The 57671-nt window shown below is 49.6% G+C and carries 56 protein-coding genes and 1 riboswitch (2 of these 57 running past the window's edge); of the genes, 6 read left to right on the top strand and 50 right to left on the bottom strand.

Annotated elements, in window-relative coordinates:
* Positions 1-203 carry the start of a signal recognition particle-docking protein FtsY gene (gene ftsY / locus K7G97_RS10740; RefSeq protein WP_023468744.1) on the bottom strand. The gene continues 802 nt to the left of window position 1, outside the view, so 203 of the gene's 1005 nt are visible here — the first part of the coding sequence; its start codon is at positions 201-203; its stop codon lies off the left edge, out of view.
* On the bottom strand, positions 200-3763 hold the full coding sequence (gene smc, locus K7G97_RS10745; RefSeq protein ID WP_223042027.1) for a chromosome segregation protein SMC: 3564 nt from the start codon (positions 3761-3763) through the stop codon (positions 200-202). The genes ftsY and smc overlap by 4 nt, the downstream gene beginning before the upstream one ends.
* Before the next feature lie 126 nt (positions 3764-3889).
* On the opposite strand from smc, the gene K7G97_RS10750 reads away from it, so the two are divergent.
* Entirely contained in the window at positions 3890-4090 is a 201-nt protein-coding gene (locus K7G97_RS10750; protein WP_023468746.1) for a DUF1128 family protein, read from the top strand.
* 70 nt (positions 4091-4160) lie between these two features.
* On the opposite strand, the gene rnc is transcribed toward K7G97_RS10750, so the two are convergent.
* The 11 genes from rnc to K7G97_RS10805 all read right to left on the bottom strand — a co-directional run bounded on the left by rnc (position 4161) and on the right by K7G97_RS10805 (position 14349).
* Positions 4161-4931: a ribonuclease III gene (gene rnc / locus K7G97_RS10755; protein WP_023468747.1), complete on the bottom strand. Its 771-nt coding sequence runs from the start codon at positions 4929-4931 to the stop codon at positions 4161-4163.
* A 56-nt stretch (positions 4932-4987) separates the two neighbouring features.
* A complete protein-coding gene (gene acpP / locus K7G97_RS10760; RefSeq protein ID WP_029342095.1) occupies positions 4988-5227 on the bottom strand; it encodes an acyl carrier protein in 240 nt (79 codons plus the stop codon).
* 70 nt (positions 5228-5297) lie between these two features.
* Positions 5298-6029, bottom strand: a complete 732-nt coding sequence (fabG, locus tag K7G97_RS10765) for a 3-oxoacyl-[acyl-carrier-protein] reductase (RefSeq protein WP_035396763.1) — start codon at positions 6027-6029, stop codon at positions 5298-5300.
* On the bottom strand, positions 6026-6946 hold the full coding sequence (gene fabD / locus K7G97_RS10770; RefSeq protein WP_223040562.1) for an ACP S-malonyltransferase: 921 nt from the start codon (positions 6944-6946) through the stop codon (positions 6026-6028). The genes fabG and fabD overlap by 4 nt, the downstream gene beginning before the upstream one ends.
* Positions 6947-6962: 16 nt before the next feature.
* Entirely contained in the window at positions 6963-7958 is a 996-nt protein-coding gene (plsX, locus tag K7G97_RS10775) for a phosphate acyltransferase PlsX (protein WP_195864762.1), read from the bottom strand.
* A complete protein-coding gene (gene fapR / locus K7G97_RS10780; protein ID WP_023468752.1) occupies positions 7955-8524 on the bottom strand; it encodes a transcription factor FapR in 570 nt (189 codons plus the stop codon). The genes plsX and fapR overlap by 4 nt, the downstream gene beginning before the upstream one ends.
* 85 nt (positions 8525-8609) lie before the next feature.
* On the bottom strand, positions 8610-10640 hold the full coding sequence (gene recG, locus K7G97_RS10785; protein ID WP_223040563.1) for an ATP-dependent DNA helicase RecG: 2031 nt from the start codon (positions 10638-10640) through the stop codon (positions 8610-8612).
* On the bottom strand, positions 10624-11520 hold the full coding sequence (sdaAA, locus tag K7G97_RS10790; RefSeq protein ID WP_023468754.1) for an L-serine ammonia-lyase, iron-sulfur-dependent, subunit alpha: 897 nt from the start codon (positions 11518-11520) through the stop codon (positions 10624-10626). Before sdaAA ends, recG begins: the two co-directional genes overlap by 17 nt.
* Positions 11521-11524: 4 nt before the next feature.
* Positions 11525-12187 (bottom strand): L-serine ammonia-lyase, iron-sulfur-dependent subunit beta, encoded by a 663-nt coding sequence (gene sdaAB / locus K7G97_RS10795; RefSeq protein WP_023468755.1) that lies wholly within the window; start codon positions 12185-12187, stop codon positions 11525-11527.
* 100 nt (positions 12188-12287) lie between these two features.
* Positions 12288-13961: a DAK2 domain-containing protein gene (locus K7G97_RS10800; RefSeq protein ID WP_396133834.1), complete on the bottom strand. Its 1674-nt coding sequence runs from the start codon at positions 13959-13961 to the stop codon at positions 12288-12290.
* A gap of 25 nt (positions 13962-13986) precedes the next feature.
* Positions 13987-14349, bottom strand: a complete 363-nt coding sequence (locus tag K7G97_RS10805; RefSeq protein ID WP_023468757.1) for an Asp23/Gls24 family envelope stress response protein — start codon at positions 14347-14349, stop codon at positions 13987-13989.
* A gap of 283 nt (positions 14350-14632) precedes the next feature.
* Between K7G97_RS10805 and rpmB the strand changes: the two genes are divergently transcribed.
* Entirely contained in the window at positions 14633-14821 is a 189-nt protein-coding gene (rpmB, locus tag K7G97_RS10810) for a 50S ribosomal protein L28 (protein ID WP_023468758.1), read from the top strand.
* Between the two features lie 140 nt (positions 14822-14961).
* Complete coding sequence (locus K7G97_RS10815) at positions 14962-16365, top strand: amino acid permease (protein WP_223040565.1); 1404 nt, start codon at positions 14962-14964, stop codon at positions 16363-16365.
* A gap of 54 nt (positions 16366-16419) precedes the next feature.
* Here K7G97_RS10815 and K7G97_RS10820 read toward each other — a convergent pair whose 3' ends face one another.
* From K7G97_RS10820 to gmk, 12 genes are all read right to left on the bottom strand, one after another.
* Entirely contained in the window at positions 16420-17022 is a 603-nt protein-coding gene (locus tag K7G97_RS10820; RefSeq protein WP_223040566.1) for a thiamine diphosphokinase, read from the bottom strand.
* Position 17023: 1 nt separating this feature from the next.
* Complete coding sequence (gene thiT, locus K7G97_RS10825; RefSeq protein WP_195864757.1) at positions 17024-17584, bottom strand: energy-coupled thiamine transporter ThiT; 561 nt, start codon at positions 17582-17584, stop codon at positions 17024-17026.
* Between the two features lie 61 nt (positions 17585-17645).
* Positions 17646-17755: riboswitch (TPP riboswitch) on the bottom strand.
* Between the two features lie 22 nt (positions 17756-17777).
* A complete protein-coding gene (gene rpe / locus K7G97_RS10830) occupies positions 17778-18434 on the bottom strand; it encodes a ribulose-phosphate 3-epimerase (protein ID WP_029342106.1) in 657 nt (218 codons plus the stop codon).
* A gap of 2 nt (positions 18435-18436) precedes the next feature.
* On the bottom strand, positions 18437-19342 hold the full coding sequence (gene rsgA / locus K7G97_RS10835; protein WP_195864756.1) for a ribosome small subunit-dependent GTPase A: 906 nt from the start codon (positions 19340-19342) through the stop codon (positions 18437-18439).
* Positions 19343-19367: 25 nt separating this feature from the next.
* Positions 19368-21302, bottom strand: a complete 1935-nt coding sequence (gene pknB, locus K7G97_RS10840) for a Stk1 family PASTA domain-containing Ser/Thr kinase (RefSeq protein ID WP_223040567.1) — start codon at positions 21300-21302, stop codon at positions 19368-19370.
* Between the two features lie 2 nt (positions 21303-21304).
* Positions 21305-22039, bottom strand: coding sequence for a Stp1/IreP family PP2C-type Ser/Thr phosphatase (locus K7G97_RS10845; RefSeq protein ID WP_223040568.1), 735 nt, complete (start codon positions 22037-22039; stop codon positions 21305-21307).
* An 18-nt stretch (positions 22040-22057) separates the two neighbouring features.
* On the bottom strand, positions 22058-23389 hold the full coding sequence (gene rsmB / locus K7G97_RS10850; RefSeq protein ID WP_223040569.1) for a 16S rRNA (cytosine(967)-C(5))-methyltransferase RsmB: 1332 nt from the start codon (positions 23387-23389) through the stop codon (positions 22058-22060).
* Positions 23386-24768, bottom strand: coding sequence for a methionyl-tRNA formyltransferase (gene fmt / locus K7G97_RS10855; protein WP_064299633.1), 1383 nt, complete (start codon positions 24766-24768; stop codon positions 23386-23388). Before fmt ends, rsmB begins: the two co-directional genes overlap by 4 nt.
* Before the next feature lie 9 nt (positions 24769-24777).
* Entirely contained in the window at positions 24778-27102 is a 2325-nt protein-coding gene (gene priA, locus K7G97_RS10860) for a primosomal protein N' (protein ID WP_223040570.1), read from the bottom strand.
* Entirely contained in the window at positions 27099-28289 is a 1191-nt protein-coding gene (coaBC, locus tag K7G97_RS10865; RefSeq protein ID WP_223040571.1) for a bifunctional phosphopantothenoylcysteine decarboxylase/phosphopantothenate--cysteine ligase CoaBC, read from the bottom strand. The genes priA and coaBC overlap by 4 nt, the downstream gene beginning before the upstream one ends.
* A 56-nt stretch (positions 28290-28345) precedes the next feature.
* The gene (rpoZ, locus tag K7G97_RS10870) at positions 28346-28549 is read right to left on the bottom strand and encodes a DNA-directed RNA polymerase subunit omega (RefSeq protein WP_029342114.1); all 204 of its coding nucleotides are present in this window, start codon (positions 28547-28549) and stop codon (positions 28346-28348) included.
* 1 nt (position 28550) lies between these two features.
* Positions 28551-29168 (bottom strand): guanylate kinase, encoded by a 618-nt coding sequence (gmk, locus tag K7G97_RS10875; RefSeq protein ID WP_174316772.1) that lies wholly within the window; start codon positions 29166-29168, stop codon positions 28551-28553.
* Positions 29169-29336: 168 nt separating this feature from the next.
* On the opposite strand from gmk, the gene K7G97_RS10880 reads away from it, so the two are divergent.
* Positions 29337-31028 carry an Rqc2 family fibronectin-binding protein gene (locus K7G97_RS10880; protein ID WP_223040572.1) on the top strand — a complete coding sequence of 564 codons (1692 nt, stop codon included), beginning with the start codon at positions 29337-29339 and terminating at the stop codon, positions 31026-31028.
* A gap of 63 nt (positions 31029-31091) precedes the next feature.
* Here K7G97_RS10880 and K7G97_RS10885 read toward each other — a convergent pair whose 3' ends face one another.
* From K7G97_RS10885 to K7G97_RS10900, 4 genes are all read right to left on the bottom strand, one after another.
* Complete coding sequence (locus tag K7G97_RS10885) at positions 31092-32003, bottom strand: FUSC family protein (RefSeq protein WP_223040573.1); 912 nt, start codon at positions 32001-32003, stop codon at positions 31092-31094.
* Positions 32000-32902, bottom strand: coding sequence for a DUF4097 family beta strand repeat-containing protein (locus K7G97_RS10890; protein WP_195864748.1), 903 nt, complete (start codon positions 32900-32902; stop codon positions 32000-32002). Before K7G97_RS10890 ends, K7G97_RS10885 begins: the two co-directional genes overlap by 4 nt.
* A 205-nt stretch (positions 32903-33107) precedes the next feature.
* Positions 33108-33797, bottom strand: coding sequence for a metal-dependent hydrolase (locus K7G97_RS10895; RefSeq protein WP_195865510.1), 690 nt, complete (start codon positions 33795-33797; stop codon positions 33108-33110).
* 19 nt (positions 33798-33816) lie between these two features.
* Positions 33817-34131 carry a winged helix-turn-helix transcriptional regulator gene (locus K7G97_RS10900; RefSeq protein WP_223040574.1) on the bottom strand — a complete coding sequence of 105 codons (315 nt, stop codon included), beginning with the start codon at positions 34129-34131 and terminating at the stop codon, positions 33817-33819.
* 104 nt (positions 34132-34235) lie between these two features.
* Here K7G97_RS10900 and K7G97_RS10905 point away from each other — a divergent pair, with 104 nt between their 5' ends.
* Positions 34236-34727, top strand: a complete 492-nt coding sequence (locus tag K7G97_RS10905) for a lactoylglutathione lyase family protein (RefSeq protein WP_023468778.1) — start codon at positions 34236-34238, stop codon at positions 34725-34727.
* 2 nt (positions 34728-34729) lie between these two features.
* Positions 34730-35701 carry a zinc-binding dehydrogenase gene (locus K7G97_RS10910; protein ID WP_223040575.1) on the top strand — a complete coding sequence of 324 codons (972 nt, stop codon included), beginning with the start codon at positions 34730-34732 and terminating at the stop codon, positions 35699-35701.
* A 101-nt stretch (positions 35702-35802) separates the two neighbouring features.
* Here K7G97_RS10910 and K7G97_RS10915 read toward each other — a convergent pair whose 3' ends face one another.
* From K7G97_RS10915 to ftsZ, 21 genes are all read right to left on the bottom strand, one after another.
* On the bottom strand, positions 35803-36612 hold the full coding sequence (locus tag K7G97_RS10915) for a GNAT family N-acetyltransferase (protein WP_223040576.1): 810 nt from the start codon (positions 36610-36612) through the stop codon (positions 35803-35805).
* Positions 36613-36692: 80 nt separating this feature from the next.
* Entirely contained in the window at positions 36693-37328 is a 636-nt protein-coding gene (pyrE, locus tag K7G97_RS10920) for an orotate phosphoribosyltransferase (RefSeq protein ID WP_223040577.1), read from the bottom strand.
* Complete coding sequence (pyrF, locus tag K7G97_RS10925; RefSeq protein ID WP_223040578.1) at positions 37322-38023, bottom strand: orotidine-5'-phosphate decarboxylase; 702 nt, start codon at positions 38021-38023, stop codon at positions 37322-37324. Before pyrF ends, pyrE begins: the two co-directional genes overlap by 7 nt.
* Positions 37998-38930, bottom strand: a complete 933-nt coding sequence (locus K7G97_RS10930) for a dihydroorotate dehydrogenase (RefSeq protein WP_223040579.1) — start codon at positions 38928-38930, stop codon at positions 37998-38000. The genes pyrF and K7G97_RS10930 overlap by 26 nt, the downstream gene beginning before the upstream one ends.
* A complete protein-coding gene (locus tag K7G97_RS10935) occupies positions 38927-39658 on the bottom strand; it encodes an iron-sulfur cluster-binding protein (RefSeq protein WP_223040580.1) in 732 nt (243 codons plus the stop codon). The genes K7G97_RS10930 and K7G97_RS10935 overlap by 4 nt, the downstream gene beginning before the upstream one ends.
* Positions 39655-42864, bottom strand: a complete 3210-nt coding sequence (gene carB, locus K7G97_RS10940) for a carbamoyl-phosphate synthase large subunit (RefSeq protein ID WP_055968653.1) — start codon at positions 42862-42864, stop codon at positions 39655-39657. Before carB ends, K7G97_RS10935 begins: the two co-directional genes overlap by 4 nt.
* Positions 42857-43945, bottom strand: a complete 1089-nt coding sequence (locus K7G97_RS10945) for a carbamoyl phosphate synthase small subunit (RefSeq protein WP_223040581.1) — start codon at positions 43943-43945, stop codon at positions 42857-42859. Before K7G97_RS10945 ends, carB begins: the two co-directional genes overlap by 8 nt.
* Complete coding sequence (locus K7G97_RS10950) at positions 43938-45209, bottom strand: dihydroorotase (RefSeq protein WP_223040582.1); 1272 nt, start codon at positions 45207-45209, stop codon at positions 43938-43940. Before K7G97_RS10950 ends, K7G97_RS10945 begins: the two co-directional genes overlap by 8 nt.
* Positions 45193-46128: an aspartate carbamoyltransferase catalytic subunit gene (locus tag K7G97_RS10955; protein ID WP_223040583.1), complete on the bottom strand. Its 936-nt coding sequence runs from the start codon at positions 46126-46128 to the stop codon at positions 45193-45195. The genes K7G97_RS10950 and K7G97_RS10955 overlap by 17 nt, the downstream gene beginning before the upstream one ends.
* 123 nt (positions 46129-46251) lie before the next feature.
* Positions 46252-47565 (bottom strand): uracil-xanthine permease family protein, encoded by a 1314-nt coding sequence (locus K7G97_RS10960; protein WP_223040584.1) that lies wholly within the window; start codon positions 47563-47565, stop codon positions 46252-46254.
* Between the two features lie 51 nt (positions 47566-47616).
* Complete coding sequence (pyrR, locus tag K7G97_RS10965) at positions 47617-48147, bottom strand: bifunctional pyr operon transcriptional regulator/uracil phosphoribosyltransferase PyrR (protein WP_035396895.1); 531 nt, start codon at positions 48145-48147, stop codon at positions 47617-47619.
* Between the two features lie 248 nt (positions 48148-48395).
* Positions 48396-49319 (bottom strand): RluA family pseudouridine synthase, encoded by a 924-nt coding sequence (locus tag K7G97_RS10970; RefSeq protein ID WP_223040585.1) that lies wholly within the window; start codon positions 49317-49319, stop codon positions 48396-48398.
* Positions 49316-49792, bottom strand: a complete 477-nt coding sequence (gene lspA, locus K7G97_RS10975; protein ID WP_023468792.1) for a signal peptidase II — start codon at positions 49790-49792, stop codon at positions 49316-49318. The genes K7G97_RS10970 and lspA overlap by 4 nt, the downstream gene beginning before the upstream one ends.
* Positions 49793-49864: 72 nt before the next feature.
* Complete coding sequence (gene ileS, locus K7G97_RS10980) at positions 49865-52600, bottom strand: isoleucine--tRNA ligase (RefSeq protein ID WP_223040586.1); 2736 nt, start codon at positions 52598-52600, stop codon at positions 49865-49867.
* Between the two features lie 299 nt (positions 52601-52899).
* A complete protein-coding gene (locus K7G97_RS10985; RefSeq protein WP_023468794.1) occupies positions 52900-53421 on the bottom strand; it encodes a DivIVA domain-containing protein in 522 nt (173 codons plus the stop codon).
* Positions 53422-53446: 25 nt separating this feature from the next.
* Positions 53447-54217 carry a YlmH family RNA-binding protein gene (locus K7G97_RS10990; protein WP_029342133.1) on the bottom strand — a complete coding sequence of 257 codons (771 nt, stop codon included), beginning with the start codon at positions 54215-54217 and terminating at the stop codon, positions 53447-53449.
* The gene (locus K7G97_RS10995) at positions 54214-54489 is read right to left on the bottom strand and encodes a YggT family protein (protein WP_023468796.1); all 276 of its coding nucleotides are present in this window, start codon (positions 54487-54489) and stop codon (positions 54214-54216) included. The genes K7G97_RS10990 and K7G97_RS10995 overlap by 4 nt, the downstream gene beginning before the upstream one ends.
* A 2-nt stretch (positions 54490-54491) precedes the next feature.
* Complete coding sequence (locus K7G97_RS11000) at positions 54492-54818, bottom strand: cell division protein SepF (protein ID WP_231496839.1); 327 nt, start codon at positions 54816-54818, stop codon at positions 54492-54494.
* 193 nt (positions 54819-55011) lie between these two features.
* Positions 55012-55683: a YggS family pyridoxal phosphate-dependent enzyme gene (locus K7G97_RS11005; RefSeq protein WP_223040587.1), complete on the bottom strand. Its 672-nt coding sequence runs from the start codon at positions 55681-55683 to the stop codon at positions 55012-55014.
* Complete coding sequence (gene pgeF, locus K7G97_RS11010; protein WP_047393727.1) at positions 55670-56446, bottom strand: peptidoglycan editing factor PgeF; 777 nt, start codon at positions 56444-56446, stop codon at positions 55670-55672. The genes K7G97_RS11005 and pgeF overlap by 14 nt, the downstream gene beginning before the upstream one ends.
* Positions 56447-56530: 84 nt before the next feature.
* A protein-coding gene (gene ftsZ / locus K7G97_RS11015; RefSeq protein WP_029342137.1) for a cell division protein FtsZ crosses the window boundary here: on the bottom strand, positions 56531-57671 show its 3' portion. It continues 14 nt past the right edge of the window; 1141 of the gene's 1155 nt are visible here — the last part of the coding sequence; the start codon falls outside the window, past its right edge; the stop codon is at positions 56531-56533.

A 57671-nucleotide genomic window follows, 5' to 3' on the forward strand; every position in this document is an offset into this window, starting at 1 on the left:
GTCGTCACACCGACGTCTGCTTGGATCAACACTTCTTCTAACTCTTCGAAAAAGTCTTCATCGACTTCACGGAAGCGGTAGACGAGATCATTGACGGCACTCGCTAATCCGTCGCGTGTCTTCGTCAAGCCTTCCGTAAATTTAGTCGTGACTTCTTGTGTCGAAGTCGTCAAGCGGTCTTTCAGTTTTTTAAAGAAACTCATTGTTTAATCTCCTTTGGTTCTTCACTTAATGTACGTCGTGCCTCTTCTAGTTTAACGGATAACACTTCAGATATCCCGTTTTGCTGCATCGTGACGCCGTAAAGGACGTCTGCCGCCTCCATCGTTCCTTTCCGATGGGTGATGATGACGAACTGTGTCTCGCGTGCTAGCTGATGGACGAACTCGCCGAATCGCGCGACGTTCGCTTCGTCAAGCGCCGCCTCGACCTCATCGAGGACACAGAACGGGACAGGACGTGTCTTTAGAATCGCAAATAATAAGGCGATGGCTGTCAAGGCACGCTCTCCACCGGACAAGAGCGATAAATTCTGCAGCTTCTTACCAGGCGGTTTGGCAACGATATCAATTCCACTCGTCAATAGATCACTCGGGTCAACGAGGACTAGATCGGCTTCACCGCCCCCGAATAACTCGCGGAATGTTTCCCGGAAGTGTTCTCGGACAGCATCATACGTTTGACGGAACAACCGAATGACTTCTCGGTCCATCTCTTCGATGACGCCATAGAGATCGGTTTTAGCAGCGACGAGATCATCCCGTTGCGCGGATAGGAACGTAAACCGTTCATCGACCTCTGCGAATTCCTCAATCGCACCGATGTTGACGATACCGATTTCTTCGAGTTGGCGTTTGAGCAGATGAATTTCCTCTTTTGCCTCTTCATACGATAGATCAAGAGGTGCAATCAGTTCGAGCAGTAATCCCATCTCTTCCAGCATTTCTTGTCTTGTCTCAAGACGCGTGCTCGTTTTCCCTTGCGAGAGTCGTAGTTGCTCGAGTGCCTGTTTCGTCGTTTGTTGATCGTCCTTCGTCTTCGCTTCGCGGATCCGGATCAAGCGCAGGGATTCTGCTTGTACTTGAATCCGTTGCCCGATTGCGACGAGTTCGGTCTCGACCCGTTGTTGTTCCTGTTCCTGTTCGCGCTGTTCCGCGTGCAAGGCATCAATCTTCGCTTCGTCGAATCCTTCAAGGACATGACGCAAGTCACGTCGTTTATGACCACGTTCAAGCTTCGCGTGACTGACCTGTTCCGTCAGGCGTTCGATCTCTTGCGAAAGTTGCGCTTGTTTCATTTGAATCGTTCGCTCTTCGAGAACTGCTTCTGCTTGTTCCTTCTTCAGTTCGTCCATCGTGACGGCACCACGGGCTTGCGCATCCTTGAGACGATCTAAGGCTTGTCTGAGCTCTGTTTGACGCTCCGTCCATTTTGCGATCTCGACTTCCGACGTCTCGATGATCCGACGTGCTTCCTGTTCTTGTTCGAGTACACGTGCCATCTGTCGATCTTCAACCGACAATTCAGACGTCATGACAGCGAGATGACGGTTCGCATCTGCTAACGTATCGCGCGATTGTTCGAGTTGCCCTTGTAATGCTTGAATCGTTTCTGTCCGTTTCCGAGCCGTAACATCAAGAGTGTGGATCGCCGCTCTTAGATCTTCCAAGCGCCGCATCTGCTCCCGAATGACCGCTTGCCCACGCGTCAGTCCCTCTTTTAACTCGTCAAGTTCGCGCGATTGACTGAACAATGGTGTACCTTTTTTCCGGCTTCCGCCGGTCATCGTACCGCCGACGTTGACGACATCTCCTTCGAGCGTGACGAGACGATAGCGATGTCCTGTCGAACGGGCGATTTGGTTCGCCTGTTCAAGTGACTCGACGACGAGTGTCGTACCGAGCAAGTTCATCTTTAATTTCGTCAACGTCTCGTCTGTCGTCACGAGATCACTTGCGATCCCGACGAATCCAGACATCCCCCCGACTTGTTCTCGCACGGAACGATTGACTTCGCGTGCTTGGAGTGAGGCGAGCGGCATGAACGTCGCTCGACCGGCATTTAATCGTCGAAGCTCCTGGATCAGACGACGTCCTGTCGCATCGGTATCAACGACGATGTTTTGCATCGCCCCACCAAGCGCTGTCTCGATTGCCGCTTCAAACTGCGCCGGAACCGAAATCAGCTCCGCGACCGCTCCGTAAATACCTGGGTGCTGATCTCGTTGTTTTAAAATCGTCTTAACGGCACCGAAATAACCGCTATAGTCGGCTTTGACGGATTCAAGGAATTCAATTCGGTCTTCCGTCTTATGCCGACGTCGCTCTAAATCCGCAACGGACTGTTCGACTTGGCGTAACGCATGTTGTTGTTCATTTCGTGCTGCAAGTGCCGTTGTCTCTTCTTCTGTTGCTTGGTCCAACTTCGTCCGGATTGAAGCGACATCCGTTTCTAGTCGTGCGACGTCTTCCTCGAGTTGACGACGCGTCGATTGTTTCGTACCGCTGTCCGCCGTAAATGAACGTTGTTGTTCTTCTGCCTGCATGAGATCTTGCTTCGCCCGGTTATAGGCATTATTCGTCGCAGCTAATCGACTCGCCACTTCAAAGGCTTCCGATCGTAATACTTCGGCTTCCTTATCAAAATCACGATCGGTTTGTGTCAGCGCTTGATCGGCTCGTTCTCGCTCAGCCGTGATCCGTTTTGCTTCCTGATCGACTTCTGCTTGGCGTTCCTGTAAAGCGGTCAGTTCGAGTTCCAGTTCCTTGACGCGTTCTTCGACGACGGCAACCTCTTGTTCGAGTCGCTCTTTCGTCTCGGTCCCGTGTTTTTCACGCTCTTTCGCTAAGTTAAGGGCACCTTGGATTTCAACCAGTCGCGTCGAGACATGTCGAAGTTGCTCCTGCAACGCGTTTTCTTGTTGTCGTTCTTCTTCAAGCGTCGATTCTTGATTCTCTCGGGATACGACAGTCTCTTCGTAAGTCGTCTTTTGAGACGCAAGGCGTTCTTCACATTGTGCGATGTCACGCGCTAGTGTTTCGAGCTCCGTCTGATACGTCGTGATTTCATGCGCTAAGATACCACGCTCGAGGACATCATGCCGTTCTCGAGCGACGAGATACTCTTTGGCGAGCGCCGCTTGTTCACGTAACGGCTCGATTCGTCCGCCGAGTTCATATAAAATATCATCGACACGCGATAAATTCGCTTCCGTATCACTTAATTTCCGCTCGGCTTGCTTCTTGCGATGACGATACTTCAAGACGCCTGCTGCTTCTTCGATGACAGCACGACGTTCTTCCGGTTTACCGGAGATGACTTGTTCAACTCGCCCTTGTCCGATGATTGCAAAAGCATCACGCGACAAGCCTGTGTCCATGAAAAGATCAAGAACATCCTTCAGGCGACATGGTTTTTTATTTAAAAAATAATCGCTGTCTCCGTTGCGGCTGACACGCCGCGTGACGCTGATTTCCTGATACGGCAACGCAACCGTTCCCGACTCGTTGTCTAAGACGAGCGTCACCTCGGCAAATTGTTTCCGGTGTTCAGACAGACTGCCGGCAAAAATGACGTCTTCCATCTTCGCCCCGCGCAGTGACTTCGCAGATTGTTCTCCGAGTACCCAACGGACAGCGTCCGATATATTTGATTTCCCACTTCCGTTCGGTCCGACGACTGCCGTGACACCCGGAAGGAATTCTAGTTCAGTTCGACTGGCAAATGATTTGAAGCCATTGATTTCAATTCGTTTTAAGTACATCTTGATCACCCGTATGTTTAAATTTCTTTTGAATTTCTTTCAGTTTACCATAGCCGAAACGCTAGCAACATGATAGGTTTTAAGGTAGTATCACGCGAAACAAGAAGAAGAGGAGCGAATAACACGATGACGATTGAACAAATGATTGAAGCGATCTTAGATAAATTGAACATCATCAATAAAGGGGTCATTAAAGCAGAACAGTTCGATGGCTCAAAAAATGAGGACTTAAAAGAGATTTATGAGTTCGTCATGATGCGCGACTCGTTATCACTGGCAGAGGTCGACGCGATCGTCGACGAACTGAAATCTCTCAAGACTGTCTAATCAAGCGAACTTCACACTATAAAGGCCGATCATCTCTCACGCATTCGAGAGATGGTCGGCCTTTTGTCGCTTAAAACTGTTTCTTTAATTCAAGTAAGGCTTGTTTTGCCGCCTGTTGCTCTGCCTCTTTTTTCGATCGGCCTGTCCCGATCCCTTCCAGCTCATCCGCGACTTGGACACGCGAGATGAATTCCCGACTATGCGCCGGACCGCGCTCCTCGATGATTTCATACTCGATGACACCTAAGCCGACACGTTGAATGGCTTCCTGTAATTGACTCTTAAAATCTGTCTGTTCTTCAAAAAAGCCTGTCGCCACTTTCGGAAAAACCGCTTCGGCGAGGAATCGTTCGGCTGCTTCGATGCCTTGGTCAAGATACAAGGCGCCAATGAAGGATTCGAAGACATCCGCAAGTAAGGCTGGACGATTCCGACCACCGGTCAGTTCTTCCCCCTTACCTAACAGAATCATATCGGAAAACTGATAATGATTCGCAAATTGGACGAGTGACGGTTCACAGACGATTGCCGCTCGCAATTTCGTTAATTCCCCCTCGGAACGTTCCGGGTAGTGTTCGAATAGATAGCGTGACACCGTCAACTCTAAGACAGCGTCCCCTAAAAATTCTAGGCGTTCGTTATCTCCTTCAGACTCGCGTTGTTCATTGACGAACGAAGAGTGCGTGAAGGCTTGTTTTAATAGCTCGACATTAGAAAACGTGATATTCAGGCGCTCTTGTAACGCTTCGAATTTCTGCTCGATTTGAGCGAGCGTCCGAGCATCCTTGCGTCGTTTTACATAGGGTCCTTTTCGGACACGACGTCCTTTTTGATTCGTCATAGTTCCTCCTAAACAGCTAAAGCCCACCGCAAATTGCGGTGGGTCAGCTTCAATGATCAGACTTGTGTTTCGATGTAGTTGACGACATCGCCGACAGTCTTCAAGTTTTCTGCTTGCTCATCTTCGATCGTGATTTCGAACTTGTCTTCTAAGTCCATGACGAGTTCCATGACTTCGAGAGAGTCAGCACCGAGGTCGTCTTTGAACGATTTATCAAGTGTGATTTCACTTTGTTCTTTTCCTAATTTTTCTGCGATTGCTTCTTGTACGTCTACTAAGATTTGTTCTTTTGTCATTTTAAAATCCCTCCATGAGTTGAGTATATAAGATGATTGCCGATTTGGCAAAGTACTACCGTTAGTTGTGTTACATCGTCATGCCGCCATCGACGGCAAGAGTTTGTCCTGTGATGTATCGCGCTTCATCTGAAGCGATGAAACTGACGAGTGAAGCGATATCGTCCGTTTGACCGAAGCGTTTCAACGGAATTTGCCCGAGTGACAGGTTCCGCTGTTCTTCCGTCAATTCGTCCGTCATGTCCGTCTCGATGAAGCCTGGACAGATGGCATTGACTGTGACACCTTTACTCGCGAGTTCACGTGCGACGGATTTCGTCAGCCCGATCAGCCCCGCTTTCGCTGCGACATAGTTCGCTTGCCCTGGATTTCCGGAAATACCGACGACTGATGCGATGTTGATGATACGACCGCTTGTTTTTAACAATGGACGTGTCGCAGCTTGCGTGACGAGAAACGCACCTTTGAGGTTCGTATCGATGACAGCATCGAAATCCGCTTCCTTCATGCGCATCAGCAAACCATCACGCGTGATGCCGGCATTATTGACGACACAATCCAGTTGACCGAACGTGTCGATCGTCTGTTTGATCATCTGTTTGACAGCATCTGCTTCAGCGACATTCGCTTGAATCGCGAGTGCCTCTCCGCCTGCTTCCTTGATTTCACGGACGACTGCTTCCGCCTTGTCCGTGCTTCCTGCATAGTTGACGACGACACGGAAACCATCTGTTGCTAATCGCTTCGCGATGGCAGCTCCGATGCCGCGTGACGCGCCAGTGACGAGTGCTACTTTACTCAACGAATTCCCTCCGCTTCCAATTGCTCAAGTGTCGTGATGCTGATGATCTTCGCATCTTTTTTGATTCGTTTCACGAGACCGCTCAACGGAGATGATGGACCAAACTCGATGAATGTATCCGCACCTTCTTCGATCAGACGCTCAACGCATGATTCGAATCGAACCGGTGAGTAGAGCTGCTGAACGAGCAAACGAATCAATTCGTCTGGTTGATCGTGGAACGCACCGTCGACGTTCGAGATGAATTTCGTCTTCGCCGCTTCAAACGGTGACGAGACGAGAATGTCTTCGAATCGTGGTGCGAATGGTGTCATGAGTGACGAATGGAACGCACCTGAGACATCAAGCGGTAAGACACGTTTTGCTCCGAGCTCTTTTAACTTCGCTGTAGCGGATTCGACCGCTGCGATTTGTCCGGAGATGACGAATTGCCCAGGACAGTTGTAGTTGGCGATTTGAACGATTTCTCCCGTCGCCGCAATCGATTCGACCGCGTGATGGGCTGCCTCGACATCATTCATGCCGATGACCGCCGCCATCGTTCCACCCGTGACTTGATTCATGAGTTTTCCGCGTTCGCGGACGAGATAGACGGCTTCAGACGGTGTGATGACAGAAGCTGCGACGAGCGCGCTATATTCTCCAACACTGTGTCCGAGTACGAAATCAGGTGTATGTCCTTGTGCTGCGTACTGCTGTGCGAGTAATGCACTGTGTGCGACGATGGCTGGTTGAGCGATATCTGTTGCTTTCAATTCATCCTTCGTCCCTGTCGTCATCAGCGTCGTCAGATCCAGACCAATTCGCGTTCCGAGGTCAGCGAGTGCTTGGCGTGTCTCGTCTTGCGTGATGAGCGTCTGTCCCATTCCAGGCGTCTGTGACCCTTGTCCCGGAAACATCCAAACTGTTTTCCCCATCTCGTCTCACTCCTTCTTAACGTGCTTCAGTTGCCTTCGCCTGAACGATTTTAGCAACGACTTCTTGTTCGACCATCTTTTCAGCTTGAACGAGCGCTCTGCTGAATGCATAGGCATTGCTTGAACCATGCGCCTTGATGACCGGAGCCGCAATGCCGAATAGTCCGGCACCGCCATATTCTTCATAGGCGAGCAACTGCTTCATTTTTTTTAACTTCGGTTTCAGTACGAGAGCGGCGAGCTTTGATGTCCACGAGCTCATGAATTGTTCCTTCATGACACCCATGATCATACTGGCTGCCCCTTCAGTACTCTTAAGTAACGTGTTACCGGCAAAACCTTCCGTGACGATGACATCGACGTCACCGCTCATCGCTTCTCTCGCCTCGACGTTCCCAACGAAATGAATCGGTGCTGTCTCAAGTAGCGGATACGTTTCCTTCGTCAGTGCATTCCCTTTACCGGCTTCTGATCCGATATTCAGGAGACCGACTTTTGGTCGTGTGATACCGCGAACTTGTTCTGCGTAGACAGACCCCATGATGGCATAATCGAGCAAATGCTCTGCCTTCGCATCTGGGTTGGCGCCAACATCTAAGATGACGACACCTTTCCCATTACGTGTCGGGAAAGTCGGGGCCAGTGCAGGACGGTCAACTCCTTCGATTCGACCGATAACGAACAATCCGGCAGTCATGAGCGCTCCCGTGTTGCCTGCTGAAATCAAGGCATCTGCTTCTCCTGATTTCACCAGGTTTGCAGCCACAACGAGTGAGCTATCTTTCTTGCGGCGAATCGCACGTACCGGTTCGTCTTCTCCGGTGATGACGGATGCCGCGTGGACGATCGTCACGCGCGGATCCTCGATTGAGTATGAGCGTAATTTCAACTCATCTCCGACTAATCGGATATCGATGTTTTCGTTTGGACGTTCTGCCAAATAGGCAACGACCCCTTCTACGATGGCACGGGGTGCATGATCGCCCCCCATAGCGTCAACTGCTAAAATCATTTCGATTCCTCCTTACTACTTCGATACACCGTGAACTCACCGATAAAGACACATTCTTCACCGACATAACTCTCCACCGTGATGTCAGAACGCCCATCTTGACGATGAGAACTGACGAACGCCTTCGCAACGACGCGTTCCCCGACATGAACGGAGCGTGTGAACTGAACGTTCGCACGTGTCGTCAACGCGAGTTCATCGTCGATGAGCGCAATCGCAAGCGAGTTTGCCTGCGCAAACAAAATATGTCCGCGGGCGATCGCATTCCGACTAAACGCATGTTCCGGCAAAATCTCAAGGATTGAGATCGCAGATGTATCGAGTTTCAGGTCAATCATATCACCAATGACTTCATTTTCAGTCAACGTACGCACATCATCCAGCCGTTCGGTCGCGACGTGTTTAATTCGCTCCCGTAATTCCGGAATTTTTAATTCCATCCGGTCGAGACGAATCGTCTGGATACTGACACGGAATCGTGTCGCCAGCGCTTCATCCGTGATGAACGGATTTTGTTCGATCGTCTGTAATAATTCTTGTTGTCTCTCTTTTTTAGGTACCCGCATGTATGTTCCTCCCACAAGAAGGATGACCACTATTATTACCTGGTACTAACAGTAGTATATATCCCTTGTTGTTCACTTTCAAGTATTATTCGATTCTTTCTCCTTCAAGTAGCCCTTGTCGTTCGATATAGTCACGTAAGACATCGTATTCCGGTGCCTGCCAAAAGGCTTCCGATCGCAGTAAGCGGACTGCATCTTGTCGCGCGGTTTCCATGACTTGTATATCGAGCGCAGGATCAGTCAAGACGAATCGCGGTAATCCACTTTGTTCGGTACCAAAGAAATTTCCGGCTCCGCGCAGTTTCAAATCCTTTTCCGCTAGCTTGAAGCCATCGTTCGTCTCCGTCATCGTCTTAATCCGTTCTTTTCCCGTATCGGAAGAGGGATCGGCGATTAGAATACAGTAAGACTGGGCATCGCCTCGACCGACGCGTCCTCTTAATTGGTGTAACTGCGCAAGACCGAAGCGTTCTGCATCATGAATGACGATGATCGACGCGTTCGGAACGTTCACGCCGACCTCGACGACCGTCGTTGAAACAAGGATTTGAACAGTATTCTCCTTAAACGCCTGCATGACCTCGTCTTTTTCAGAAGAAGTCAAGCGCCCATGCATCAAACCGACATGATAGGGCTTGAACCGCTCAGTCAATATCGCATGTAATTCGATCGCATTTTGAACTTCGAGTGATTCGGATTCCTCGATCAATGGCGTGATGACGTAGGCTTGTCGACCTTGCGACAATTCTTTCTCGACGAACCCGAAAACGCGTTCCATCTGTTGCGGTTTCGCCCAGTAGGTCTCGATTTCCTTTCGTCCCGCCGGCATCTCATCGATGATCGAAACATCCATATCTCCAAAGACCGATATCGCAAGCGTACGCGGAATCGGTGTCGCTGTCATATATAATACATCTGCCTGTTCAGCTTTCGCACGCAATCGTTTCCGTTGTTCGACACCGAAGCGATGTTGTTCATCGGTGATGACGAGGTGTAATGCCTTGAACTGGACGGTGTCTTGAATCAGCGCATGTGTTCCGACCAAGACGTCGATCTCTCCTGTTGCGAGGGCTTCGAGCAAGTGTGCGCGCGCTTTTCCTTTAACTGAACTCGTCAGTAGACCGACCCGAATCCCAAGTGGTTCAAGTAATGGGGCGAGCGACGCTGCATGCTGTTCCGCTAAAATTTCGGTCGGCACCATTAAGGCGCCTTGTCTTCCGGCACGAACCGTCGCGAACAAGGCGATGGCTGCGATGACGGTCTTTCCGCTTCCGACATCCCCTTGCAGCAACCGATTCATTCGTTCACCGCGACCGATGTCGTCTAAGATTTCTTTTGTCACGCGTTGTTGCGCTCCTGTCAGCGGAAACGGCAGGCTCTTGATGAAATTCGCGATATCCGTTTCATGAAGGGGAAGAGCAATCCCTTGACCTTTCCGTCGCCCAAGACGTAACGCCTGTAATTTCAGTTGGAAATAGAGGCACTCCTCGTAGACATAACTGCGACGAGCAGCCGTCAACTCTTGTCGATTCGTTGGGAAATGGAGCGACTTCAACATCGTCATCCGGTCTTGCAGCCGATACGTCTTCCGGATGCTATCCGGGATTCGTTCAGCTAATGCCTCAGTCTCCTTGAACGCCAAGTCGACGACGCGTCGGAACGTCTTCATCCGCATGTCACCCCGGAGCGAGTAAACGGGTGTCAATTCGCCTTCGATTGCCCCGAATTGCAATTCCGTCGCAGAGATCGTCATCCGGTGTAAATCCCACTTGCCACTGACCGTCACTTCTGCCCCGAGTTGCAATTGGTCTTTGTAGAATGCCCGGTTGAACATCGTTACGGTCACACTATACCGTTCTTCAACGAGCAGACGGAACGTTAAACGATTTTTTCCTTTGCCGTAATAGCGCACAAGTGGTTCAGACTGGACTTGACCCGTGAACTTGACTTTATCCTCATGGATTGCTTCCGTTAGACTTCCCGTCACGAAGTCGTCATAACGAAACGGGACGTGCTCGAGCACGTCCGCAACGGTGAGAATATTCATCTCTTCTAGTTTTTTCGCTAAATCCCGTCCGACACCTTTTAATGTCTTGACGTCACGTGATGGATTCATTCGATAACTCTCCGAAGATTTTTGCTTCGAGCCAGCGACCAGTCGGCGTATTCGCGAGTCCACCTTTTGCTGTCTCGCGAAGCGCAGACGGCATCATCTGACCAATCTCATGCATGGCTGAGATGACTTCATCACACGGAATCCGTGACGTGATTCCTGCGAGTGCCATGTCGGCAGCGACAACAGCATTCGCCCCGCCCATCGCATTGCGTTTCACGCATGGTACTTCGACGAGTCCTGCAACAGGATCACAGACGAGTCCGAGCATGTTCTTCAACGCGATCGCAAAAGCATGTGCTGACTGATCCGGTGTTCCGCCCGCCATCTCAACGATCGCAGCAGCTGCCATCGCTGTTGCTGAACCAACTTCTGCCTGACAGCCACCAGCTGCTCCGGAAATCGACGCATTGTTCGCGACGACGAAGCCGAACGCACCGGATGTGAACAAGAAGCGTAGCATTTGCTCACGCGTTGGGTTTAAGCGATCTTTGACCGCAAATAACGTACCTGGCACGACGCCGGCACTCCCTGCCGTTGGTGTCGCACAAATTTTTCCCATCGCAGCATTGACTTCATTCGTTCCGATTGCTTTACTAACGGCGTCCAGTAATAAATCACCGGATAAACCTTTACCTGAAGCACGGTACCGTTGAAGCAAGACAGCATCTCCACCGGTTAGTCCTGTCACCGACTGGACACCGTCACCATCAAGCGAACGAGCGACTGCTTCTTCCATCACTTGTAGGTTTCGTTCCATCATCGCATAGACTTCATCTCGCTCTAAATGACGAACCGTCATCTCTTGCTCGATCATGACTTCCGAAATCGGAATATTTCGTTCCGTCGCGATGGCGACGAGTTCTTTTACGGATTTAAACATGTCTTCACTCTCCCATCATGACGGCACGCTCGACTTGAGGTAACCGATCGATTTCTTCCAACACTTCTGCCGTTATCCGGTCATCAATCTCAATTGCCATGAGTGCTTGTTTTCCTTTTTCATGCCGTGACACTTCCATGTGCCCGATGTTGATTTCGTAATCAGCCAAAATGCTCGTCACGGCTGCAATCGCACCAAAGCGGTCATGGTGCAAGACGACGAGTGCCGGTCCCCCACCGGACAAGCGAAGCGGTACACCATTTAATTCCGTGATTTCAATCGTTCCCCCACCAATTGAAATACCAACCAATTCAAACTCTTCTACTCCATTCGTCAAATGGACACGAGCCGTATTCGGATGATCCGTCAATGCTTCGCTCGTCTCGAAATGAATCTCGATCCCTTTTGACTTCGCGATATCGATCGATTGCGGAATTCGGTCGTCAAACGTATCGTATCCGAGAACACCGCCGATGATGGCGACGTCCGTTCCATGTCCACGATACGTATCCGCGAATGAACCGTAAAACGTGATGTGGATGACAGTAGGTGTTTCCCCGAATAATTTACCCGCCATCAATCCAATCCGTGCAGCCCCTGCTGTATGCGAGCTCGATGGACCAACCATGACTGGTCCGATGATGTCAAAGACGCTACGATATTTCATTTCTTTTCCCCTCTCTATGAAACAAACGAAATCCCACCTCTATTATCGCAGATGGTGGGATTCGTGAAAAGGCTAGTCGCCCTTTTTCAGTATGATGGTTTTATTCGACGCTTAAAATGTACGAATAAAGTGGTTGTTTGCCGTCGTGGACTTCCACTTCAGCATCGGGATTAACCGATTCGATGTACGCGACGAGGTCGTCGACTTCTTCTGCCGAAACGCCTTCACCGTAAAGAACCGTGATGATTTCGTCGTCCTCCGTGACGAGTGTATCGACGAGTTTCTTGACGGCACCAAGACTTGAAGCGTCCGTAGCGACGATTTGTTTTTCAGCAATCGCCATATGGTCGTCCTTCTTGATTTCTACACCATCGATGTTCGTATCACGTACGGCATATGTGACTTGTCCCGACTTAACGGCTGCAATCGCATCTGCCATATGCGCTTCGTTCTCTTCGACAGTCGCTTCTGGATTATAGACGATTGTTGCTGCTAAACCTTGTGGAACTGTTTTTGATTTCACGACCGTCACACCACAATTCGCAACAGATGCTGCTTGTTCAGCGGCCATGATGATATTCGAGTTGTTTGGATAGACGTAAACGTGTTCAGCATGTGCATCCTCAATCGCCTTAACGATATCTTCCGTCGACGGGTTCATCGTTTGTCCGCCTTCGATAACGACACTGACACCGAGTGATTTAAAGAGTTCGCTGATTCCTTCACCCATTGCGACTGTCACGAGGGCTGCTTTCGCTTTTGCCTTCGGTGCAGCAACTGGAGTGACTTGGTTCGCACCTTCTTCTTCAAGGATCGTCGAGTGTTGTTGACGCATGTTTTCAATCTTAACAGCGACGAGTTCACCGAAACGTTGTCCTTTTGTGATGACTTCTCCTGGTGTTTCAACGTGGACGTGAACTTTCAACAGTTCTTCATCCGCGACGACAAGCAACGAGTCACCGAATTCCGCTAATTCGTTACGGAAGTCTTCTTCGCTAAATGGTGCATTCGCAAGCTTGTCATCTTGGAAACGAACCATGATTTCCGTACAGTAACCGTAATGGATTTCTTCTGTCGACATGAAGCTTTGAGCCGTTTTATGATGCTCTGCTTCGACGAGTGCTTCCATGACAGGCGCATGCGGTTTGTCGAGTTCTTTTCCTTCGAGTGTTGCGAGGAATCCTTCATAGATACAAACGAGACCTTGACCACCAGAGTCAACGACGCCGACTTCTTTTAATACCGGAAGAAGTTCTGGTGTTCCGTCGAGCGATACTTTCGAAGCTTCGACGAGTTGACGCATCAACTCTAAGAAATCCGTCGTCGTCTCAGATTGTGCGATAGCAGCGACCGCTGTTTCACGGGCAACCGTCAAGATTGTTCCTTCAACCGGTTTCATGACTGCTTTGTATGCTGTATCGACACCTTTTTGTAACGCATCTGCGAATTCCTTCGTATCAATCGTTGTTTTGCCTTCGATTGATTTCGAGAATCCACGGAACAATTGACTTAAGATGACGCCAGAGTTTCCGCGCGCTCCCATCAATAATCCACGTGCGAAGACGTTCGCGACTTCCGATACAGAATCCGAAGTTGATTTACCTGCTTCTTTTGCTCCTGAAGTCATCGTCAAATTCATGTTCGTTCCCGTATCACCATCTGGCACAGGGAAGACGTTCAATGAATCGACGAAATCTGCATTTTGATAGAGATTCGCCGCGCCATTTTGAATCATCTTGACTAACTGCGCTCCTGTTAAACGATCTACACTCACTAAAGTTTCCTCCTCTATTCCCGCCTTAGACATTCGTCAAGCGGACTCCTTGGACAAAGATGTTCACAGATGTCACGTCAAGACCTAGTGCCTGACTGAGCGTGTATTTCACGCGACTCTGTACGTTGTTCGCCACCTCTGAGATTTTCGTTCCATAGCTTACGATGATATGCATATCGATATGGACCTGCTCTGAAGCCTGTCGAACGATGACACCGCGTGCAAAGTTCTCACGTTTTAAGAGTTCAGCAAGACCATCCTTGATTTGAGACTGGGATGCCATACCAACGACACCAAAACATTCCATTGCTGCGCCGCCCGCAAGTTGCGCGACGACATCATTATCTACATCAATCTTTCCATAGGTCGTTTTCATCTCGATCGCCACCTGAGTAGCCCCCTTTGAATATTGTATTCTTCTCATAATTCTACTATAAGGACCTACTATTGAAAAGTCGCCGTACTGACTATACAATGAATAAGTGAAAAATAGTAGCGGTCAAATGAACTTTTACCATCATCCTCATCCATTATTTTAAATTTCGAGGTTGTCTGTCAAGTTTTTTTCTTGTCAGCTACTTTTTTTATGTTGCAACCGCCCTGACACCATGCTAAGATAGCAAAGTGTCTATTAGGACGAACGCAAAACAACATAAAAGGAGGCGGAACGCATGGCACGTAAATGCTACGTTACTGGGAAATCGCCAAAGTCGGGTAACAACCGTTCACACGCATTGAACAAAACAAAACGTACTTGGGGAGTCAACGTACAAAAAGTACGTATCCTCGTCGACGGTAAGCCGAAAAAGGTTTGGGTTTCAGCTCGAGCTCTTAAATCAGGTAAAGTCGAACGCGTATAAGGCGCAACCACCGGATGGGAATCTTCCCTTCCGGTTTTTTTATGCCCTCATTTATTTTTCTCATAAACTAATTGTCGCTTTTATTGAAAACGCTTACAATAGGAACGTACTTTATTTTGTCAGAATTGGGGGAAGTCATCATGCAACTCAAACGAGAGATGACGAGTCGACATCTGTTCATGATTTCACTCGGCGGAATCATCGGAACAGGCTTATTTTTAGGGTCAGGATTAACGATTTCACAAGCAGGACCTCTCGGGGCGGTCCTCAGTTACATCGTGGGTGGGACCATCATGTATCTGACAATGTTATGTCTAGGGGAATTAGCGGTCTATCTGCCGGTCTCGGGGTCATTTCAGACCTATACGACCCGCTTCATCGGACCAGGAATCGGCTTTGCCGTCGGTTGGATTTATTGGCTCGGCTGGGCCGTGACGGTGGCACTCGAAATCACAGCTGCCGGCAGTTTAATGGACCGCTGGTTTCCGAATGTACCCGTTGTCGTCTGGTGTACCGTCTTTACGGTCTTGCTGTTCGGTCTGAATGCCGTCTCCGCCAAAGCATTCGGTGAAGCTGAATTCTGGTTCTCGAGTTTGAAGGTCCTCGCGATCCTGTTCTTCATCATTTTAGGTGGCGCTGCCTGGTTCGGCTGGTTACCGATGGAAGCAGATCGCCCAACATCGTTGTTCGCGAACTTTACGGCAAGCGGTTGGTTTCCAAACGGGATTCTCGGTGTCTTGACGACAATGATTGCCGTCAACTTCGCCTTCCAAGGAACGGAATTGATCGGTGTCGCGGCTGGGGAGTCCGACACGCCAGAAAAATCGATTCCAAAAGCGATTCGCAATACGGTCTGGCGTACGTTCATCTTCTTCGTCTTATCGATTACGATCGTTGGTGCATTAATTCCGTATGAGACGGCTGGTGGAGTCAGCAGCCCATTCATCATGGTCTTTGATGCGATTGGCATCCCGTACGCTGCTGATTTGATGAACATCGTCGTCTTGACGGCGTTGTTGTCCGTCGGAAACTCCGGACTATATGCGGCGACCCGGATGTTATGGGCGATGGCGCAAGAAGGGATGATTTCAAAGAAATTATCTTACGTCAATGCACGTGGTGTGCCGATGCGGGCGTTGCTCTTTACGATGATGTTCGCGATGTTATCGCTTCTGACCGCATTTTTCGCAGAAGATACCGTCTTCATTTGGCTTTTGTCCTTAGCCGGACTTGGCGCTCAAGTCGGCTGGATTTCCATCTCTGCTTCTCAGCTCGCATTTCGTCGTCAGTTCGTCCGAAACGGACACGATGTATCCGAATTAAAATTCAAAACACCACTCTATCCGGTGTTACCACTGATATCGTTGACACTTAACGTCGTCGTCCTCGTCAGTCTTGCGTTTCAAGCGGATCAACGAATCGCGCTATACATCGGTGTTCCTTTCTTCCTTGTCATGTGGGGAAGTTATCATCTCTTCGTCAAAGGAAAACATCTATCCGCTCAAAGCGACATCCGTGTCGCCCCTTCTCAACTCGAAGAATAATTTCAGACAAAAAGAGGCCGCGGAGTCATCCACGGCCTCTTTCCTATGATTGTGCTATTCCTTAAGCGTCCGCATCATCAATAGTTCTCCTTGATGGAGCTCCACCTTCGCTTCTGACGCACACCATTCATTACTGACGGTCAAGGAACCTCCGACGGGTACGGGATGTGCATCAAGTGGATATTTGACTCCGGATAAGCTTAAAGTCGACGGTACGAGTGGAATGAACGAAAGATAATGATAGCTCCCTGCTTCGACTGCATACGTTCCCTCAGCCAAGTATCGTACCTCTTCTCGTTTCGTCACGAGTCGTGCCTCTGGATATCGCTTCAATAGATATACATTTTGGACGGTCATGTCGAGCCGCCCACCTGTCGCCCCGATGATGAAGGTATCCTCAAACTGTTTCTTCTCTGAGACTGTACGAAGTGCCAGTTCGAGATCCGTTTCATCTTTCTCAGCCGGATGAACGATTGCCCCTTCTGGTACATAACCAAGCGAATCAAAATCACCGATCGTCAGGTCGCATGTCAGCCCATACGATTCAATCGTCTGAACACCACCATCGACACCGACGATGAAATCACCCGGCTGACAAAACATCCGTAAATCCGGCACTTCTTCTCGCGGACCGGCACAAACGAGAATCGCCCGCATCTCAGACGCCTCGTGCCGAATAACGGAGTAAGCGTGGCGCAGTCGTAAATAGAATTCCTGCTACGATTCCACATAAGATGTACGAGGGAACCATATACGTTGCGTTATAGACGAAAGAGTATTCCACGACTGGACCTTTTGCATACTTGGCAAAAAAGACGATGCCACTGATGACATGACAGATATAACGGAGTCCTGCGCCTAATAACGTCGCAAGGAGAACGAACGCCATCAAGCTTTTCTTTTGTCCATTGCGCGCGGCTAGTCTGACTTGACGCGCGAACAGACCACTTAATCCGACGACACCATACGCAATCGTATAGTCAAGCATCGGTTGAACGATCGTCAAGACTTGTGGAGCGAACATCAATTGAATCGTACCGACAAGCGCTCCCGTGACGACCCCTCCGACGACACCGTGGCGAAATGCCATGACGAAGATCGGTAGCATCGCTAAGCTAATCGAACCACCTTGTGGCATTTTGAATGGAATCAGTAAATCAAAGACGACTCCGAGACTGGCGAAGATGGCAATTTCCATCATCATTTGTAACCGTTTCATGCTGTTTTTCCTCCTTCATTGTACGAGAGGACACAAAAAGGCAGTACGACGAACGCCGTACTGCCTGCGTGCGCCACATCCCTACGTCCGTTTGAACGGAACAGGTTCGAAGGGTTAAAGTCTAAAAGACTCCTCTCAGCCGCTTTTCAAGCGACACCCCTTGCGGTCATCATATTTCGTTTTCTCGTTCTTATTATACGGCAGCCCCTTGACGAATGCTAGTGATCGCTTCCGCATAATCTGGTGCATTATAGATTGCTGATCCTGCGACGAGAACGTTCGCACCGTTATCGATGCAAAGTTTTGCCGTTTCCGGATTGACACCACCGTCAATCTCGATTTCAAATGTCAGACCACGATCTGCTTTCATTTGCGCGAGTGCTGCGAGTTTCGGCATGACACGCTCGATGAAGGCTTGTCCACCGAAGCCCGGATTGACCGTCATCAATAAGACCATGTCGACATCCTCAAGGACGTGTTCAATCGTTGATAATGGCGTGTGCGGATTCAAGACGACTCCTGCCTTTGCGCCCGCTGCTTTGATTTGTTGTAAGACACGATGGACATGATTCGTCGCTTCGACGTGGAACGTCACGATGTCTGCCCCTGCCTTGACGAAATCTTCAACGAAACGTTCTGGCTGGTCGATCATCAAATGGACATCGAGAATCATATCCGTCTTTTGACGTAAACTGCTAAGCACAGGTAGTCCAAACGAGATGTTCGGTACGAACTGACCATCCATGACATCAAAATGGATATAGTCCGCGCCTGCCGCTTCGACTGCTTTGACATCACGTTCGAGATTCGCAAAATCTGCTGATAAGATAGATGGTGCAATTTTAATCATCTTTAATACCTCCGGGCTCGATTCTTGATTTCGTCTATAAACATACCATAGTTCTCATAACGAGAGGACATGATTTCTTGGGCTTCGACGGCTTCCTTGACGGCACAACCGGGTTCATTTAAATGCAAGCAACCTCGGTATTTGCACTCATCTTGTACAGCCACGAATTCAGGAAAACTCCATCGTACATCCTCGATTTCCATTTCATACGGAAAATCAAGGTTCGAGAAACCCGGTGTATCGGCAATCAATCCTTCGGCAAGCGGCATCAATGTGACGTGACGCGTCGTATGGCGTCCGCGTCCGAGTGATTTCGAGATGGCACTTGTTTCTAAATCAAGCGAGGGCTCCAGTGCATTGAGCAATGAACTTTTCCCGACACCGGATTGTCCCGCGAGAACGCTCGTTTTTCCAGCAAGCAACGGACGGACTTGCTCAACACCCGACAACGTCTCACTTGATGTCTCGATGACCGTATAGCCAATCTTCCGGTAAGCGGCAATTGCCTCTCGGACAGCCGGTCCTTTAACATCGTCCAGCAAGTCCATTTTCGTCAACAGGATGACGGGTTGAATTTCCTTCGCTTCGATCAAAACGAGAAATCGGTCGAGCAAGTGCGCTGAAAAATCAGGTTCTGCCGCCGAAACGACGAGCAATGCCTGGTCGATATTCGCGACAGGCGGGCGTACTAAAAAGTTGTCCCGCTCCTTCACTTCGAGAATATATCCTGTCTCACTTTCGATATGAAGAACGACCTCGTCTCCGACGACTGGACTGATGCCGCGTTTTCGGAAATTCCCTCTTGCCCGTGAACGGACCTCTCCTTCTGGTGTCATGACATCATAAAAGCCACCCTGCAGGCGTATGATCGTTCCTTCTCGATTCTCTTCGATGCGTTGTTCCGTCATCCTATGCACTCCTTTTTCATCACATTCACTGTGCGTCTTTTGCTTGATTGTACGTGATGGTTTTTGAACGATACACCGTATCGTCTTTATAAATCGTAATCTTGCCTTCTTCTCCCGGATCAATCGTCACCGGCACGTCGAATGTCTCATCTTGATCAATTGATTCCTCGATGACGGTCCGCTTCCCTTTCGCATCTTCCGTCTCAATCCGGATGACTTGTTTCGGTGGTTCCTCGTCCTCGTTCTCGCTGACCGCATCATAGACGACCTTTTCAGGGAACGTCGCTGTCAACGTTTTTTCTTCCTCACCTTTTGAGATGAAGACCGTCACGGAGTCGTTCGGTTCGACTTGTGCTCCTGCTTGCGGGAATTGACGGATGACTTGATCGAGCTTGACATCACTTGAGAATTCTTGTTCAAACGTACCGTCGAGACCCATTTCATCGAGATACGCTTTCGCTTCATCACTCGATAAGTTCGTCAAGTCTTTCAATTCAAAGGACGACGTTCCTTCTGAGACAGTGATCGTAATCGTCTGTTCTTTTGCGATCACTTCCGTCCCAGCAGAGATCGATTGCCGGATCACATTACCTCGCTCGATTTCATCCGACTTTTCACGTTCGACCTCGACTTTAGCGAATCCAGCCTCTTTTAACGTCGCAATCGCCTCTTTTTCAGCGTCATCTGTCACATCCGGTACTTCGACCGGAGCACTTCCGGTAGAGACGACCAAGTTGACTGTCGAGCCCTTCTTGACCTGTGCGTTTTCACGCGGTGTCTGACTGATGACGTCTCCCTCATCGACTGTATCGCTATTTCGTTCTGTCGTCTCGACAACGAATCCAAGTTTCTCAAGCTTCGTTTCCGCTTCGTCTCCATCCGTCTTGACGACAGATGGTACGGTGACCGTTGGATCTGGCCACATCGCAAACGTCGTAGCTGCACCACCTAGCAATATGAGCAATAAGAGAACGATCCACCAGCGTTTTTTCTTTTTCTTTTCCGGTGTTTTCGGTTGAACGGTCGTGACAGCGGGTGATTCTGGTTCCGCTTTTGATTCTTCTGGCACTTGGACAGGCGATAAGACCATCGTCTTTTCCATCTCATCCTCTTCTGCACCTCGGATGCCTTCACTTGCTCGTTCGTCAGACAACGCCGTCACCATATCTGCCTTAAAGGCTGCGACGGACTGTTGGCGGTCATGCGGTGCTTTTGCGAGCGCCTGCATGATACAGTTCTCAAGCGCTTGTGGCACTTTCGGATTCAAGACGGATGGACGACGCGGTGTATCTTGCAGATGCTTCAAAGCAATCGCAACTGGTGAATCACCTTCGAACGGGACTTGTCCTGTCACAAGTTCGTATAAGACAGCACCAAGTGAATAGATATCCGACTTCTCATCCGCAAATTTACCTTTTGCTTGTTCCGGTGAAAAGTAATGGACAGACCCAAGGACGGACATCGTATGCGTCAGCGTCGCATTCGACATCGCCACAGCGATTCCGAAATCCGTTACTTTGACGGTACCATCCTCTCGAATCAACATGTTTTGCGGTTTGATATCGCGATGGATGATTCGGTGTGCATGGGCATGATCGATCGCATCACAAATTTGAGCGATGATATCGACGGCCTGCGGCACAGGTAATGCTTGATTTTCACAAAATGTCTTTAATGTCATACCATCGATATACTCCATGACGATGTAATAGATGGCATCTTCTTCGCCTACATCATAGACGGCAACGATGTTTGGATGATTCAAGCTGGTAGCAGCATGCGCTTCACGTTCGAATCGACGAATGAACTGTTCGTCATGCGAAAATTCCGTTCGTAAAATCTTAATGGCAACATGACGCTTTAAAATCTCATCATAGGCTTGATAGACATTCGCCATCCCGCCACTTCCAACTAGCCGTTCTATGCGGTAGCGGTCATTTAATCGATCTCCGTATCGCATATTCAGACCCTCTTTCTTTCTTTGAACCGGATGGCGGCAATCGTAATATTATCCGCGCCTCCTCGAGCATTCGCTTCTTTCACCAATCGTCCGACGATCTCATCAAGCGGCTCATCTTGTAAGATGATCTGTTCGATGACATCATCTGGCACTTCATCGGTCAACCCGTCACTACAGACGAGGACGAGATCATAGTCTGGAGCATCTCTGACTTGAATGTCGACTTCGACCGTTTCGTTCGAGCCGACCGATCGTGTGATGACATTCTTACGTGGATGATTTTCGACTTCCTCATCCGAAAGTTCCCCCATTTGTCGTAACATGTTGACGTAAGAATGATCATCCGTCAATTGTTTTAACGCCGTTCCTTCAAGGGCATAGACCCTACTATCTCCAACATGACCGATGACGAGCAAATCCTCAACCCAGCATACGCAGGCAATGGTCGTACCGACGATTGCAAGTTGCTCTTCTTTTGAAAACTGAAGAATCCGGACATTTGCCTCGGCTACACGTTGTTCTATCCATTCAGACAATTCCATCGGACGATTTGGCATGAGTGAAAAGGATGCTTCGAATACCTCGCGAACGATCGCACTTGCGATATCGCCAGCAGCATGACCTCCCATACCGTCCGCAACGACGGCAAGACCACGTTCAGCGTTCCCAACGAGTAATACCGTATCCTCATTTTTAGTTCTGACTTTCCCAGTAGTCGAAAGGTGAGCTAACTCCATGACAGTCCTCCGTTCGTGTCAATCTTCTCGTTTTTTAAACGCGGCAATATAGAAGCCGTCCGTTCCGACTGTCGTCGGTAACAACTTGAGTTCTGCTCGATCCCCGATCAAATGTCTGACCGATTCCGGCATCCGTGCCGCGAAGGATGTATCAAATTCAAATCCTTGATCGAGAATGAATGCTGTCTGGTCCTCGTTCTCGGTCGGATCAATCGTACAAGTCGAATAGACAAAGGTTCCACCCTTTTTAACGAGTGGTAAGACAGATGTCAGAATATCTCGTTGAATTTTCGGGAGTTGCCCGAGTTGTTCCGGGCGTTTCGTCCATTTGATATCTGGTTTTCTCCGAATGACACCGAGTCCTGAACAAGGTGCGTCGACAAGAATCCGATCAAACGATTCTACTTCAAAGCGGTCTCCTGCTTTACGAGCATCTAACGCTTCTGCTTGAACAGTCGTAAGACCTAATCGTGTCGCTTGCTGTTCAATCAATTTAATCTTATGTGGATGAAGATCAAGTGCCTGTAGTGTTCCCGTCGTCAAACCTTCAGCAATGTGCATCGCTTTCCCACCAGGTGCGGCACAGCTGTCGAGAACATGATCAGATGCTTCTGCACCAAGTGCACGGGCGACGAGCATTGAGCTCTCATCCTGCAGAGAAAGATACCCACGGTCAATCAGATCCGTTTTTTGAACGCTTCCTCGTTCGATTTCGAGACCATCTGGCGCGACCGTAGATGGTTTTGCCGTCACACCTTGGTCGAGTAGAAGCTCGATCGCTTCCTCTCGCGTCGTCTTCGTCCGATTGATGCGAACCGTGACCGGTGCAGGTGTGTTATTCAATTGACAGATTTGAAGCGTTTCTTCCGGACCAAACAGTTCAATCCAGCGTTCGACGAGCCACTGCGGATGACTCGTTTCGATGCTGATTCGTTTTGCAACAGGCTCAATCTCAGCAAAATGGGGCATTCCCGCCCGTAATACATTCCGGAGCACTCCGTTGACGACTTTCGAGACGTGGACTTTTCCACGTTTTTTGGCAATCTCGACAGCTTCATGGATGACGGCATGATCCGGTACACGATCAAGATAAAACAATTGATACACACTCATCCGTAACAACGGACGCATGAACGGATCAAGTTTTTTCTGTTTCGCTAGATACGGCTCCAAAATATAATCCAGTGTCAATTCACGACTGAGCGTCCCGTAGACGAGTTCCGTGAACAAGCCGACATCTGTTGCTGAGATAGCACGCTTTTCAAGCATTTGGTGGACGGTGATTGTCGAGAAGGCACCACCTTGACCAATTTTCATCAGTGTCGTTACTGCTGCGTCACGTACATTCATGCGTTCTCACCTACTTGTTGTCCGAGTTCAAGCGATTGACCAATCCCGCGCATGAACGTGGCACCATCCATCCGTTTTTTTCCGGACGGCTGTAAGTCGATCAGCTTCAACGCTGTCTCCGAACCTGTCGCGATGACGGGACCATCCGCTTCTAAAGCGATGATTTCGCCTGGTCGTCCCGTTCCTTTGACTTTCGTCGCGAAAAAGACTTTCAATCGGTCATCACCGAGCATCGTGTACGTGCTCGGGAAAGGATTCATTCCTCGGATTTGATCATAGAGTGTCTCACCCGGTAACGTAAAATCAAGCCGTTCCCGCTCGCGTGAGATGTTCGGCGCAAACGTCGCTTCTGCCTCATCTTGCGCTTCCGGTGTCAATTCACCTGCGAACAGACGAGGTAACGTCTCAAGCAACAGACGCGCTCCTGCGTCCGCTAATTTTTCAAACATCGTTCCGACTGTATCGGTCTCTTCGATCGGAACGATGATTTTTGACAACATATCACCCGCGTCAAGTCGATCGACCATATACATGATCGTCACGCCTGTCTCTTTTTCTCCATCGATGATTGCTTGATGAATCGGTGCACCGCCACGATATTTCGGTAGGAGTGACGCATGGACGTTGATCGCTCCAAAACGTGGTGCTTCCAAAATCGCTGTCGGTACAATCTGACCGTAAGCTGCCGTGATAATGAGATCTGGTTTTAAATCAAGGACGTCCTGATAGTCTTCACGAATCCGTTTCGGTTGCAACACAGGAATATCGTGTTCCATCGCGACGAGTTTCACTGGTGTCGGTTTGACTTCCCGTTTTCGTCCGACCGGCTTATCTGGTTGCGAGACGACACCGACGACGTCATACCCAGCATCGATCACTTCACGCAGTGTTCCTGCCGCAAACTCAGGTGTCCCCATGAAGACGACGCGCGGTTTTTCTTGCTCGACGAGTTTATCCGTAAACAGGACACCGTCTAAATGATCCATCTCATGCTGGATGGCACGTGCAAAAAAGCCGTTTGCCTTGATTTTGACCGTCCGTCCGAGTCGATCCTGCGACTTGACGACGATGCGGTCGAACCGTTCGACCGGTCCGAAAATGCCTGGCATGCTGAGGCATCCTTCGTCATCGATCTGTGAACCATCGGCTTCGATGATTTCCGGATTGATCAGCTCGATCGGTCCTGTCTCATCATCCGTATGGACGACGGCAACACGAATCGGTTGATTGATTTGCGGTGCCGCTAAGCCGACACCATCATATTCGTACATCGTATCGAACATCCGGTCGATCATCTTACCGAGTTTTTTATCGAACTTCGTGACAGGTTCACATACCTGTCGTAATACATCATTTGGTACTTCTACTACTTTATACATACAGACACCTCACATGAATACAAATGGATTCAAGTCGATCGCGACTTGTGTTTTTGATTTTTGACGACGAGCTAAGATATCACGGAGATGTGTCCGGACATCTTCCTGTCCTTTATGTTTAATTAAGACCTGTTGTCGGTACATATTCTTCAGTCGAGCAAGTGGCGCATCGAACGGTCCATTGACGACTAAGTCCTCCGATTCGAAAGCCCGCAGCTCGGAAGCGATCTGTTGCGCTTCGGCTTGTGCTTCGAGTGGATGTGTCGCCGAGACCGTGATCAGACCAAGGAACCAAAATGGAGGGTGTCCCCCGAGTTTGCGCAACTGCATCTCCCGCTTATAGAACGTTTCGAAATCATGCTGTTTCGCCGTCTGAATGACGTAGTGTTCCGGATTATAGGTCTGGATGATCGACTGTCCGGCGAGTTGCCCCCGCCCGGCACGACCCGACACTTGCGTGATCAACTGGAATGTTCGCTCACTTGCCCGAAAATCCGGAATACCAAGCGTCGCATCGGCAGCGAGCACCCCTACGAGCGTGACATTTGGAAAGTCGAGACCTTTTGCGATCATCTGTGTCCCGAGAAGAATGTTTCCTTCCTTACGCTCGAAGGCATCGAGTAACTTCTCGTGTGCGCCTTTACGAGACGTCGTATCCTGATCCATCCGGATAATGCGCGCTTCCGGAATCAAATGCGCCAACTCTTCCTCGATCTTTTGTGTCCCCGTTCCGAACTGACGGATCTTCGTCGATTCACAGGACGGACAAGTTTTCGGCATCGCTGCCTCAAATCCACAATAGTGGCACTTTAAGCGATCTTCATGTTGATGATACGTTAAATTGACGGCACAATGCGGACATTGTAACGTTTCCCCGCAATCCCGACATAAGACGAATGTCGTGTACCCACGACGGTTTAAAAGTAATACCGTCTGTTCCCCACGCTCGATTCGTTCTTTGATGCCTTCGACGAGCGCGAGGCTGAACGGCGTCCGATTGCCCCGTTCAAGTTCCTTACGCATATCAACGATGTCGACCGGAGGCAGTTCTCCACCGAATCGTTCGCGAAGCGGTAAGTAACGATAGACCCCTTTTTGTGCTCGTGCATATGTCTCGAGTAACGGCGTCGCACTTCCGAGCACGACGGGACACCGATGATAGGCTGCACGCCATTTTGCGACATCACGCGTATGATAGCGCGGATTTTCTTCTTGTTTATAGGTTGTTTCATGTTCTTCATCGAGAATGATGATTCCGATATTCGTCAGCGGTGCAAAAACAGCGGATCGTGCACCGACGACGACATCGACTTCACCTTGTGCGATTTTGCGCCACTCATCATACTTTTCTCCGAGCGATAGACCGCTATGCAAGACAGCGACCCGTTCTCCGAAACGACGTTTGAACCGTTTGACCATCATCGGTGTCAGACTGATTTCAGGGACGAGCAAGATCGCTTGTCTACCGCGTTCGAGTTGTGCATGAATCGATTCAAGATAGACTTCCGTCTTACCGCTTCCTGTTACGCCATGTAACAAAAACGTTCCGGTCTCCGCTTCAGCCGTAATCGCCGAGACAGCTTCCTGTTGCTTTTCCGTCAAAGAGGACGGCACAAAAATGTCTTGGACGAGATGCTCGTAAGGATTTCGCCGTACATCAATCGTCTCGACTTCAATGATGCCCTTTTTCTCGAGGGCATTCAACGTCGCGCTCGTTGCGCCTGTCGCCTGCTTGATTTCACTCCACAACGCATTCGGAAATTCTTGGATATACGCATACAGTGCCGCTTGTTGGCTCGCTTGTTTCGTAAAGGTTGCTTGCTCCTCGAGGAGACGAATCCGTTTATCCGTCTTAGACGTCTTTTTCTCGCGAATGACCGGTTGAAGCGTCACGTCAGCGTGTTTCGCCGCTGTTAAGATGATTTGTTGGATTTCCGTTGGTAATTGACTCATTTTCTTACCATGATATGCCCGAAGTGGGCCCGACTCGACTATGACCAGTTTATCATAACTCACCTTCAAGGCAGCCGGCAGCATCGCAAGCAACGCCGTCGCCTGAAAACACAATGTCGTTTCTGACAGATACGCTGATAACTCAAGTAATTCCTGTGTATAGGTCGGAGTCTCATCTAAGACACGAACGATTGATTTGACGTTCGTCAGATCAGAGGTGGCTTTCGTTCCGACGACGATGCCAAGCAACGCACGTGGACCAAATGGTACCTCGACGCGCATCCCGGGAACGATCAGCTCCTGCCAAAGTTCCGGCACGGCATAATCAAACGGACGATCGACGGTTGCTGCTGCGACATCGACGATGACTTCGGCTATCATGCCAATGCCTCCGCAAATTGGCGCATGAGCGCTTTAGCGAGCGTCGATTTCAATTGTTGATCGTATCGCGTGACAGAATCATTCTTCCCGAAGACGACGACCTCGTTTTCGTCGCTGACGAATCCAATATCAGAACGTGAAACATCATTCGCGACGATGAAATCCGCTTTCTTTCGGGCGAGTTTCTGTTTCGCGAACGTCTCGACGTCCGTCGTCTCCGCTGCAAATCCAACTAATAGCTGATGTTGTTTCTGCTCACCGAGTGTCTTCAGGATATCCGTCGTCTCCTCGAGTTCAATCCGTAATGGTCCATGAATTTTCTTTTGCTTTTGCTCGTATTGGACAGACGGTCGATAGTCAGCTACAGCAGCGGACATGATGACGATATCTTGCGTCTCATAGTCACGTAACATGGCTTCAAGCATTTCTTCTCCCGACTCGACGGCAATCGTCGCTATCCCGGTCGGTAATTCGATCCGAAGGGGACCATGGACGAGTGTGACATCGGCTCCTGCATCTCGTGCCGCCTCTGCGAGCGCAATTCCAGTTTTCCCGGAAGAATCATTTGTCAAATAACGAACCGGATCAATCCGTTCTACTGTGGGTCCTGCACTGATCAAGACTTTTCGTCCGGCTAGATATTTTTCTTCAAAGAACGTTGAGAGTGTTGCGACCAAATCTTCTGGTTCCGGTAAACGACCTTTTCCGACCCAACCACATGCGAGATTTCCGACTCCCGGTGCAATCACCTGGACACCATCCTGCTTGAGTTGTTCAATATTGCGGACAGTCGCAGGATGTTCGAGCATGTTGACATTCATCGCCGGTGCGACGATGACGGGACATGTCGCTGCGAGAATTGTCGTCGTAATGAAGTCATCTGCAATCCCGTGTGCGAGTTTTGCAATCAAGTTCGCGGTCGCTGGTGCGACGATGATCAAGTCCGCTTCGTCCGCTAAATCGATATGGGCGATTTTTGACGGATCATGCTCGATGAAGACGTCATCATAGACCGCTTTTCGCGTCAGTGCTTCAAACGTCGTCTTACCAACGAATTGTTGCGCATTACGCGTCATCGCGACTTGGACGTGCGCGCCTGCTTGAACGAGTTTTGAAGCGAGTGCTGCTGATTTATAGGAAGCGATTCCACCGCCGACACACAGTAGAATGTTTCGGTTGGTTAACATGTAGGTGTCCTCCTTATTGAAAAAAACAGCCACGATGACAAGTGGCTGCTTCAAAATTAGTCTTGCGGTTGGTTCGTGACGGATACTTCTTCGAAATAAAGCTCTTCTAAAGCTTTCCCGACCGGTTTATGCGATTTTGGGTTCGTGACTTTCACGCGTTTCCCGTCTTGGATTTGACGTGCACGCTTAGCGGCAACTGTAACGATCGTATATTTCGATGGTACTTTCTTTTGAAGCTTATCAACTGATGGATATAACATATCACTTAACCTCCATGGCTTTTTTATATAGGGACGCGACACGTTCCCGACTGCAATGTTCCGCTGTGACGATTGCTTGAATTCGATCACAGGCTTTATGAATTTCGTCGTTCGTCACGACATAGTCATACGCATCCATCATCTCAATCTCTTCCTTAGCGACGAGAAGACGTTGCTTGATGACTTCCTCCGATTCCGTTCCACGCCCTACGAGGCGGTTCCGCAATTCTTGGAGGCTTGGAGGTGCAAGGAATAAGAAGACAGCTTCCGGAAAATGTTCTTTGACCTGCATGGCCCCTTGAACTTCGATTTCGAGAATGACGTCTTTTCCTTCATCTAGGATCTGGTTCACCCATTCGACAGGCGTTCCATAATAATTCCCTACGAATTCAGCATATTCCAAGAGTTGATTGTTCGCAATCATCTCTTCAAATTCTTCACGCGATTTAAAGAAATAGTGGACACCATCTACTTCTCCTTCACGCGGTTGGCGCGTCGTACAGGATACCGAGTAATGCAGATCGTTATCCTGATCTTCGCGCAAAGCACGACAGACCGTTCCCTTTCCGACACCACTTGGACCTGATAATACGAGTAATAAGCCACGCTCTTTGAAAATCACTTCAAAACCCCTCCATCTCACAAACTTCACATTGTTTCATATTAGCAGTAGAGACGGGAAGTTCGCAAGTCATCTTTTTTAGCTCGACTGCTTTATCATACCATAACGATGCCATTTCTGTTACCTTTAGAAAGTGAGAACGAAATCAAGAAAGAAGGTAATCGTATGGCTTTTGACGGATTGATGACGACACGCGTCGTCGAAGAACTCCAACCGCTCGTCGGAGGACGGATCAATAAGGTATACCAACCGTATACATTGGATTTAGTATTCCAGGTCCGGGCCGAGCGAAAAAACGTATTATTGCTCGCCTCTGCGAATGCCATGTATGCACGAATGCACATTACGTCGGAAGCGGTCAGCAACCCGAGTGAACCCCCACTCTTCTGCATGATGCTCCGCAAACATGTCGAAGGCGGGTTCATCGAGTCAATCGAACAACTCGAACGCGACCGGATCATCGTCTTGCGCGTCCGCTCCCGGAACGAACTTGGCGATGAGGAAGCGAAAAAAATCTATATCGAATTGATGGGACGTCACTCGAACATCATTTTGACTGATGGACAAGATAAGATCCTCGATGCGATCAAACACTTACCACTCAGTCAAAATACCTTCCGGACGATCATGCCAGGGATGACATACCAGCTTCCGCCGGCACAGGATAAAGTCGATCCGCTTACGGGAGATATCGAAAAGGCGCTTCACCGGATTGACTGGAACGCTGGTAAGCTCGATCGCCAGTTACTCGGTCTCTTCAGTGGTCTGTCCCCGCAAATCGCAAAAGAGATCGTCTCGCGGGCAGGTCTAGCCAACCGGACGACTCTTGCGTCTGCCTTTCAAGAAGTCCTGAAGGAACTCGATGGTCCTTATGTGCTGCAACGGATGGATGGCGGGAAGGAACGTTTCGCCCCTATCCGCTTGACGGAAGGATCCATCATCGATGAGAAGACGTTTACGACGAGTGGTCAAGTTCTCGATGCGTTCTTCCATCAAAAGGCGAACCGCGACCGCGTCAAACAACAAGCAGCTGATCTCGAACGGTTCATCAAGAGTGAATATGATAAAAATATTCTAAAACGCTCGAAACTCGAAAAAGATTTAGAAGCGACGTTACGGATGGATGAGTGGAAACATAAAGGGGAATTACTGACGACCTATCTGTATCAGCTCGAACGCGGGATGAAGGAAGCGACAGTCGTCGATTACTATGATCCAGACGGCGCTGAAATCACGATTTCACTCGATCCCCGCTTTTCACCGAATGAGAACGCGCAACGCTACTACAAACGGTACAACAAATTAAAGACTGCCAAAGTCGAAGTCGCGCGTCAGCTTGAGAAGAACCAGGCTGAGATCGCATATTTTGAAGGTTTGCTGGCCCAACTCGACGTCGCGTCCCCTGAAGACATCCGGGAAATGCGCGAGGAACTCGTCGAAGAAGGTTATCTGCGCGAACGACAAAAGAAGAAAAAGAAACCGCAGCTTCCACAACTCGAAGAATACCGTTCTTCGACTGGTCTTCCATTCTTCGTCGGAAAGAACAATAAACAAAATGATTACGCGACGTTCAAGTTCGGACGCCGGTCCGATACGTGGTTACACACGAAGGATATTCCGGGATCACACGTCATCATTCAAAGTGATGCACCGGACGAGGCGACGTTGAAGGAAGCAGCGATCGTCGCGGCTTATTTCTCGAAAGCACGTGAATCAAGCCAAGTCCCGGTCGACTTCACGGAACTACGTTATGTCAAAAAACCGAGTGGTGCAAAGCCCGGATTCGTCATCTACACGGATCAAACGACTCTCTACGTCACACCTGATCCAGATGTCGTCCAGTCCTTGCGTCAATGACGCTACACAAAAAAGCGCTGTTTTTCCTAAATGTCACTTAGGAGAAACAGCGTTTTTTCCTCTTCACTTCATTTTTTCTAACTGTTCCCGGTAATCGAGCAAATGCCCATGGATGATATCCTTCGCCTCGCTTAATTCTTGATCGAATGAGAACATCGCTTGTTTTCGTTCGTGGGAGAAGATGACATCGTAATGATGGCTGAGTAAGAAATCAATTTCCTGACCGAGCGTCTTTTCTTGTTCTTCTGTCATCGGGATATCCCGGTGACTAGCAATGCTTTCAAGCAAGACGAGCAACTTGTCTTCAAGATCGACAAGCTCCTTCAGTCGAATGAACGCTTCACTTTGACCGCTCGCCACTAGTGGATATTTTTGATCTTCTTGGAGCATCAACATCATTTCCTCATGTTTGAGGATTTGTTTACGAACAGTCAGCAAGCGTCCATCATCTTGCACAAGGCTTCGCCAATCTTCCATCAACTGTTGCGTCGTTTTTTTGACGAGTAACAGTAAGCGGTCTTCATAATGTGGCGGGAAAACGATGTAATTGACAAGGACGGCAGATAACACACCGACGACAGTCAACAACGACCGTGATAAGGCATAGTGGACGTAGTCGGCGGTCGGGCTCTCGAACATCAAGACGATCGCAAAAGCAGCGAACGTCGACATATCCGTTCGTCCAATCATCGAATTGAGGACGAGTGAGACAACGACGGCGAGTCCGATCGTCAGTGGATTGGCGCCAAGTGTCGCAACGATAGCGAGTCCACACATCAGTCCGAGTACCGTTCCGAAAATCCGATTAAAGACGATTTTAAATGAACGATGAATCGTCGGTTGCATCGCAACGATGGCTGCGACAGCCCCCATTCCTGAATAAATACCAAAGACATACCAAGAGATGCTGAGTGCAAAAGCTACCGCGATGCCGGTCTTAATCGTTCGAAGTCCAATCCGAAACTTTAATTTCACTCGAGCGTCACCTGCCCGACTTCACTATTGACTGTCACTTCCGGTTTTTCTTGTTTCGACAGTTCATAAATCGTCTCATCCTTATTCTTTTGTTTCGTATATCGGTCAGAGGCTTTAATATCGCCTCCCGTGTCGATCGTAATCGTACCGGCTGATTTATTTGGTTTTAGCTTCGTCGCGCCGTCAATCGTCGTAACGTCAAGACTCAACTTCGCCATATAGTCTGCCAGCGAGACACTCTCGCCTGTCACCTGCGCATGGACGGCGTCCATTTCCTTGACAGAAATCGCACGTGTTGCATTCAGTGTAATCTCATCACCTTTTACTTTATCGAGACTCATCGCTTCTCCGTCCATCTCGATCGTTTTTGCGTAGATGCCCATTCCTTTAAGTGTTCCAGCATCGACATCGACACGGTTCATATAACTTGGTAGTCCCACTTGAATCGTGTAATCTGCTGTTTTTTCGCTCGGACGATTGCCAAGTCGAGACAGCCAACCATCTCGTCCTGTCACCGTCACCGTATTCGTCGATGTACTGATTTTCAGTCGTTTCCCACTCGACGCACTATCGACGAGTTTGATTTGGACGTTTCCGTCTGTGCTTCGAACGAATTGTACCGTTGCGTGCGGTGCCTCGATGGCGAGAGATTTATAGCGATTCGTCGTTTTGAATGACTCGCCGCGCGATAACAATTCCGTTGAGACGAGCAATGTGATCGAATAGATGACGACAAGTCCGAGAATGACACCACCGTATAAATAAAGCGGTCGCTTCACTGGTCCTTTTTCTCCAATCCGGTTCAACCGTGCATCCATCTTTTGTTTTTGTTTATTTTTTAAGCGTGTGAACGACGATTGTTTTCGTTTCCGCACACTCCTACTATTATGCTCTTCCATGTCAGCCCCTCCATCTCATGTCTACCATTATTCCGAATATCTGAATCGGCTGTCAACAGCCCCCTTCTTATCATAGAAGAAGTTCACCGTTTCGCCATCGGGCGGAAGAAGGAAGCGTCATCGGATGAACCGCTGACATTCCAGAAGAATAATCAACAAAAAGGAGAGGAACATTGACGTTTCCTCTCCTGTGATTAAGAACGGATTATAATTCGAGTGACTCGCCGATTGCGAGTGGATGACCCGTTTGACCTTGTGCTTCAATCTTTTCACAGAATGCGTTCGCATCTTGTTTGATTAAATCAAATGTATCGTAGTGGATCGGTACAACGGCTTTTGCTTGCAACATATCTGCAGCGATCAACGCATCATCTGGACCCATCGTGAAGTTATCACCGATCGGTAAGAAGGCTAAATCGATTTCGTGATGAGCACCATAAAGGGCTAAATCCCCGAACAGTGCCGTATCACCTGCATGATAGATTTCCTTTCCTTCAATCGTCAGCAAGAATCCAGCTGGCATCCCCATATACGTAATCGTTTGTTTCTCTTCATCAATGATACTTGATGAATGGAATGCTTGTGTCATCTTCACTTTACCAAACGGAAATTCAAACTGTCCGCCGAGGTTCATCGGGTGAACGTTGAGTCCTTTGAAACTCAGATACGTCGCCAACTCATGCGTAGCGATGATCGTCGCTCCCGTCGCTTTCGCGATTCGCTCTGCATCAAGCATATGATCGGCATGCGCATGCGTTAAAAGAATGAAATCTGCCTTGACGTCATCGGGATTCGTCGTCGCTTTGTCGTTACCGCTAAAAAATGGATCGATGACGAGATGATGCCCGTTCGTCTCGATTGTTACTGTCGATTGTCCGTGATAAGTCAATTTCATGAATGTCACTGCCTCTCGTTTAGGATTCGGATATTTGATTCCCTTCCCCCCATGCACATAAACCTTTCATGGCAGGTTGCAGTGTAAATGCCGCTTCTGTCAATTTGTATTCGACGTGTAAGACGGCTTCATCAAATTCAATCCGCTCGATCATTCCGAGTCGTTCGAGTTCTTTTAATTGATCCGTCAAGACTTTCCGAGAAATCCCGGGAATGGCACGTTGTAACTCTAAAAAACGTTTCGGACCGTTCTCTAACGTGCAATATAATTGTGGGCGCCATTTTCCGCCGATGATGGCGAGCGCCCGATTGACCGGAAATTGTTCTGTCGACATGTTGTTCTCTCCTCCGCAGTAGTTACTTCAAAGTGCGTACTATGCAATCGAGTGTAGCGTAAGTTAGAGTATGCGTAAATCATTTTGCAAAAGGAGTGTTAAGCATGACGTATCCACGTAATTTTTCGCACATCGGTCTTTCCGTGCCGAATCTCGACGAAGCCGTCCGTTTTTATCAAGAGGTGATGGGCTGGTATATCATCATGGAACCGTCTGATGTCCTTGAAGATGATTCTGCCATCGGTGTCATGTGTACGGATGTCTTTGGTGCAGGATGGAACAAGTTCCGGATTGCTCACATGGCGACAGGTGACCGCATCGGAATCGAGTTGTTCGAGTTCCCGAACAATGAACAACCCGAAAATAACTTCGAATTCTGGAAAACAGGCATCTTCCATTATGCGATCCAAGATCCAGACGTCGAAGGACTCGTCGAAAAAATCGTCGCCCACGGCGGCAAACAACGGATGCCAATCCGCGAATACTATCCGGGAGACAAGCCGTATCGAATGGTATACTGTGAGGATCCATTCGGTAACCTCGTTGAAATCTACTCTCACTCGTATGAACTCACGTATTCGGAAGGAGCGTATTAAACATGAAAGCATGGTTAAATCACTCAGGTACAGCGATTGATCAATGGACATTCGAAGAGGTCGAGACGCCGACGCCAGGAGAAGGTCAAGCCTTGATTCGCGTCAAGACCGTCGCGCTGAATCCCGTCGACTATAAGGCGACCAACAATCCAGCTTGGACGTTTCCACATATTCCAGGCGTCGATCTAGCTGGTGTCGTCGAACAAATCGGACCCGGCGCAGAAGTGAAAATCGGCGATCGTGTAGCGATTCATACGAACCTGCAACGCGATGGCGCTTTTGCTGAATATGCACTCGTCGATACACGTGCCCTCGCCCTGATTCCGGAAGACGTCTCATTCGCTGAAGCCGTTGCGATTCTTTGCGCAGGCATGACTGCCTATGAAGCCATCGTTCAGAAGATGAACACGACAGAGAAAGAAACGATCCTTATCCATGCTGGTGCAGGTGGTGTTGGTGGCATCGGCATTCAACTCGCAAAACGCCTTGGTCTTAAGGTCGCGACGACTGCTTCGACAGAAAACCATGAGTGGGTCAAGCGACTCGGTGCCGATCTTGCCATCGACTACAAAAAAGAAAATGTCACGGATGTCATCCGCGATTGGACGAACGGTCGCGGTGCTGACTTGATTTTCAATACAGTCGGTCGAGATGAAGCAACAGCGGATCTCGGACGTCTTGCCTTCTCGGGGCAACTCGCCTTCATCGCCGGTGGTCCCGATCAGTCGGTCGTTAAGCCGTTCACGCTCTCCCCTTCGATCCATGAAGTGGCACTCGCGGCTGCTTATGCCAGCGAAGATGACCGGGCCATCCGAAACCTCGGTCATATGGCAAGCGAGTTATTAAAACTCGTCGCAGCAAAAGCACTCGATCCTCTCGTTACAGAAGAGATTCCAGCAGCTGACATCGTCAAAGGATTACAACGTTTATCTGAACGCCACGTCCGTGGTAAAATCATCGCTACATTCAATTAATTTCAGTTTGACATGAAACAGCCGATCGTCCTTAGATAACAGGATGATCGGCTGTTGTTGTGCATATCAATGTCTAGACATCGAAACAAGATGCCCGATATTTACCGATAGCGCTCTTGTTTTTTGATATGTAAGGATCGTCCGACTAACTCGAAACCGACATGCTGATAGATTTTATTCGCTGTCTGGTTCGACCAATCGGTATAGAGCGTCACGACCGGATAAGACTGTCGTAGATGTTCAGATAGTTTGGCGACGAGATACGAGGCATACCCATTTCCACGCAGTTCTTTCGGCGTATAGACGTAAGAAATCGTAATCCCCGTTTGTGTCGGACGCGTCGCTGCCGCCATCGCGACAAGCATATCTCCACGAAACAATCCGAACAAGCTTTCTTGCTGGATGTGTCGCGTCATCGACTGATGGAGTTGCGTAAGCTGTCGCTCAGAAGGTCGTGTTTCAACTTCATATAAAAATCCGGACGCAAACGCTAAGGCTTGTTGTCTTTCATCGTCCGAAATCGGTCGGAAGACGACGTTTTTCGGAACAAGCGGCATCTTGACCTTCGTCAGTGCATACATCCCCTGTTCCATATGTATCTCATACATGGAATGTGGCAGTAACAGCGGCGCTAAGATCGCCTGTTCTCCGACGAATCCTGGGCTATCCAAAATTCTGGCAAGCTTTCGGATTCCCTCTTTTGAGAACACATCGCCTGCGACGATGGCTTGCTCCGGTATCGTTTGCAATATGACGAGACGATGATCGCCTTCTTGTGCCGTTGCCATCAAAAGCGGTTCATCCCCACGTTCTAATATGCCAAGAATCAACTGATGGGTATCCGGACGTTCAAGCAAAAACGGGAGGACGACCTTTTTGAACTGTTCATAATCACGATAATGCGTCACCATAGTCGACGACCTCCTTTATTTTTCTAGTGTACCAAAACATTCACTAGAAATCGTAGGTCGTCCGACGGAATCTATCGATTTTAGACGTTCGCTGTAAAACGTTCGCTCCAAGCGACTGGATCTTTCGACCAATCCGCTAACTGTTTTTGCTCTTCTATAGTAATATCGCCTTGTTGTTGTGCGGTTTCGAGTAACGCTTCGAACGTCAGTAATGCATCCGCTTCAATCTTTGCGTCGCGGAGATTATTTGACAAGCGCTCCATTCCGTACGAGAAGATCGCTTGAATGCGAATGACATCTGCTCCCTTCGCTTGCAAGGCTTCCGCCGCTTCGATCGCAGACATCCCTGTCGATAATAAGTCTTCGATGACGACGACACGTTGTCCAGGTCGAATGACACCTTCGATTTGATTTCCTTTTCCGTGTTTCTTATTCCCACTACGCACGTAGACCATCGGTAATCCTAACCGTTCTGCGACGAGTGCTGCGTGTGGAATGCCTGCCGTAGCGGTTCCAGCAATCACATCGACTGCAAGTCCCTTCACTTTCTCAGCGAGTGCATTTGCAATCAAGGAACGAACTGCCGGGTACGAGAGCGTCAACCGATTATCACAATAGATCGGTGAACGAAGTCCACTTGCCCATGTGTATGGATCGTTTGGCGATAAGGTGACGGCTTCAATACGGAGTAACGCACTAGCGATTGGATTTACCATGAGAATTGCCCCTTCCATTGTTCAAGTAGCATCTGATAGACCTGTTCTGGATGTTCAGCACGCGTAATCGGACGACCGATCACTAAATCCGACGCTCCATTTTGACGAGCATCAAGAACGGTCGCGACCCGCTTTTGATCATCCGCTTGACTGTTCGTCGGACGAATGCCGGGTGTGACGAACCGAAAATCTGTCCGACAGGCTGGAACTAATTCCGGAAGATCGAGTGCTGAACAGACGATACCATCTAGTCCCGCTGCTTCTGCGAGGTGCGCATACGCACGAACGACTGCCGGCATCGCTCCTTCAATCTTTAAATCGCGTAACATCGCTTCATCCGTCGATGTCAACTGAGTCACGCCAATCAGTTGTGTCTCGGCGTTCGTCTCACGCAGTCCTTCTCGCGCCGCGATCATCATCTCTTTGCCACCAGCAACATGGACGTTCGTCAGTTCGACGCCTAGCTGTCCGATGATCCGCATCGTCCGGCGTGCCGTTTCTGGAATGTCGTGGACTTTGACATCGAGGAACACCGCGTGTCCACGCTCGACGAGTTTACGGACGAACGTTCCGCCTGCTGCATAAAACAATTCCATCCCGATTTTCACGGCTGGTCGTGTCGCTTCAAACCGTTCGAGAAACGAAAAAACTTCTGCTTCGGTCGGAAAATCAAGCGCGATGTAAAGTTGATTCATATGCTCTCCCCCTGATGTCTAAAATATGATCGATGCCAAGTTCGTCCATCCGTTCTGGTAACTGCTGAATCAATTCTTGACAGATGTATGGATTGACGAAGTTTGCGGTACCGACGGCAACGGCCGAAGCCCCGGCGTAAATCATTTCGAGGACATCATCGACCTCCATCACGCCACCCATGCCGATGATCGGGATCGAGATGACTTGCGCGACATCATGAATCATCCGAATCGCGACCGGTTTGATCGACGGACCTGATAATCCACCAATACGGTTCGCAAGGATCGGCTGTCCCGTCCGGACATCGATTCGCATCCCAACGAGTGTGTTGATCATCGTCAGACCATCTGCACCAGCCGCTTCGACGGCACGCGCCATCTCGACGATCGAAGTGACGTTCGGTGATAGTTTGACGTAGACCGGTTTAGTCGAGACTCGTTTGACACGTCGGGTCAACTCAGCGGCAAGCAACGGATCCGTTCCGAACTGGATTCCGCCCGATTTGACGTTCGGACAGGAAATATTTAATTCCAGTGCATGAATGCCAGGATGCTGACTCATTTTTTCTGCGACGAGCTCATATTCTTCCGGTGTCGAACCCGCGACATTGGCGATGATCGCCGTATCGAACGTCTCGAGAAAAGGCAATTTATTCGTTAGGATGCCATCGACACCCGGGTTTTGGAGACCGATTGCATTCAACATCCCCATCCCACTCTCTGCGACACGCGGCGTCGGGTTTCCGTAGCGTTCTTCCCCCGTCGCTGCTTTAATCATGATCGCCCCAAGCTCTGATAAATCATACAACTTCGCATATTCCTCACCGAATCCAAAACATCCGGATGCCGGCATGATCGGATTTTTTAAAGAGAGACCCGGCAACTCGACACGCAATCGTTCCGTCATAATACGACCTCCTCTGCCCGAAAGACTGGACCATCGGAACACGTCTTGACGTATCCGCCCGTCGGTGTTTGACAGACACAGGCAAAGCATGCTCCGATACCGCACCCCATTCGGTTTTCAATCGACAGATACTTATGTTCGATCGGTTGTTGCTGTAACGTTCGCAACATCGGTTCCGGTCCGCAGGCGAGTAGAACGTCGTAGCTTTCTGGACGTAAGGCTGCCGTGACGAATCCTGTCGTGCCATGCGTTCCATCGACGGTCGTGACCGTCGTCTTGCCGAGTGCTTGGAATTCCGCTTCGTAAAAAACACTTGTTGCTGTATCAAATCCTAGAATCGCTTCACATGTCACGCCCCGGGCGACAAGTTGGCGCATCGTCTCATACAGCGGCGGGACACCGATTCCCCCACCAACGAGGACGACGCGTTGAGCGGGATGGATAGCAGCAATCGGAAACCCGTTTCCAAGCGGTCCGAGGGCATCAATCGTATCATCCGGACGCAAAGAAGCCAGTTCTGCTGTTCCTTGTCCGATTTCTTTAAAGAGAAACGTGATCAAATCATGGTCGACCCGGGCAATCGAGATTGGTCGGCGTAAGAGTGGCCCGACGCGAAGATGCATGAATCGCCCTGGCGCGATGACCTGAGGTTGCTCAAGGCGACAGACGAGTTCTGTCGCACCTTGAGCTACCGTTCGTCGAGAGACGACCGTCAAGAGTTGCTTCATTGGATCACCACTTTCTTTTCATGTGTGAAGGCTTGGATTGCACTGGCTTCAAACGAGCGACTTTCGATGACACGTAGAATTGCTTCCGCCGTATCGAGTGATGTCAGACAGACGACTTGATTCTCGGCTGCTGCCCGGCGAATGATGAAGCCATCTTTCGTAACTTGCGAGTCCCGACTCATCGTATTGATGACGTATTCGATCTCCCCTTTTTCAATCACGTCGAGCATCGATTCGGAAGACGAGTCGATTTTGCCGACCGTCTGGACCGGTAATCCTTGCTCCGTCAAGTACGCTGCCGTTCCTTCCGTTGCGAGTAACGTGAATCCAAGTGAGGCAAAGCGTCGTGCGAGATCCGTCATTTCTGCTTTATCTGGATCTGCGACTGTCAAGAGGACACGACCGTGCTCTGGAATCGCCATCCCTGATGCGAGCAACCCTTTATAGAGCGCTTTTTCGAGCGTCCGGTCCGTTCCGATGACTTCACCGGTTGATTTCATCTCCGGTCCGAGTGTCGGATCAACTTCTTTAAGCTTCGCAAATGAGAAGACCGGTACTTTGACCGAGACGAGTGGTTCTTCCGGTAGGACACCACTTGTTAATCCATAAGAAGCGAGTGTCTCACCGAGAATGATGTCCGTTGCGAGACGCGCGACCGGAAGTCCCGTCACTTTCGAGATGAATGGCACCGTCCGGCTGGCACGCGGATTGACTTCAAGGACATAGAGAGCGCCGTCCGCGTAGACGAACTGGATGTTGAGTAAGCCTTTGATGCCGAATGCTTTCGCAATCCGTGTCGTGTAGTCGACGATCCGGTCCTTGATGTCTTGGGAGACCCGTTGTGGCGGATAGACACCAATCGAGTCACCCGAGTGAACACCGGCACGTTCGATGTGCTCCATGATGCCTGGAATGACGACATCCGTTCCGTCGCAGATTGCGTCGACCTCGAGTTCGATTCCTGTCAGATAGCGGTCAACGAGGACCGGTCGTTCCGGTGAGGCGATGACCGCGTGTTTCATGTAATGTTCCAGTTCTTCTTGAGCATAGACGATTTCCATTGCCCGACCGCCGAGGACGTACGATGGACGTACGAGAACCGGGTAACCGAGTGACGCTGCTGCCGTGACCGCTTCTTCGACTGTTACGGCCGTTTTACCCGGTGGCTGTGGAATGTCGAGCGCCGTCAATGCTGCTTCGAACTGTTTCCGATCCTCAGCCCGGTCGAGATCCTCAAGCGATGTCCCGAGGATTTTTACACCTTCTGCTGCTAATGACTCGGCTAAGTTGATCGCCGTCTGTCCACCGAACTGGACGATGACACCGAGCGGACGTTCATTTCGGATGACTTCCAGGACGTCCTCCGTCGTCAGTGGTTCAAAGTAAAGCCGATCGGAGATCGAGAAGTCGGTCGACACGGTTTCTGGATTGTTGTTGACGATGATCGCTTCGTAGCCGGCTTGACGAATCGCTTGAATCGAATGGACTGTCGCATAATCGAACTCAACGCCTTGACCAATCCGGATCGGTCCCGATCCTAGGACGAGAATCGAAGAACGGTTCGTCGCGATCGCTTCATTTTCGCGTTCGTATGTCCCGTAGTAGTACGGCGTGTCGGACGCGAACTCTGCCGCACACGTATCGACCATCTTATAGACCGGGTGAATCGCTTGTGCTTCACGCATCCGGCGAATCTCCGTTTCCGTTTGTCCGGTGATCCGGGCGAGCATCGGGTCACTGAATCCATACCGCTTCACATGCAGGAGTAGTTCAGGTGTCAAACCAGCTGCGACCGATTGCTCGAGCTGCCAAATATGGTGCAACTTCTCTAGGAACAGGCGATCAATCGCCGTCCAGTCATGAATCTGTTCGACGCTGTAACCGCGGACGAAGCCCGCGTACAAGGCGAAGAGTCGATCGTCCGTCGCTTGGCGAATCGCTTGTTGTAAGGCATCGTCTGCCATTTCGATGAATCGTGGCATATACAGATCCGCTGTACCGATCTCGAGCGAACGAACGGCTTTTAGTAAGGCCTCTTCCATCGTCCGTCCCATTGCCATGACCTCACCAGTTGCTTTCATCTGTGTGCCGAGTGTCCGGTCTGCCGTTTCGAATTTATCGAACGGCCAGCGCGGAATCTTGGCGACGACATAATCGAGTGCCGGTTCGAAGGAAGCAAAACTTGTCTCGGTGATCGGGTTCTTTAATTCGGACAAGGCATACCCGACGGCAATCTTCGCAGCCAGTTTTGCGATTGGGTAACCCGTCGCTTTTGATGCGAGTGCAGACGAGCGTGAGACACGTGGATTGACTTCGATGACATAGTAGTCGAAGCTCGTCGGATCCAGTGCGAACTGGATGTTACATCCACCTTCGATCCCGAGTGCACGAATGATATCGAGCGAGACGTTTCGTAGCAATTGATAATCGCGATCCGATAGCGTTTGTGTCGGAGCGAAGACGATCGAGTCTCCAGTATGAACACCGACGGGATCGAAGTTTTCCATCGCACAGACGATGATCGCCTGATTCGTCGCATCGCGCATGACTTCGAACTCGACTTCCTTCATCCCGGCAATTGATTTTTCTAGAAGTACTTGTGTTGCCGGACTTGCCTTGAGTCCCCCTTCGACGATTCGCGTGAACTCTTCTGGTGTGTTAGCGATTCCACCGCCCGTTCCTCCAAGCGTATACGCCGGACGGATGATGATCGGTAAACCGATCTGTTGCCGGAATTGTTGTGCCTCTTCAAGCGTATGCACGATTTCACTGTCCGGCACACCATGCCCGCGTTTAAACATCAGTTGACGGAACAAATCACGATCTTCTGCCTCTTCGATTGCTGACAATTTCGTACCGAGTAATTCGACACCATACTCAGCAAGGACACCGAGACGATCCAGTTCGACAGCCAAGTTCAGACCCGTCTGACCTCCGAGTGTCGCAAGCAAGGCATCCGGACGTTCCTTGCGGATGATCCGTGAGACGAACTCTGCTTGGAGGGGCTCGATGTAGACACGATCAGCGACCGTTGGATCCGTCATGATCGTTGCTGGGTTCGAGTTGACGAGGATGACTTCATATCCTTCTTCCTTCAAGGCTTGACACGCTTGTGTTCCAGCGTAGTCGAATTCAGCTGCTTGTCCGATCACGATAGGACCGGACCCGATAACGAGAATTTTCTGGATATCTTGACGTTTAGGCATGAGAGACCTCCTGTTGTTTCGTGATTTCTTCTAAAAACTGTTGGAATAGACCGTTCGCATCCATTGGACCAGGTGATGCTTCCGGATGGTACTGGACGGAGAAGACCGCTGCTGTCGTATGACGGATTCCTTCGACCGTTCCGTCGTTGATCGCAAGATGCGTCACTTCAAGCACGGTATCGTGTAAGGACTGTTCGTCAACGGCATACCCGTGGTTTTGCGACGTGATATCGACGCGACCTGTCCGGATATCTTGGACTGGATGATTCGCCCCTCGGTGACCAAATGGGAGCTTGAACGTATCCGCCCCGTGCGCTAGTGCAATCAACTGATGACCGAGACAGATGCCGAAGATGACGACTTTTCCCGTCAATTCTTGAATCATCGGAATCGCCGTTGGGACATCCTTTGGATTCCCTGGTCCGTTCGATAGCATTACACCGTCCGGACGATAGCGTAAGACTTCCGTTGCACTGACGTCGTAGGGCACGACGACGACTTCACAGCCGCGTTTGACGAGTTCGCGGACGATTCCGAGCTTCGCACCGAAATCGACGAGAACGATTCGCGGTCCAGCACCCGGAATGATGTACGCTCGTTCCGTTGAGGCTCGCTTGACTTGATCCGTCTCGATAGGTGCGTTTTGAAGATGAACCAGTTCTGCTGCTAAATCGAACTCACCGTCAACGAGTCGTCCACGCATGACACCTTTCGAACGGATATGCCGTGTCAACTGGCGCGTATCGATTCCACTTAATCCTGGAATATCAAGATCTTGAAGTGCTGCATCGAGCGACATCTCACTCCGGAAATTCGACGGCGTCTGACAATGTTCACGGACGATCAGTGCTTTAGCGAGCGGACGCGTCGTCTCATAATCTTCTCGGTTAATCCCGTAGTTTCCGATCAACGGGTTCGTCAACACGATCATCTGATCGCAGTAAGATGGATCCGATAACATTTCCTGATACCCTGTCATTCCGGTCTGGAAGACGACCTCTCCTGTTGTTGTCGTATCTGAGCCAAACGCCGTTCCTTCAAACGTCATCCCATCTTCTAGTATCAGTGTCCGTTTACGCATGTGCTGTGTCCTCCTTGAATACGATTTCTCCCTTGACGAGCGTCATGACCGGGAATCCTTTTAACCGTTCTCCTGCGAACGGTGTGTTCTTGCCTTTTGAGCGGAATCGTTCCGGTGATACGGTACGCTCCGTTTCTAGATCAAGCAAAACCAGATCTGCTTCCGCCCCCACTTCGAGTCTCCCGTAAGGAAGTTCAAAGATGGCTGCTGCCTTGTCCGTCAAATTCCGGATCAGTGTCTCAAGTGTCATCTCTCCTTCAGCAACAAGCTTCGTATAGAGGAGTGGGAAGGCCGTCTCGAACCCTGTGATGCCGAACGGGGCACGTTCGATACCGAGTGCCTTCTCTTCTGCCGCATGTGGAGCGTGATCAGTCGCGATGCAATCAATCGTTCCGTCCGCTAGCCCCTCAAGCAATGCTTGGCGATCTGCTTCACTCCGCAAGGGAGGATTCATTTTAAAGTTCGAATCCTGATTCGGTATGTCTTCATCGATCAATACCAGATGGTGCGGTGTGACTTCTGCCGTCACCCGGATCCCTGCTCGTTTCGCGTCACGGATGACACGGACCGATTCCTTCGTCGAGACATGACAAACGTGATAATGACAGCCGGTTTCTTCTGCAATCAGGACATCACGTGCGATGTGGATGCTCTCAGCAAGCGACGGAATACCTTGTAGTCCTTCCCGTCGACTGTAGGTTCCCTCATGCACACATCCTGCTTTTAACGAATCATCTTCGCAGTGGGCAACGATCGTTTTCCCGAGCCGTGCCGCTTGTTGCATCGCTGTCCGCATGACTGCTGCCGTCTGGACGCCGACACCGTCATCCGTGAACGCGACGGCATCTGTTAATTGGTCGAACGCGACGAGTTCTTGTCCGAGTTGATTTTTTGAAATCGCCGCGTAAGGCAAAACCCGAACGGACGCCGTCTCTTCAATCTTTTGGAACAACGCATCAAGTGTTTGACGATCGTCTGGTACGGGGCGCGTGTTCGGCATCGGACAAATCGTCGTGAATCCACCCGCTGCCGCCGCTGCCGTGCCGGTCGCAATCGTCTCCTTATGTTCGCCACCCGGTTCCCGCAGGTGGACATGGATGTCGACGAATCCTGGTGCAACGAATAATCCGGACGCATCAATGACCGTTTCATTCGCTTGCGGTGTTGCTGCTAAATCCGTGATTTTCCCGGCTTCAATCCGAATATCTCCCGTTCGAACTTGTCCCGCCTCGTACCATCTCGCATTCTCAATTCGTGTTGTCATCTGCATCGTCTCCTTTGATTGATTTCGTTGAAAAGCACCATTCCAGAATCGCCATCCGTGCAAAGACACCGTTTTTCATCTGTTCAAAAATCCGCGATCGCGGATGTTCGACCAGTTCGTCGGCAATCTCGACTCCCCGATTGACCGGTGCCGGATGAAGCACGATCGCGGAATGCTTCAGACGGTTCATCCGCTCATGTGTCAATCCGTGCGTTGTGTGGTAGACTGCTGGATCAAATCGTGTCGTCCCGTCATGCCGTTCGTGCTGGACACGCAGTAACATCAAGATGTCGCACTGCTCGACGGCTTCATCCATCGGAAGATACGGTATGCCCATCGCAGGGTCGTACCACTCAATAGGTCCTGATCCATAAACGATGGCACCGAGTCGCTTTAAGATGTCCGCGTTCGATCGGGCAACGCGACTATGTTGTAAGTCCCCACAGATGACGACGACTTTTCCTTCGACCGTTCCGTACGTTTCGACGATCGTCATCAAATCGAGTAAGGACTGGGACGGATGTTGACCGCTCCCGTCTCCCGCATTGATGATCGGAATATCGAGTGTCTGCATCAGTTCTTCGTAATATCCGGTTGCTCCATGGCGAATGACCAAAGCATCTGCGCCGATTGCTTCGAGTGTCTTGCATGTATCGCGTAACGTTTCTCCCTTTTGCACGGAGGAAGTCGCCGTTTCGAACGGCAGTAGATGCATGTTCAGACGATGCTCTGCCATTTCAAAGGAAGAGCGTGTCCGAGTCGAGTTTTCAAAGAATAGATTGACGAGCGTCTTATCCGAAAAATCTGGTGCTGGCTCGCCTCGTTTAAAAGCGAGACTGCGTTCAATCAAAGAATTAATTTCTGTCGTGGATAAACTTTCTAGGTTGACGAAATGCCGGTTTTTTAGAATCGTCTTCATATCATTCACTCCTCTTCAGGTCATGAAAAAGGCGCACCTTCTAAGTGAAGGTGCGCCGAAAGAAGGCAGAGTGATTCCCTGCATCTTTTCATGGCCTTCACTTTATCGTTCTCTCGGAACGTCTTAAAAGTTGTTAGCTACCGATTGAGTTGTAGAGGTTTCCGTTGTTTCTTCGACCTGCTCTGTCGTTTTTGGAAGGACTAGATTCAGGATGATTCCAAGAATCGTCGCCAGTGCCATTCCTTCGAGAGAGAAGTTGCCGATTTTAAGCGCCGCGCCTCCGATACCTGTGACGAGAATGACGGCTGTGATCGTCAAGTTCCGTTTATCAGCAAGGTCGATCTTACTTTCCGTCAGCGTCCGGAGACCGTTCGACGCGATGACTCCGAACAAGAGGATACTGATTCCACCCATGACCGGTGTCGGAATCGTCTTGATGAACCCTTCGACATATCCGAGGAATCCGAAGCTGATTGCAAGAACCGCCGCGCCACCGAGGACATAGACACTGTAGACACGTGTGATTGACATGACACCGTTGTTCTCACCATACGTCGTAACCGGTGGTCCGCCAAGCATCGAAGCGACTGTCTTCGCAATCCCGTCACCTAGTACGGTCCGGTGCATCCCTGGATCGAGGAGCGTCTCGCGCCCGATGATCCGTGATGTCACTTTTTGTTCGCCGATGTGCTCCGTCAGTGTGACGAGCGTCACGGGAACGATCAGAAGCAAGGCGGCTGTATTCCACGATGGTGTGTAATTCAAGAACGGAATCGTGAAGTCCGGCACGTGGAACAACGTGGCTTGTTGAAGTGGTGTGAAGTCAATGATTCCTACTGATGCCGCAACGAGATAACCAACCGTGATCCCGAACAGGATCGGAATCGTGCTCCACATTCCTTTTAAGTACGTCATCGCAAGGAGTGTGACGCCGAGCGTGACCATCGCAACGAGGAAGTACAGTCCGTTGTACTTACCGTCCGCTCCGTTCATCGCCATGTTGACAGCGGTCGGGGCGAGCGATAGACCGATGACCATGATGACCGGTCCGATGACGACCGGTGGGAGTAAGCGAAGCAACCAAGCAGCTCCCGTGTAGCGGATGAGGAGTGAGACAAGTCCGTAGACGAGTCCAGCGACCATTCCGCCGATTAAGGCATCCTCGACACCCCACCGTTCACTGACGGCAATAATTGGGGCGATGTAGGCAAAACTTGAACCAAGATATGTGGGTACTTTGAAGCGGGTGACGGCGAGGAAAATCAGTGTGCCGACTCCGCTTGCGACGAGCGCGACCGATGTGTTGAGTCCCGTTAAGAGCGGGACGAGCACGGTCGCACCAAACATCGCGAAGACGTGTTGCAGGCTGAGCATCAGCCAATTTAGAGGGTGAGTAGGTACTTCTTGTACACCAAGTACTGCGGCATGTTTTGCCATATGGATGACTCCCTTTCTGGTCTCTCTGGACCACCTTAAAGGTTTTGAATTTTAGCGTTTAATGAATACTTGATCGGCTTCATCGACTTCGGCGAGTGCGACGACGACTTGTTCCTCACGGGATGTCGGGACGTTCTTACCGATGAAATCTGGTCGAATCGGTAACTCCCGATGTCCTCTGTCGACGAGGACAGCGAGTTGAATCATACTCGGTCTTCCATGGTCGACGAGCGCATCCATCGCGGCGCGAACAGTGCGGCCTGTGTAGAGGACGTCGTCAACGAGGACGACGATTTTCCCGGTGATGTCTTCCGGTAGATCAGAACCTTTGATTTCTGGTTCTAAACTTCGTTTCGACAAGTCATCCCGGTACATCGAGATGTCGACGACACCGAGTAAGACCGGTTTTCCTTCGATTTGTTCGATGCGCTTCGCAAGTCGGCGAGCGAGTGTCTCGCCTCGCGTCTTGATTCCGACGATCATCAAATCATGAATTCCTTTGTTACGTTCGATGATTTCATGGGCGATCCGTGTCAGTGCACGTCCGATCGCGGCTTCATCTAAGATGACGGCTGGTTTCATGGTTTCTCCTTTCATACAAAAGACCTTCTGCGGAAATCCGCAGAAGGTCATCGAAGACAGAATCATGGCATACGTGTTGTATGCATGCCTACGCACGATCGTGGTAGGTTCTCCCTTTCGCAGCCTCTCCGGACTCGATTAAAGGTGATACTAGTTAGGTAGGATCGTCACTCGGACGACCGAAGTGTCAGTAGAGGATGTCTCGCATCGCTCTCTAGGTGATACTCTACCGTTTTATTAGAAAAACGTCAAGACTCTAATTCAAGTTTTTTCAATTGACCGATTTCAAATGTCATCTCTTCTGGGAGCGGTGCTTCAAAGCGCATCCACTCACCTGTGCGTGGATGTTCGAAACCGAGAACCGCAGCATGCAAGGCTTGACCGTTCATTTTCATCGTCTTACGTGGACCATATTTCGGGTCACCCGCAAGCGGGAAACCGATATAACGCATATGGACACGGATTTGGTGCGTCCGTCCTGTTTCAAGTTTACATTCAACGACCGTAAAGCCTTCGTACCGATCGAGAACACGGAAATGGGTTACGGCAGACTTTGAATTCTTATCCGTTACCGTCATCCGTTGACGGTCGTTCTTATCGCGTCCGATTGGGGCTTCGATCGTTCCGAGTTCGTGCGGAATTTCACCGTGCACGAGCGCGATGTAGAGACGTTCCGTCGTCTTCTCTTTTAATTGATGCGCGAGTGATTCATGCGCTAAGTCGTTCTTAGCAACCATCAACAGACCAGACGTATCCTTATCGATCCGGTGAACGATTCCTGGACGTTTGACGCCATTGATGCCTGAGAGATCTTGACAGTGGTGTAATAAGGCGTTAACGAGCGTTCCTGAGACATGACCTGCCGCCGGGTGGACGACCATCCCTTTTGGTTTGTTGACGACGATGACGTCCGAGTCCTCATACACGACTTCAAGTGGGATGTCTTCCGGTAAGATCTCGAGCTCCACCGTTTCCGGGATATGAACGACAATCGATTCCGTTCCCGATAATTTATAGTTCGGTTTGACGACACGACCGTCGACTTCGACACGTCCCGCTTTCAACCATTCCTGTACTTGCGAACGCGACCAATCGTTTTGTTCTGCGAGCCATTTATCAATGCGCCCTGTCGCTCCATCCGCTTGTACGGACCATGTTTCTACTTCATTCATTTATCCATCGTTCCTTTCTTAGTCAACCGTTCTTCAAACATGACGCTGATCAGCATCGTGATGACACCAAACGTCAAACAGACGTCTGCGACATTAAAGATTGGAAAATTATAGCCGAACGGGAAGAAGTGGAAGAAATCAACGACTTCTCCTCGTGCCATTCGATCAATGAAATTTCCGATCGCACCACTGAGCAATAACGCGATGCTCCAAGCAAATACCTTATTTTTCGTGCCTTCCTTGTAGAGGAAGTAAATCAATCCAATGACGACGACGACTGTAACGATGAAGAAAAAGCCGAATTTACCTTCGAGCATTCCCCACGCAGCGCCCCGATTCCGATACGAGTTGAGATAAAAGAAATCCGGAATGACCGTGATCGCTTGACCGATCGTCATGTTTTGAACGACGATCCATTTCGTCAACTGGTCGATTCCAACGAGTAAAGCAGCAATCCCTAAGTAAAGCCACATCCTATTGTCCTCCGCATCCAAAAATAATGAGGGACGTCCTGCGAAGTCGCAGTCGCCCCTCCCTTTGTATCATTATAAAGAATTGACGACTTCAGTACAACGTGGGCAAAGCGTCGGATGAGCCGGATCTTGTCCGAGTTCCGTCGAATATGTCCAACAACGTTCACATTTTTCACCGTCAGCTTTTTGAACCGTGATGCCGGTCGTCTCATACATCTTATCCGCTGTTTCCACGAATTCGAGTTGTGAGACTTGGAGTAACTGCTCAAGATGATCGATTGTTCCGAGCAAGGCTTTTGTTTCTTCCTTCGGCGCAAGCAAGAGTTTCGCTTCAAGTGTCTTACCGACGAGTTTCTCAACGCGTGCTTCCTCGAGTGCTTTTAAGACATCATCGCGGAACGTCAGGAACGCGTTCCATTTCTCGATGAGGGCAAGTCCTTCTTCTGAGACTTCGACCGTTTCCGGAAGGTCTGTCAGGAAGATACTCTTCGTCTCAACAGCTGGTACGAATTCCCATGCTTCGTCTGCTGTGTGTGGCAGGACAGGTGCCATCAATTGCAACAAGGCGACGACTGTATCATACATGACCGTCTGAACCGCACGACGCGATGTCGCGTCTGCTTTTTCGATATACAGGATATCTTTCGTGTAATCGAGGTAGAAGGATGACAAATCAAGGACACAGAAGTTGTGGAGCAATTGATAGACCGACATGAAGTCGTACGCATCATATGCCGCTTTTACTTTTCCAACAAGTTGGTCCAATTTCGTCCGCATGAAACGATCTGACTCTGGTAAGTCTTCGAATGCGACACGATGCGCCGCAGGATCAAATTGATCCAAGTTTCCGAGAAGGAAACGAACCGTGTTGCGAATTTTCCGGTATGACTCTGAGACTTGTTTGAAGTTATCCATCGATGCCCGGACATCAGCTTGATAATCGACAGATGCGACCCACAAGCGAAGGATCTCAGCTCCGAATTGTTGCATTACTTGGATTGGTGCAATCGTGTTACCGATCGATTTCGACATCTTGCGACCTTGACCATCCAGAACGAATCCGTGACTGACGACCGCTTTGTATGGTGCTTTTCCTGTCGTTGCGACGGCTGTCGATAGCGACGAGTTGAACCAACCACGGTATTGGTCAGATCCTTCAAGATAGAGATCCGCTGGACGTGTCAATTCAGGACGTGTCGCAAGGACACCGGCATGTGATGAACCAGAATCGAACCAGACATCCATGATGTCCGTTTCTTTTTTGAAGATACCGTTCGGGCTTGCTGGATGTGTGAATCCTTCAGGAAGCAAGTCGACTGCTTCGCGCTCATACCAGACATTTGATCCGTGAGCTGCAAATAAATTCGCGATATGATCAATCGTTTCTGGTGTGACGATTTCCGTTCCATCTTCAGCATAGAAGATTGGAAGTGGAACGCCCCAAGCACGTTGACGTGAGATGACCCAGTCGCCGCGGTCTTTGAACATATTGTGGAGACGTGTTTCGCCCCACTCTGGTACCCACTGGACGCCTTTGATTTCATCAAGGATTTCCGCACGGAAGTCTTTGATTGAAGCGAACCACTGTGGCGTTGCCCGGAAGATGACCGGTTTTTTCGTCCGCCAGTCGTGTGGATACGAGTGTTTGATGAACGACAGTTTTAAGAGAGCGCCTGCTTCTTCGAGTGCGAGACCGATTTCTTTGTTCGCATCCTCATAGAACATGCCTTCGAATCCAGGCGCTTCTGCTGTCATGACCCCTTTATCGTCGACTGGACAAAGAACGTCAAGACCGTACGCTTGACCGATACGGAAGTCATCTTCCCCGTGACCTGGAGCCGTATGCACGACACCTGTCGCTTCCGCTGTAACGTGATCGCCAAGCATGACGAGTGATTCACGGTCGTACAATGGATGTTTTGCTTTCATGTATTCGAAGTCCGCACCATTAAAGATACGTCCGACTGTTGCATCTTCCCATCCAAGTGCTTCGATGACTTCAGGAACGAGTGTTTCCGCTACGATATAGCCTTTTCCTTGATACTCGATCCGCGCATATGTCAGTTCCGCACTGACAGAGATTCCGAGGTTCGCTGGAATCGTCCATGGTGTCGTCGTCCAGATGACGAAATGATCCGTCGGCTCTAAGATGTTTTTCCCGTCCATGACTTGGAACGCGACATAGATAGCAGCTGACCGTTTATCTTGATATTCGATTTCTGCTTCAGCGAGTGCTGATTCAGAAGACGGTGACCAATAGACCGGTTTCTTCCCTTTGTAGATATAGCCTTTGTTCGCCATATCCCCGAACAAACGAATTTGAGCTGCTTCAAATTCTGGTTGCAGGGTGATGTATGGGTTGTCATAGTCACCGAGAACGCCGAGGCGTTTGAATTGTTCGCGTTGGTGATCAACTTGTTCGAGCGCATATTTTGCACATAATTCACGGAATTCTGCGACCGTCATCGATTTACGATCAACACCGGCTTTTTGAAGTGCAGTTTCGATCGGTAATCCATGTGTGTCCCAACCAGGCACGTACGGAGACTGGAAGCCATTCATCGATTTGTAGCGGACGATGATGTCTTTTAAGACTTTGTTTAATCCGTGACCCATGTGGATGTCACCATTCGCGTACGGAGGACCATCGTGAAGGATGAACGTTGGCTTTCCAGCGTTCTTTTCCTGGACCGCAGCGTAGAGATTCATCTCTTCCCATCGTGCTTGCATATCTGGTTCACGTTTTGGCAAGTTGCCTCGCATTAAAAACTCTGTTTTCATCATCAATAAGGTTTCTTTGTAATCCATCTGACTATCTCTCACCTTTCGCATTAAAAGTACAAAAAAAGCCAAGCTCATCCCTGAGATAGGGACGAGCTTGGCTGAACTCGCGGTACCACCCTACTAATCCCGCTCGCCAGTTTGACGACGCAGGACCGCTTAAGAACTCGATAACGGGAGTGAGCCGGCATGACTTACTGTTCGGCGAACGTTCAGTCATGCACTCCAAGGGGATACCCCATCTTTTTCGTTGCTCGGGCTTCCACCATTCCCCCGATTCGCTGTCAACCGTCCAAGATGCGACGTGTCCTTGTCATTGATTTTATTTATACGACATCGTCGTCATTATACGCAACTGCTGGAACATCGTCAAGCGCTCCACGAGAAGAGAAATCAAACGCATCCCAGTCATGGCTCGTCAATAATTCCATCTGCGCATCGATCAATACTTTGAATCGATTACGATAGAGTTCGATTTTTTTGCGCATTTGCTCTACTTCGAAGTCCGTCCGTTGTGCCCGGCGTTGCGCCGCATCTTGCAACTGCTCTGCTTCACGTTCTGCTTGCTTTAGGATCAAGCTCGCTTCTTTTGAAGCATTGGCTTTGACTTCTTCAGCCGCTTCCTGTGCGACGATGATCGATTTATTCAATGTTTCTTCCATCGAACTGAAGTAATCGACACGTGCTTGCATGTTTTGGATGACTTCTTGTTGTTGACGATTCTCACGTAACAACAATTCAAAATCCTTGATGACTTGATCTAGGAATTCGTTCACTTCATCTTCGTCATAGCCGCGAAACTTTCGTGTGAACTCCTTATTATGAATATCGAGTGGCGTTAATGGCATGATGAATTCCTCCTCCGCATTTATCTTATCCTTTTAAAATACCGTATTGTAGCTTGATCCGGTCACGTTTCGTTGATCCAAGGATTGCAATCAACTTGACGCGTCCTGTTCCACGCAAGGAAAGCAAGTCGCCTTCTTCTAGCATGAAGCTCGAATCATCCACTACTTTATAATTGACCTTACTTTCACCTTGTTTGATGAGCGTCTGTGCTTTTTGACGTGAGAAACCGAGAATTTCACTCACGACCGTATCGAACCGAAGTGAACTGACGAACCCAAGTGTCTCTTCCCACTCTTGATCCTTCACTTTCAAACGGTCTTCCGCCTCAACACGCGAAAGACGAATCTTCGTCTTCCCTGCACGTTCGACGTTTGCTTCGATATAGGTCGCGACTTCGTCCGCGACGGCAAACTGTACTTGATCCTGAATGATGACGTCGCCGAATTTTGCTCGTTTCAATCCGACGTTCAATAATGTACCGGTGACTTGACGATGAGAAAGTTCAACGAATTTAGTAGGATAATGAATGCGATAGATGGAAATGTCAAAGTCATCCGCGTTGTATTCATAATAATCTGGTGCGAGGATTGCCCGTTTACGTTCAGCGCCTTCGAAACCGCCCTCAAAAAAGAGGGCGCATTTCGAGCCGACGAGTTCTTGTGTGATTTGTTGTTCACGTGGATCTAAAAAATCCGTTAATTTGAACGTATAGGTCGCTTCCACGTGATCGATCCAGTTCAAGACTGAATCGACGAATTCCCGCTCGCTTCCACGATAATGATCGTATACGCTCATACTAAAAAGATTGCTCGGATACCCGATTGAGCCAAGTTCAAGACGAGGAAGGCTACAATCGGCGAGATATCCAGCATGCCCCCGATAGGCGGGATGATACGACGGAAGGGCGCTAGGAATGGCTCGACTAACATCGCGAGCACTTGTCCGAATTTAGAATCACGGGCATTCGGGAACCACGAAAGCAGGATATAAACGATCATGACGTAACTGTAATACTGTAATAACGTGCTCAATGTACGACCAATTGCGTACATCACTTGAGAATCCATACTTACCACCCCTTATGATTAATATCATCTTCTCCAAGAAGATTCGAGATGCTACCAGCTAACTCGACGTTGTTCGGAACACAGAGGAGGGTATTCTGACTGATCGTCGTAATCGTTCCATCGAGAGCGAAGACGACACCAGATAAGAAATTGATCATCTGTCGTGATTGATCTTTTGACATACGTTGCATGTTGACGATGACAGCACGGTTCTGACGAAGATGTTCCCCGATTTCCTGGGCTTCGTTGAAGACACGTGGTTCACTCAAGATGACTTGCGATTTCGTTTTTTTCGTCGCATGAAGCGGCACGATATTCGATTGTCTCACGCTGTCCTCCTTTTGAGTAACACTTGGGGTAGATTCCTCGTAATACTCTTCATACTCTTGTTGTGAAGCACCTCTACCTTTATTTATTGTAGCATCATTTTCATATTCAAGTTCATCTAAATCGTCGCTGTTGCCGAGAAATAGATTTTGCATTTTTGATTTAAAACCCATATCCATTCTCCCTTCTTCTCGTTTAGGTGTGAACGAGCGTCGTCCCGATTCGGACGAACGTCGCCCCTTCTTCGATGGCGATCTCAAAATCAGACGACATTCCCATAGATAACTCCGTACATGGAGCATACGACAATTTTTTCGCCTTGACCTCTTCTTGCAATGTTTTTAATGACCGGAATACCTCACGGATACGCGTCGTATCTTCCGTTAACGGTGCCATCGTCATCAGTCCGATGACACGAATCGCTGGATACTGACCGATTTCATGTAAGAACGAAGGCAAGTCCTCAGGCGCGATTCCTTGCTTCGATTCTTCTCCAGAAACGTTGACTTGAATGAAACAATCAATGATTCGGTCCGTTCGTTTATTGATCTCTTCCGCCAAATGAAGACGGTCAAGGGAATGCAGCACGTCAATGGCATCGATGATCTGACGAACTTTACGCGTTTGTAGCGTACCGATGAAGTGCCATGTACAGGCGGTTCGTCCGAGCTCTGCCTGTTTTTCGAGCAATCCGTCCGGGCGATTTTCACCGAGATGGGTCACACCTGCTGCTAATAATTCAGAAGCAACTTGACTTGAGACTGATTTCGTCACGCCAATCAACTGTACCTGCTTTTCAGAAGAACTCTTTTCACTTGCTTGTTCCATTCGTTTCGTAACCTCTTGTACATTATCAAGAATTGACATCCAATGACTCCTTTACGATCAAACTTGCAAAGCGACCACCATGATCGCCGTGGCGATAAGAGAAGTAATCTTCCGCCTGACAGTGTGTACATAGACCTGTGTCAAGGACATCACCGACTCCACAACGCTCCGCTAGCGCAGCGTTCGTTTTTTGTAGCGATAACATCGCTTTTCCATCTTCCTTGCGTATGTAAGGAGACTCATCGAGTTCAAGCGCATCGATTGCATCGATGACGGGTTGATCGACTTCGTAACAACAATCACGGATCGATGGACCGATGACCATTTGAATCGATGAACGACTCGCACCCGCACGTTCCATTTGCTTGACTGTTTCCTCGACGATATTGCCGACAGTTCCGCGCCAGCCGGCGTGCGTATTCGCGATGATTCCTGTCGTCGGGTCACAGAAGACAAGCGGCACACAGTCAGCGAACAGCATCATCAATAAGACATTCGAATCGGTCGTCACCAATCCATCTGTACCCGGAATCGCTGTTTCGTAATCCAAAGCACCACGCCCAGAGTCAAGTGTCGTCACCTGTTCAACGTGATTTCCGTGAACTTGCTGTGCCCAAATCGAGTTCTCGAGGGAGAGATCAAGCTGACGTGCGATGACTTGTCGGTTCTGGATGACACCGTCGCGATCATCGTTGACATGTAATCCTAAATTTCCGTTCTCATGAGGGGCTGCGAACTTCGTCGTAAAGGCGGCACGTACGGTACCCGTCGGTGTATCCCATTTGATCCATTGTCCAAACATGTTCATGCCTCCTTTGATTTTAAAAAAAGAGGCGCCGCTTTCGCGACACCTCATCGTTTAGCAGTCGTGTCACTGGAACATCGATCAACGATTATTCCGGCGAAGGAATGATGGGATGTCCATCGTTTCTTCGACATCTGGCGCTTTAGCCGGTTCAGGATTCGAGCTGACAGGTGTCTCTTCGACTTGTGGTTTAGACTCCTCAGTTGGTGGTGGAGTCGCTTGTTTTTTCTTCAAGAGGTTTTTCATCATCTCTTGTGCCGATGGAATTTCGAAATCGAGTGGTTCGTTTTCGAATTCCGTCGCGATGACTGTGACGATGATTTCATCTTCTAGGTTATCGTTGATAACAGAACCGAAGATCAAGTTGACTTCCTCATCGGCTGCACTCTGAACGATTTGTGCGGCTTCCGTCACTTCGTACAAGCTGAGGTTCGCACTACCCGTGATGTTCATCAGGACACCTTTTGCGCCTTCGATCGATGTCTCAAGCAACGGACTCGAAATCGCTTTTTTCGCTGCTTCCGTCGCACGGTGTTCGCCTGTCGCGACACCTACACCCATCAAAGCAGAACCTTTTTCCGTCATGATCGTCTTCACATCGGCGAAGTCAAGGTTGATCAGACCAGGTACGGCGATCAAGTCAGTGATACCTTGTACACCTTGACGCAAGACGTTATCCGCTTCTTTAAACGCTTCAAGCATTGGTGTGTTCCGATCAACGATTTCAAGTAACTTGTCGTTCGGAATGACGATTAACGTATCGACTTTTTCTTTAAAGTTCTGGACACCTGAAACAGCATGTTGCATCCGTTTACGTCCTTCGAACATGAATGGTTTTGTGACGACACCGACTGTCAATGCGCCGATCTCTTTTGAAATCTCCGCGATGACAGGAGCAGCTCCTGTACCCGTTCCGCCACCCATTCCCGCTGTGACGAAGACCATGTCAGCACCAGAAAGGATTTCTGTTAATTGCTCACGGCTCTCTTCCGCCGCTTTTTTACCGATTTCCGGATTGGCACCCGCACCGAGACCGCGTGTCAATTTAGCACCGAGTTGTAGTTTTACGTCAGCTTGTGACATGTTCAATGCCTGCGCATCCGTGTTTACTGCGATGAATTCTACGCCTTGGACACCGTGTTCAATCATTCGGTTGACGGCGTTCGAACCGCCACCACCTACACCGATGACCTTGATTTTTGCTACTTGGTCCATCATTTCA

This window comes from Exiguobacterium acetylicum, from assembly GCF_019890935.1.
In the GTDB taxonomy this organism is placed as follows: domain Bacteria; phylum Bacillota; class Bacilli; order Exiguobacteriales; family Exiguobacteriaceae; genus Exiguobacterium_A; species Exiguobacterium_A abrahamii.

Bases quoted from the DNA above. Each gene is read 5' to 3' on its own strand.
- smc (WP_223042027.1), bottom strand. From the start codon at position 3,763: ATGTACTTAAAACGAATTGAAATCAATGGCTTCAAATCATTTGCCAGT.
- K7G97_RS10750 (WP_023468746.1), top strand. From the start codon at position 3,890: ATGACGATTGAACAAATGATTGAAGCGATCTTAGATAAATTGAACATC.
- rnc (WP_023468747.1), bottom strand. From the start codon at position 4,931: ATGACGAATCAAAAAGGACGTCGTGTCCGAAAAGGACCCTATGTAAAA.
- acpP (WP_029342095.1), bottom strand. From the start codon at position 5,227: ATGACAAAAGAACAAATCTTAGTAGACGTACAAGAAGCAATCGCAGAA.
- fabD (WP_223040562.1), bottom strand. From the start codon at position 6,946: ATGGGGAAAACAGTTTGGATGTTTCCGGGACAAGGGTCACAGACGCCT.
- plsX (WP_195864762.1), bottom strand. From the start codon at position 7,958: ATGATTTTAGCAGTTGACGCTATGGGGGGCGATCATGCACCCCGTGCC.
- fapR (WP_023468752.1), bottom strand. From the start codon at position 8,524: ATGCGGGTACCTAAAAAAGAGAGACAACAAGAATTATTACAGACGATC.
- recG (WP_223040563.1), bottom strand. From the start codon at position 10,640: ATGAATCCATCACGTGACGTCAAGACATTAAAAGGTGTCGGACGGGAT.
- sdaAA (WP_023468754.1), bottom strand. From the start codon at position 11,520: ATGTTTAAATCCGTAAAAGAACTCGTCGCCATCGCGACGGAACGAAAT.
- sdaAB (WP_023468755.1), bottom strand. From the start codon at position 12,187: ATGAAATATCGTAGCGTCTTTGACATCATCGGACCAGTCATGGTTGGT.
- rpmB (WP_023468758.1), top strand. From the start codon at position 14,633: ATGGCACGTAAATGCTACGTTACTGGGAAATCGCCAAAGTCGGGTAAC.
- K7G97_RS10815 (WP_223040565.1), top strand. From the start codon at position 14,962: ATGCAACTCAAACGAGAGATGACGAGTCGACATCTGTTCATGATTTCA.
- K7G97_RS10820 (WP_223040566.1), bottom strand. From the start codon at position 17,022: ATGCGGGCGATTCTCGTTTGTGCCGGTCCGCGAGAAGAAGTGCCGGAT.
- thiT (WP_195864757.1), bottom strand. From the start codon at position 17,584: ATGAAACGGTTACAAATGATGATGGAAATTGCCATCTTCGCCAGTCTC.
- rpe (WP_029342106.1), bottom strand. From the start codon at position 18,434: ATGATTAAAATTGCACCATCTATCTTATCAGCAGATTTTGCGAATCTC.
- rsgA (WP_195864756.1), bottom strand. From the start codon at position 19,342: ATGACGGAACAACGCATCGAAGAGAATCGAGAAGGAACGATCATACGC.
- pknB (WP_223040567.1), bottom strand. From the start codon at position 21,302: ATGCGATACGGAGATCGATTAAATGACCGCTACCGCATAGAACGGCTA.
- K7G97_RS10845 (WP_223040568.1), bottom strand. From the start codon at position 22,039: ATGGAGTTAGCTCACCTTTCGACTACTGGGAAAGTCAGAACTAAAAAT.
- rsmB (WP_223040569.1), bottom strand. From the start codon at position 23,389: ATGAATGTACGTGACGCAGCAGTAACGACACTGATGAAAATTGGTCAA.
- fmt (WP_064299633.1), bottom strand. From the start codon at position 24,768: ATGTATAAAGTAGTAGAAGTACCAAATGATGTATTACGACAGGTATGT.
- priA (WP_223040570.1), bottom strand. From the start codon at position 27,102: ATGATAGCCGAAGTCATCGTCGATGTCGCAGCAGCAACCGTCGATCGT.
- coaBC (WP_223040571.1), bottom strand. From the start codon at position 28,289: ATGTTAACCAACCGAAACATTCTACTGTGTGTCGGCGGTGGAATCGCT.
- rpoZ (WP_029342114.1), bottom strand. From the start codon at position 28,549: ATGTTATATCCATCAGTTGATAAGCTTCAAAAGAAAGTACCATCGAAA.
- K7G97_RS10880 (WP_223040572.1), top strand. From the start codon at position 29,337: ATGGCTTTTGACGGATTGATGACGACACGCGTCGTCGAAGAACTCCAA.
- K7G97_RS10890 (WP_195864748.1), bottom strand. From the start codon at position 32,902: ATGGAAGAGCATAATAGTAGGAGTGTGCGGAAACGAAAACAATCGTCG.
- K7G97_RS10895 (WP_195865510.1), bottom strand. From the start codon at position 33,797: ATGAAATTGACTTATCACGGACAATCGACAGTAACAATCGAGACGAAC.
- K7G97_RS10900 (WP_223040574.1), bottom strand. From the start codon at position 34,131: ATGTCGACAGAACAATTTCCGGTCAATCGGGCGCTCGCCATCATCGGC.
- K7G97_RS10905 (WP_023468778.1), top strand. From the start codon at position 34,236: ATGACGTATCCACGTAATTTTTCGCACATCGGTCTTTCCGTGCCGAAT.
- K7G97_RS10910 (WP_223040575.1), top strand. From the start codon at position 34,730: ATGAAAGCATGGTTAAATCACTCAGGTACAGCGATTGATCAATGGACA.
- K7G97_RS10915 (WP_223040576.1), bottom strand. From the start codon at position 36,612: ATGGTGACGCATTATCGTGATTATGAACAGTTCAAAAAGGTCGTCCTC.
- pyrE (WP_223040577.1), bottom strand. From the start codon at position 37,328: ATGGTAAATCCAATCGCTAGTGCGTTACTCCGTATTGAAGCCGTCACC.
- pyrF (WP_223040578.1), bottom strand. From the start codon at position 38,023: ATGAATCAACTTTACATCGCGCTTGATTTTCCGACCGAAGCAGAAGTT.
- K7G97_RS10930 (WP_223040579.1), bottom strand. From the start codon at position 38,930: ATGACGGAACGATTGCGTGTCGAGTTGCCGGGTCTCTCTTTAAAAAAT.
- K7G97_RS10935 (WP_223040580.1), bottom strand. From the start codon at position 39,658: ATGAAGCAACTCTTGACGGTCGTCTCTCGACGAACGGTAGCTCAAGGT.
- carB (WP_055968653.1), bottom strand. From the start codon at position 42,864: ATGCCTAAACGTCAAGATATCCAGAAAATTCTCGTTATCGGGTCCGGT.
- K7G97_RS10945 (WP_223040581.1), bottom strand. From the start codon at position 43,945: ATGCGTAAACGGACACTGATACTAGAAGATGGGATGACGTTTGAAGGA.
- K7G97_RS10950 (WP_223040582.1), bottom strand. From the start codon at position 45,209: ATGACAACACGAATTGAGAATGCGAGATGGTACGAGGCGGGACAAGTT.
- K7G97_RS10955 (WP_223040583.1), bottom strand. From the start codon at position 46,128: ATGAAGACGATTCTAAAAAACCGGCATTTCGTCAACCTAGAAAGTTTA.
- K7G97_RS10960 (WP_223040584.1), bottom strand. From the start codon at position 47,565: ATGGCAAAACATGCCGCAGTACTTGGTGTACAAGAAGTACCTACTCAC.
- pyrR (WP_035396895.1), bottom strand. From the start codon at position 48,147: ATGAAACCAGCCGTCATCTTAGATGAAGCCGCGATCGGACGTGCACTG.
- K7G97_RS10970 (WP_223040585.1), bottom strand. From the start codon at position 49,319: ATGAATGAAGTAGAAACATGGTCCGTACAAGCGGATGGAGCGACAGGG.
- lspA (WP_023468792.1), bottom strand. From the start codon at position 49,792: ATGTGGCTTTACTTAGGGATTGCTGCTTTACTCGTTGGAATCGACCAG.
- ileS (WP_223040586.1), bottom strand. From the start codon at position 52,600: ATGGATTACAAAGAAACCTTATTGATGATGAAAACAGAGTTTTTAATG.
- K7G97_RS10985 (WP_023468794.1), bottom strand. From the start codon at position 53,421: ATGCCATTAACGCCACTCGATATTCATAATAAGGAGTTCACACGAAAG.
- K7G97_RS10990 (WP_029342133.1), bottom strand. From the start codon at position 54,217: ATGAGCGTATACGATCATTATCGTGGAAGCGAGCGGGAATTCGTCGAT.
- K7G97_RS10995 (WP_023468796.1), bottom strand. From the start codon at position 54,489: ATGGATTCTCAAGTGATGTACGCAATTGGTCGTACATTGAGCACGTTA.
- K7G97_RS11005 (WP_223040587.1), bottom strand. From the start codon at position 55,683: ATGTCAATTCTTGATAATGTACAAGAGGTTACGAAACGAATGGAACAA.
- pgeF (WP_047393727.1), bottom strand. From the start codon at position 56,446: ATGTTTGGACAATGGATCAAATGGGATACACCGACGGGTACCGTACGT.